We start from the raw sequence: 46,193 nt of genomic DNA on the forward strand, positions 1-46,193 counted from the left end.
CTCTAAGCTCTAAGCTCTAAGCTCTAAGCTCTAAGCTCTAAGCTCTAAGCTCTAAGCTCTAAGCTCTAAGCTCTAAGCTCTAAGCTCTAAGCTCTAAGCTCTAAGCTCTAAGCAATACTGATAGATTAAAGCTTAATAGTAAACTCTTCTCCAGTATTCTCGGCAATCACCAAATGACTGCGCGATTCAATGTACTCGATCTGCTCTTTTTCAAGAGAATATGGCATAGCAACTTTGAGTTCATTGATCCCCTCTAGCTTGGCTAGCTTGAGTAAGGTAACAATGTTTGACTCATCACTTTTACGCGTCGACATCGATTTCAATGCCATCTGCCATAAACGATCTTCAGGGCTTGCGAGCTCTTTAATGCTATCTCGCCAGACGGTACTAAATACTGGCGCAATCGTGGTTAGTGCTTCCAGAAAAGTCCATTTTTTACTGCATGAGGCGCCAAGAAATGTTGTGTAATCAAACTCTACACGCGTCTCTGTCTGTTTATCCATGATGTCCCCCGACACTTTGACAACACAATATACTCAATATCTATCAACTCTTTCTTTATAGCAATAGGATATAGAAGAATAGTCTTTTATGACCTTTTGATTGGTTAAAAAGGCATATAAAAATCAAACTTGTAACAAAATAAGTACTGAAAAAACATATATGCACCTATTTGATTAATATTTTAGAGATAAAACTAATCCATCTATTTGATATCAATTATCCGACTCGCTTTTTTGTACTGAATACGCCAGCCAGACCATGTCGGGAGCTCCCAACGTTTTGGCGATAACTTTCGACTGCCCGATTGATAGTGAACGTAAATCAGCTTGCGTGCCGGCAGGTATTCGACTTCGAGTTGCAAGTCGGCAAGGCTCAATGCAAACGGGTACTTTTCCGAAAACTCTGAATAAAGCCAAGTAGGGATACCATCGAATGGAATATCAGCATGGTCGAACATTTCCAATTCGCTCACATCAGTGACACCTAACACTTCAAGCTGTTCTATAAACCATAGCTCAAAGTTCATTTGGCCAATTTCTGGTGTGTATTGGGTTTGTTCATTGAGACCGAGTTTCACATACAACTGCCAATGTTTGATTTGTTGAGTGCGAGCTTCTGCAAAACCGGGAAGTTTAACCCCATTCGATACAAGATCGACGATCGGCTTTAACGATAGTTGCCCTTCCGCTGCCACGAGCTTGGTCGTGATCGTACGGCCAGCGTACACCAATGTCATCTCAGTAAAAACGCCATCATCATTGACCACGGTTTCACCTTGTTGCCACTCTCCCATCTCCGCTTCAATCATAAGATCCAAAGGAATAGGTGCAGTGACCGTCGCTAAGGTCAGTGTTTGCTTAACGCCTCTTCCCGGCAAACTATGGGTATCAAGCACCAACATCGCTTGTTCATTATCAGGGAAACGATTCTGACGGCCGAGTACTACCTCTAAAACTCCATTAGCAAAGGCTTCTTTTCGTTTCAGTCTGCGTACGAACACCAGTTCAGGGTGAAGTTGAACAATAGTGTTAAGCAGTTCAATACGCTGGAAACGGGACGCGACTTCTAATTGAGGAAGTTCAAACACCTCACGCATTTGCTTAGCCAGTCCCTGTGCTTCATTCAATGCCTGCTGATCGATTTCTAGATTCGGATATTCGCGACCGCGAACGATCTGAATCAACAGGCTTAGATCACACCCTTCCTTTTCTTGCTGAGCGAGTGCTTCCAAATGTTCTGCATTGTTCGGTAACTGATACAAGCGAGCCGGAACGGACAACGCAGCTGTGAGATCGACCATCGCTTCTTTTAATGCTTTGGTTTTGATTCGAGTAACGATATCGGCATACAAAGCATCAATCGGCAGCGGATACAGCTTTTTGCCATGCTCGGTAATTTGATGGTCGGCTTTAATCGCTTCCATCGTCAGCAAGGTTTGAGTAGCACTGTTTAGTGATTTTTCAGGAATAGGATCAAGGAAAGACAAGCTCTCAAGCGGAGCACCACAACAGGCCGCGGCCAACATCGGTTCGATCAGCTCTTCACGCTGCAATTCAGGCGGTGTGACTAACTCTAACGCCGCATGCTCACCATACAGACGCACACAAGCGCCGTCCATTACCCTACCCGCGCGACCAGCTCGTTGCTTGGCACTGGCTCGTGATATGGATTTAAGCATCAGAGTCGTTCTACCGTTTCGTTGAACGGTGCGTCTTTCTAATCCTGAATCTATCACCACACCAATATCGGGAATGGTTAATGAGGTTTCTGCCACGTTGGTTGCAAGAATGACCTTTCTCAGGCTATAACCGTTAGCATTGATATCGATATTACGACCCGATAACGCTAAATCTCGCTCCTTATCACTGACCGACGCATGCAATTTCACCACTTGGATATCTGGATTTTTCGCTAAGGCTTGTTCGCATTGCACGATCTCTTTTTTACCCGGCAGAAAAACCAACATGTCACCAGAAGATGCTATCAGTTGGTGATTCACTTCTTCGGCAATGCGTTGCTCTAGGTGTCGAATATCGGGCAATGCTCTGGACTCATTCGCTCGGTGTTCAATAGCAACTTGATAAGTTCGGCCTTCACAGCTTATTCGATTCGCATCCAAATAGTGAGCGAGACGTTCCCCTTCGATGGTTGCAGACGTGATCACCAAGCGATGACTCGCTTTTTGTTTGAGAATCGCCACCAGCAAATCGATATCCCAACGCCTTTCGTGAAATTCATCGACAACGATGACATCAAAGCCAGCGAGTCCATCTTCAGATAACCAACGCAGCGCGATACCGGGCGTCACAAAAACAACGTTAGTTTTCTCGTTGTATTCAGACTCAAGTTTGATCGCATAACCAATTTTGTCACCAAGCTTTTCACCCGATTGTAGGGCGAGATATTTAGCCAGTGATGTACACGCGATGCGTCTTGGTTCCACCACCAGCACTCGCCCATATTGGCAAGCCCAAAGTGGCAGGCGCGTAGATTTACCCGATCCGGTTTCCGCCTCTACGACAAGGTGAGAATTAGCGATTTGTTCGTGAAATACGTTTTGATAAGCATCGATGGGAAGTAATGACATAAAAAAGAGGCGTCGCGAAAAAGTGTGAGCAAAGTATAACGAATTATGCTGCTAAAATTCGATAAGTGTGGGACATGGGTAAGAATATCATTTTGTTTGCAAAGATCGGAGGTAAACTATTTACAATTGAATAACTAAACCGTTATCATTTTTCGGTTACCCTTTCTCCCATATTAGGCATCTAATGAACAACGATAAACGCCCTCTATATATCCCTTATGCTGGTCCTGCTCTACTAAGTACCCCTCTTCTAAACAAAGGCAGCGCATTCTCTGCTGAAGAGCGCAGTTCTTTCAACCTTGAAGGCTTGTTACCGGAAACAACCGAAACAATCCAAGAGCAAGTAGGACGTGCATACAAGCAATATTGTAACTTCGAAAGTGATATGGATAAGCATATCTACCTTCGTAACATCCAAGACACTAATGAAACGCTTTTTTATCGTTTAGTTCAAAACCACATCTCTGAAATGATGCCTATCATTTACACGCCAACAGTTGGCGCAGCATGTGAGAACTTCTCAAATATTTACCGTCGTGGCCGTGGTCTGTTTATCTCATACCCGAACCGCGATCGTATCGATGACCTACTGAACAATGCGACAAACCACAACGTTAAAGTTATCGTGGTTACGGATGGTGAGCGTATTCTTGGTTTGGGAGACCAAGGTATCGGTGGCATGGGTATTCCAATTGGTAAGCTAGCACTTTACACAGCTTGTGGCGGCATCAGCCCAGCTTACATGCTACCAATCGTGCTCGATGTGGGTACAAACAACCCGCAGCGTCTTGCTGACCCAATGTACATGGGCTGGCGTCACCCTCGTATCACAGGTGCAGATTACGATGCATTCGTTGAAGAATTCATTCAAGCCGTTCAACGCCGTTGGCCAGATGCTCTAGTTCAATTCGAAGATTTCGCACAAAAGAACGCAATGCCACTGCTTGAACGCTACAAAGATCGCCTCTGTTGTTTCAACGATGATATCCAAGGCACAGCCGCTGTAACGGTTGGTTCTCTACTTGCAGCATGTAAAGCAGCGAACAGCAAACTGTCAGACCAACGCATCACCTTCTTAGGTGCGGGTTCTGCAGGTTGTGGTATTGCTGAAGCTATCATTGCTCAAATGGTGTCTGAAGGTATCAGCGATGCACAAGCTCGCTCTCAAGTTTACATGGTTGACCGTTGGGGTCTGCTACAGGAAGGCATGCAAAACCTGCTTGATTTCCAACAGCGTCTAGTTCAAACCAACGCGAACACCAAAGATTGGGAAAGCGACGGCACTGGTTTCTCTCTACTAGACGTTGTTCGTCACGCGAAACCTACGGTTCTGGTTGGCGTATCTGGTGCTCCGGGTCTGTTCAGCAAAGAAGTCATCAAAGAGATGAACCTACACTGTGAACGTCCTATCGTGTTCCCACTGTCAAACCCAACAAGCCGTGTTGAAGCAACACCAAATGACATTATTCGTTGGACTGACGGCCAAGCGCTTGTTGCGACAGGTAGCCCGTTTGAGCCTGTGGTTCACAACGGCACCACTTACCCAATCGCTCAGTGTAATAACAGCTACATCTTCCCAGGTATTGGCCTTGGTGTATTGGCTGTGAATGCTTCACGCATCACTGACGAAATGCTAATGGAATCAAGCCGAGCACTTGCAACGTGTTCTCCACTTGCTATCAATGGCTCAGGTGCTCTACTTCCACCATTGGAAGAGATTCACACCGTATCTAAGAAGATTGCTTTTGCCGTTGGTAAAAAAGCGATTGAGCAAGGTGTTGCTCTAGAGATCACTGAAGAAGCACTACAACAAGCGATTGAGCAGCACTTCTGGCAGCCGGTTTACCGTCGCTACAAGCGTACTGCATTCTAATAAAGCGTTCTGTACTTTGAATAAAGCGTGCTGCGCTTGGAATAAAGAGCGTTAACTACTCTTACAAGAGCCTCTGCAACTGCTGGGGCTTTTTTCTTTACACTGTCTTGTCTTTTTAACTGATTTTTCTCATTTTTATTTGGTATTATCGAGCACTCAAAAATTATTGCTCAGTCAAAGGACCATACCGAGAGTGAAATTTGATTCTCACATTTTCCGTAGCCACTTATTAAAAGCTTACAAAAAACTGCAAGGTTTTCTGTTTGGCGCTTTCCTCGTGTTCTTAGTAGGCAGCGCTGCGGTTATTGCGATCGATTATTGGGTTTCATGGCAAGCGGAAGATCGCATCATCTACGATATAGATGAAGTGCCCGAGCTTGAGGTCGCCGTTGTGCTTGGCACGAGCAAATATTTGGGTCGAACACTCAACGACTATTATAAACACCGAATCGAAGCCGCGATTGAGCTGTTCGATCGTGAAAAGGTAGACCAATTTCTACTGAGTGGCGATAACGCTCATCGCTCTTACAATGAACCGTGGACGATGAAACGCGACTTGTTAAAAGCGGGCGTCCCCGATGAACGCATCAATCTAGATTATGCGGGGTTCAGAACCCTAGATTCGATTGTTCGCGCCAAAAAGATATTCGATACCGATAACTTCCTAATCATCACTCAGAAGTTCCACTGTGAAAGAGCGCTATTTATCGCTAACTCTTACGATATTAATGCGCAGTGTTTGGCGGTTTCAGGACCAACCCATCATTCAGGAACCTCAATACGTTTACGTGAAGTGTTTGCACGTACCAAAGCGTTTCTTGATCTGTATATTATTGGTACTACGCCAAAATTCCTTGGCCCTAAAGAGCCGATCCAACCCAGTCCAAAACCAGAATCATTGCCGATTCCTAGCCCTATTACGGACCCCAATGTAAATCCTATAGCAGACCCCAATACAAACCCTACTGAAAATCCGATTGCAACTCCTTCAGTAAGCCCTATTTTAGAACCAGCAGAGACCGATGTGTAGAAAACTACACATTTTGAATTTGTTGCCTCACACTTCCCCATTGTTAAGCAAAAACACACCAACACTCCTTTATTAACTTGAGTAACATTCTCCCAACAAAGTCTGACCCTACATCAAGTCTATATACCTCGAAAATAATAATACCAATCAAAGTAAGTAAGTGATCATAAATAGCGCAGGAAAAATGCTTGAGAACAAGGCAGAAATTTTCGATAAGTAGTTATTCTACAATCAAAATTTCTAACGATGTTATCGAGTGTTTTAACCAGCTAGGATGAGACCAGTTAGTTACTACGATTGGTATAAGCACCGCTCAACGAAGTCGTGCACCAATAAAACGAGGATAAACAAAAGGAGCGTCTTATGACGGCACTTGTTACTACACTGAAACACTGGTTGTTTACCCGCAACAGCATGATATTAATTGGTAATTTCACGCTATTTGCAGTTTTGCTCAATTCCCTGCCATTCGAAGCGCAAGTGAATACGGGTTTAAGTATTCTCGTGTTCGTTGCCATTCTATGGTTAACAGAAGCTATCCACGTCAGCATCACCGCTTTGCTCGTTCCCCTATTGGCTGTCTTGTTTGGTGTATTCAACACGCCCGCAGCACTGGCTAACTTTTCGAATCCCATCATATTCTTGTTCATGGGCGGATTCGCGTTGGCAGCCGCACTGAACAAGCAAGAGCTGGATAAAGCGATAGCTGACAAAGTATTGCTCATAGCAAAAGGCAGAATGTCGGTAGCCGTGTTCATGTTGTTCGGTGTGAGTGCGGGTTTATCCATGTGGATCTCAAACACCGCCACCACAGCAATGATGCTCCCTCTTGTTCTTGGTATCATGAACAAAGTCGACAAAAGTGAAGACCGAAACACCTACGTGTTCGTGCTATTGGGTATCGCTTACTGTGCTTCAATCGGTGGTATCGCAACTTTAGTTGGTAGCCCACCAAACGCCATTGCTGCGGCAGAAGTTGGCTTGAGCTTCACAGAGTGGATGGCGCTTGGACTACCTATCTCGATGATCTTACTGCCAATCACGATGATTATTTTGTACGTGATGACTAAGCCAAAACTTGACCACAAATTCGAGTTAGACCATGCACCTGTCGAGTGGACAAACAGCAAGAAAATCACACTGTCTATCTTCCTTTTAACCGTAACGCTTTGGATATTCGGCAAGCCGATCAACGCAATGATTGGCGGGTTCTCTAAGTTTGATAGTTTGGTAGCGATTGGCGCCATTGTACTGCTTGGCGCTTCTAGAGCCGTGGAATGGAAAGACGTTGAGAAGACAACGGATTGGGGTGTACTTATCCTGTTCGGTGGTGGTATCTGTTTAAGTAACATTCTGAAAGCGACCGGAACCAGCGTATTCCTAGCACACTCACTAAGCGGATTTTTAGAAACAGCAGGTATACTTCTTACGATTCTAGCCGTAGTCGCGTTCGTGGTATTCCTAACGGAGTTTGCGAGTAACACAGCGAGTGCGGCATTGCTTGTCCCTGTATTTGCAACCATTGCTGAAGCGCTGGGTATGTCACCTGTTATCTTATCTGCACTGATTGCGATTGCCGCATCTTGTGCCTTCATGCTACCAGTCGCGACACCACCTAATGCGATTGTATTTGGCTCTGGTCATATCAAACAAAAAGAAATGATGCGAGTCGGTATGGTGTTGAACCTAGTTTGTATCCTAGTTCTGACTCTGTTCGCTTGGATTTTCTGGTAAACACTAATGTCCTATAGACGTATGTTTATAGACAAGTACTTATAGGAATGCCCCTTCTCAAAAAAAATCTGGTTGCAGCTTCCCCCGGCTCAACCAGTACAAAAATGCCCGCTCTGCTAACAAGATCAGTTTAACTAACAAGATCCGTTTAACTAGCAAGATCAGCCAAACGGGCATCTAAAAACAAGAAACGCTTTTCCCTTTTGGTGGCCCCGCGCCACCTTTTTTGTTTTGGCTATTGGGATAAGAACCATAAAAACGCCACACGTCACATGTGCGCGTGTGGCTTATAAGCTAATCAAAACAATTTTCAGGTTAGTGGCTCAAGACCACCTGATTACGCCCTGAATGCTTCGCTTGATATAAGGCTTCATCAGCGCGGGCAATGGTCTCTGTCACCCGCTCTTGTTTTATCTCGGCAATGCCGATACTGCAAGTGAGAGAATCCCCATGAATCCAAAGATGTTGGCTAACCAAAAGTCGGATTTTCTCTGCCTTTCTCTGCGCTTCGCCAGCTTCGGTTTCAGGGCAAAAAACAATAAACTCTTCACCACCCCAACGTACAAGTTTGTCCGTCGCACTGATAGAGCTGCCAACCACCATACTGAATTCACGCAAGATATGATCACCCATCAGGTGTCCGTATTTGTCATTCACACTTTTAAAGTAGTCAATGTCCAGGTAGAGCATACTTAACTTGCCGTGGCCTTGCTTCACCTGTTGCGACTGCATTTTTAACCAATCACGAATCGCGTGTCGGTTAAGTATCCCTGTCAATTCATCACGATGAGCCTTTTCAGAAAACTCGAAGTTTTGCTCTCTCAATGCCCGATTGACGTTTTTTAAGTGATGGTGTCTTTTTTCAGCGATCGCGATACGTTTTCTTGAGCGGTGTAATTCTGAAAGCAGAAACACAGTGCCTGTACCCACCCAGATAAACAGCAAGATCAGGAACAGGCTTTCAGCCGAAATATACGAACCCTCAAACTCAATACTTCGAATAATTATCCGATGGTGACCTAATTTAGCACCAGAAGCAGTAGCAAACTCAACCATGTTAACGTTCGAATATTCAGGTGCTGAGTGCTCTAACGCAATCTCGTTATCCGCTAACCACCACGTCATGACTTGCAAGTTTTTGATCGGGATCTCGATCACGCCACCATCGATTCCTGGAGAGAACTCCATCCCATTGTACTTATGTGTGTACTCATCATCGGGAACCGAATAAGCAGGATTGTAATTACGTAGGTACGTTCTCAGACGACCACTAGAATCAGCCTTCGCATGGTAATCAATATTGACTCTAAAGGTGTGGTACTGCGAAAGGTCAAGACCAGTGGTTATATCTGGGCTAATACGAATCGATAGCCCACAGTAAGGCCACGGATATTCGGATTTTTTAAGCTCACAATCGAGAATATACTGCCCATTTTCATAGGATAATTGGGAGGTACTGACTCCTCTATCAACTTGATCGCTGGTCGCGATAAATTCATATTGTTCAGGAGTAATTGTTGTTATCACACGATTTCCACTTACCTGGTAATACTGCACAATGGCAAGTGTTGCGATAACTAGAAAGATAACAATTTTATGAATCCACTTCACATCTAAGCTTCCGGCTTTTGGTCCCTATAGTTGGGATTTGACGATATAAACAAGCAAAATTAATCATTAGATTGCATACTAACAATTGACTTAAAAACGTTATATCACACCTTAACAAAATGTCATACTATAATTTAGATGACGTATTTCCAGTCAATTATTCACTGCATGAATCAAGTAATATTGCGTATAAATAGGGGCTCTATTTGTTATACTCATCGCATAATCATCGTTAACCGCAGCGACTGCTTACAAGGCGTTCGAGTCGACGAAATAATAATCAAAATACAACGAGTAATGTCATGTCTTTATTAGCAAAAGGAACACTCAGAAAAATGAGTGCTTCCCTTGATGGTGCGGTTACCTACCGTTTACCTGTAGGGGAAGAGTTTGTAGAGCTAAACCCTCTGATTGGAAAAACCATCAACCTTACCCACACTGGTAATATTTTTTGTTGTTCGTGTGGTAAGAAAACTAAGAAAAGCTACTCTCAAGGCCACTGCTTTGTGTGCATGAAAAAGCTAGCAAGCTGCGACATGTGCATCATGAAGCCTGAGACTTGCCACTACGAACAAGGCACTTGTCGTGAGCCTCAATGGGGTGAAGAAAATTGCTTCGTCGATCACTTCGTTTACCTGTCGAACACATCAAGCCTTAAGGTAGGAATCACTCGCCATACTCAGATTCCAACTCGCTGGATTGATCAAGGTGCCACTCAAGGCCTACCTATTTTGAAGGTAAAAACACGTCAGATCTCTGGCCTTATTGAAGTCGAATTAGCAAAACACATTGCTGACAAAACCAACTGGCGCACACTGCTAAAAGGCGACGGCGACGATATGGAGTTGGTAGAAAAAGCCAAAGAACTATTGCCACTTGTAGAAGATAAGATTCAAGAGATCAGAACGAAGTTTGGTGATGATGCTATCGAGGTACTCAGTGAGAGCATTACTTCATTGAGCTACCCGGTTGAACAGCACCCAGTGAAAATTGTATCGCACAACTTTGATAAGAACCCTGAAGTGACGGGCGTACTTCAAGGCATTAAAGGCCAATACCTTATCTTGGATACTGGTGTGATTAACATCCGTAAATTTGGCTCTTACGAAGTAGAAGTGTCTGCCTAATTTATAGAACTTAAGCGTTTCTCATAGTTAGAGGCGTTCAGTTAATAGCCAAAAACTAAAATGCCCTCAAGTGATGACTTGAGGGCATTTTTCGTTGTCGATTCTATTCGTCTTTGGATGACGGTTTTAGGCGTTAAAGCGCGACTACATCTCCGTCTACGCAATTCTTGCCATTGGCTTTCGCGCGATAAAGAGATTGGTCGGTTAAATTCACGAGTGCGTCAATAGTGACACCGTCTTCACACGCTCGGCTATCGCTGATTCCGATACTCACGCTAGAGTTAAAACGAATTTGTTCACCCACTTTGAACTCGACTTGATTGAACTGTTGGCGAATCTCTTCTGAAACTTCGAGAGCTGTTTCAAGAGACGCATTTGGGATAAATATAATGAACTCTTCACCACCCCAACGGCCTGCTACTCCACCGACTTTCTCGGCATTGCGCTTAGTTATACCAGCCAAAGCACAAATTACCTCATCACCCACCATATGACCATAAGTATCATTGATCGACTTGAAGTCATCGATATCTAGTAGCATACAGACAAGGTAGTTTTTAGAGAACATATGCTCTCTCAACCATTCATAAATCGCCCTACGATTAAGCAGATCCGTCATTTCATCGTAATTCGCTTGGTGAACCAACTGCTTCTCCAACATCACCTTTTGAGTCACATCTTCGAGTACTACTTGAACGGCCCGCTGACCTTTCCAAGTAATTGCATTATCGTAAATATTAAAGAAGCGATGAACACCGTCAAAGCCAATATTTTCAACCACGGTACTGGTTCCCGACAACTCACCCGACACGATCGCTTGATAGTGTTTATAGATGCCGTCGCTATTCTGCTGTGGTACTAAGTCAAGAATCGAATCCAGCGCTAAGACTTGCTCTATGGAAGATCCACCTTGCAGTTTTACCCAGGATTGATTGACCATCAACGGTTTGAAATCTCGGTGAACCAAGATGCCCTGCCCTGATTGCATGATCATGTCGTGATACATCTTATCTTGCTCACGCACTGCATTTTGCAGCTGAATCGCAGGGGAAAGATCGATAACCGTGACTTGCAGTGCAGGTCTTCCCTGCCACTCCGTCACATGATCGATAGAAAACACGGTAAACTCTCGGCCATTGCGATCAACATTGGTATAGGTGTGAACCTGAGGGTCTCGTTGACCACTGACCGTTTCGAGGTAATTTTGATAGGCTAAAACATGGTACTCTTCTGAGATGAGATCTAGAAAGCTATCGATATCAGAAAGTAGTTCTTCCGGTGATTGGTATCCATAGATGCGAGCATAGTTAGCGTCAACACTCACTACATTCATATCTTGAATCGTTATTACACCGTACGTGGATTCGAAATTTATTGAAGACATTGCCAACTCCGCATTCTCGCTACACTTCATAAGCCGAAGCATAACAACACATCCTGCCAACGCTTCCACACAATCTATCACGCGTTAGGGACATTAATATGATATCTAGTATATCGTACTGCTTTAGGCTTCTCTACAACTCAATCGTAAGCTTAAGTCATCAAAAGTAGACAAATAGCACCTTCTTATTACGCACATCAAAAAACAAGAAGGATATTGTATAGCTATGTAAGCATTATCTATTCGGTTATTCATTCCAATCCGAAAAGTGAGAGACTAAGAAGTCGATAGCCAGCCTTGCTCTCTGTGGAAGAAAGCGACGGTTTTGATATACGATCCAACTGCTTGTACCTGCTCCCCAATACTCTTCTAGCACTGGAACGAGCTTTCCATTGGCAAGACCTCCGTTGAAGCTGCTTTTGGGAAGATAAACAATGCCAAGCCCTTCTTCACAAGCTTTCAGTACCGCACTCGAGTTATTGCTTTTCCAACGCCCATGTACGCGCACCGCGTTTAACGGTTTTCCATCTTTCTCAAACAACCACTGATCACTGTTGGCAATAATACAGCTGTGCAACTTCAACTGTTCAGGCTGTGTTGGAAAACCGAATTGATCGATGTAGTTCTGACTCGCGGCCGCTGCCATTGGGCGATCCACCAGCTTCCTTGCCACCAAACCAGAATCATCAAGTCGACCATAGCGAATCGCGAAATCAATACCATCTTCGATGAAGTTAACCATATTGGTATTGAAGTTCATTTCGATGGTGAGCTCAGGATGATCTTTGGCAAACTCCATCAACGCTGCTGCGACATGATTCTCTGCAAACGCGCCTGCCGCACTCACACGCAAAGTACCGCTCAGCTGAGCTTGTTGAGACGTGACTTGTTCATTCGCCTGTTGCAGTCCGATAACCAGATCTTTGCATTGTTGATAATAGGTATGCCCAGACTCAGTCAAACTCACCATACGAGTAGATCGAGCCAGTAAAGCCACACCTACCCTCTCTTCTAATCTCGACACTTGGCGACTGACATGACTGGTACTGCAACCCAGTTGTTTCGCGGCTGCAGAAAAGCCGTGACACTCCGCTACCGCCACAAATTCATTAATACCTTCAAAGCTATCCATACTTCTCCTGTTCACCTCCGACTAATTCACATCCACTATTGCTATATAGCAATAATGTTTTGCCTACTCGGCATATTATCACTCAAATGGTTTACTACTAGTATTACAGGTAACGAAACAGCGGTATCTAAATTGAAAGCTTTGGTTTTCTAAATAAAAGCCACGACGCTGAAACCAAACAAACGTGCTCAAAGGAACGAATCATGAAAAAAATACTAATCCCAGTAACTAACCACGCAACACTAGGCGATACAGACCAAGCGAACGGTACTTACGCTCCAGAACTGACTCATGCACTGAAAGAGATCATTGCTGCGGGTTTTGAGTACGACATCGCGTCTATCAAGGGTGGTAAAGGTCCACTGTATGGAACCGATATTGAAGGTGATTCAGTAAACGCCGAGATCTTGGCTGACGATGACTTCCAGAACCGCATCAACAACACGATTCCTGTAAGCCAAGTTAACGTTGAAAGCTACGATGCTATCTTCTACCCAGGTGGATTCGGTTTGCTTTCTGACTTAGCAACCGACGAGCAATTCGCAACGATTGCAGCTAAGCATTATGAAGATGGCGGTGTGATCGCATCAGTATGTCACGGCCCAGCAGCACTGCTTCCGATTGTTCTAAGCAATGGCGAGAAGCTACTAAGCTCTAAATCGGTGACTGGCTTTACTCGTGAAGAAGAGATCGATTTTGGCACCATCAATGACATTCCATTTTTACTGGAAGAGTCTCTTGCTCGCAGCGCTGCGCGTTTCAACAAGGTTAAACCTTGGCATGAGCTTGTAATTGTTGATGAGCGAGTGATTACCGGCCAAAACCCAACCAGTGCTCACGCAGTAGGAGCAGCTCTGGTTAAGCAACTGTCTTAGTTAAATCACGGGCTTTTTCAATTAGCGATTAGCGGCTTTAGCTTAGTAGACTTTGCTAAACAGATATAAGCTCAATCAAACAAAAAAGAGCATACTTCCTACTCAATATTATTGAAAGAAGTATGCTCTTTTCTAATTCTATAGCTATTAAGTGCTAGTGACTTCTTGCTAATTACTTCTGCTAGTCGCTTCGCAAGATCCCTTCAAGCACATTGAACAACAAGTCGATCTCTTCAATCGAGTTGTAATGCATACAACCAATACGCACCACGCCCTGCTCTTCAATACCCAACTGCTTCACCAGCCCTAATGCGTAGAAGTGACCATTCCACACACAGATATTATGCTCACCCAGCTTCTTAGCGATGAACTCTGGAGAATGGTTTTCAAACGTAACGGCAAAGGTTGGCGTTCTTAGATTCGAATCAAACTCGGTTTTTCCGTAAAGCTTTGTCCCTTCAAGATCGGACAAGCGTTTCAGGAAGTACTCACTGAGTTGGCTCTCGTGCTTGTTATACAGCGCGTAGCTTTGCTCTAAACGAGAACGCAATGAATCGGCGGGATCACCTAACTGCGCCAAGTAATCCACTGCCGCAATCACACCAGCAAGGCCTTCAAAACTTTGCGTACCAGTCTCAAATCGACCTGGGCCGATATTGGTTGCAGGCTCTACCTTGTAAGGCTTTAACGTGTGTAGCCATTGAGGCGCAACATAAGCAATCCCCACATGCGGGCCGAAGAACTTATAAGCCGAACACGCTAAGAAATCACAATTCAGTTGCTGAACATCGATCAAATGGTGTGGTGCGTAATGCACGGCATCGACATAAACCTGAGCGCCATATTGATGTGCAAGCTCGATCACTTTCGCCATGTCAACAATCGAGCCAGTGGTGTTCGAAGCAAACGTCACCGCGACAAGTTTGGTTTTCTCGTTAAGCAGCGATTCAAAATGCGCCATATCCAAACTGCAATCCGACTCGTCTACGCGAACTTGGCGAACAATCGCACCTTTGTCGTCTGCCGCTTGCTGCCAGCTCGATACATTTGAGTAATGGTCTAACGCCGTGACGATAACTTCATCGCCCTCTTTCCAATCGCGACTGATAGCTCGGCTAAGTTGGAAGGTCAGCGATGTCATGTTCGCACCGAACACAACGTTGCCAGAAGACTCCGCATTGAGCAGTGCTTGTGCCGCTTCTCGCGCTTGCTGCATTAAACTTGTGGTCTTTTGGCTAGAAAAATAGTGGCCGCCTAGGTTTGAATTGAAATGCCCTAGGTATTCGGTCATTGATGCTAAAACATTCTCAGGCACCTGAGATCCACCTGGCCCATCAAAAAAGGTCACAGGCTTGCCGTTATGATATTGGCCTAAAGCACTAAACTGTTGGCGCACATCATTAAGAGTGAAGGACATTGCGCGCATCCTTAGCTGTTAGAACAAACACATCCATGTAGCCCATCTCGCCGTGGTCTATGGTACGAATCGGTTGTGCATTGTGCCAAAGCTTACTATCAGCAAGCATTGCCACCTCGCCATCTCCTAACACTTTTCTAAAGAATGGTGCTTCGTGGCTATCTTGATAAAGCATCACTTCACCACCAACGATGTTGTGACGAGTAACACCAATGATCGCGATGTGGTCGAAGCCGTCTTGGTGAACACCTTCTGGGGCAACCTGAGTTTCTTCAAAAATAGCGGCAATACGGATTTGATGGATTTCGATTTCTTGTCCGTCTTCAAGCCCGTTGGTTTCAATAAACAGTTCACACATCTCTTGCATGCCTTCACTGCTTAGGATTTGTGCTTCAATCGGCTCGAACTGACGAACAACGTCACCTTGAAAGTGATTAATGTCTTCAGACTGAACAAAGTTATGCTTGTCTTGCTCAACGACTTGTCCATTACTGAATTGAACCACCGAGTACCTTCTCAATCGGAACTGGCCATCTGCATGCTCTGTGCTTGGTAGCTTAGAGAATGATGGTGACAACTCCTTAACTGCATGGTTACTGAGGTGGGTAATATGTAGGGTATTTTCGTGAGCATGTAACATCATCGACTCCTTAATGATTGTTAATTAACTTTCGATATTTAACGTTTTGTTTACATAGAGGATACTTGAAGATCTTGCCAAATCAACATTAAACAATCATTTATCCCGTCAGATTTAATAATTCAGACACTAAATCCAATCTAGAAATAAAAAGCAGTGCATAACACCAGAATAAAAGATGACCAACTCTTAAAACTAGCACACTCCACTAGCCAGTTATAAATGCCTACAATTTAAATAATAACGATATTATTAACTATAAAGACAAGTTTCATATTGTGTCGGCCCTTTCACTTCAATACGCCAGCCTCCTTGCATGAACTCAGGCACCACGGTTGCCATCATTCATTTCTATGATTTGCACATCGAAATACGATCTACCTATCAGTTGCCAAACTATTGATTATTTACACAACAAACTGAAATTGGTTAATTTATCAGTAAGCCAGAAACCAAACGCCTTTGCTTGCGCGTCTGGAACAGGTCGAGTTCGGGGGGAACTCGGCCGCCCTCAAAGGTTTACTTCTTCTTAGGACTGGGACTTCACTGGTCTTCAATTTTTGAAAGCGCTTGAAGTCGAATATTACGAAGGGAGTTTACTTAGTGTTTTTTGACTGTCAGAACATAGGTGGGTGCTCACAAATGTTAGAGGCTTTTCGCTAGCACGTTTATGCCCCAACATGAGTTTCGCTTCTAGAAAAAACAGGCATCGAACGTTTTATTTTCCCTGAGAAAAACTAATGTCTAGAGCAAGTATTGCACGTGAGTAACCATACGTTACTGGTAAATATGCATCTGCTGAGGATTCAAGTTCAGAAACCATTTGAGTCGCTTGGGGGACAAAAGCGAGTTAGGCTAATGCCCCAGTTAACACTTATTAAGCACTCATGGGTAAATCTACAGGCGCTGACTCTGCCTGCTCTCCCATCATCATATTGTAGTGTGAAAGGTGGTCGGCATATTCAAAGACTTTTTTGAACACAGACATATATAGTTCTGTTGAGTCATCAGGGTGTTGAACATAAAGATCGTCGGGGAGACAGTGTGAACCATCATTAATCCAATGAAGTAATGAAGTGCAAACTTGTTGTTCCTGCAAATTCTCAAACTTTGACAATATATCTTCATCACTAAAGCGCCCGAGAATTTTGAAGTAATTCTCTATTATTCTACGCATAGTGTTTTGAATAGTAATCCCAGAGTTTGCATTCCGCTCTTTTAACTCACGCCATAGTAACTCGTATGATGACTCTATCGGGTTTTTCTGCTCATATGCACTTACGCTAGTGACATTGTTTGCTTTTCTTAAAATCCAAAAGTTAGTGTCTTTACAACCATTTGAACGACCATTTTGAAATGAAACTTCTTTATGAAAATAAACGTTGTGAGTCAATAATATAAGCTGTTTAATGCTAGAGTCTGACTCTGTTTTTATTTCACGGATAAGGTCTTTTACAAGAGCGCTGACGATGTAAAGCACATTGCTATCTAAACTCGAGATTGGATCATCTATGACTACAACTCGATCTTCAGTTATTTCTTCTTCTGAAAATGAACCTCGGGTCAGTTGATAGAAGTAAAGGAACGTTATGAAGGTGACTTCGCCTTCACTCAAAGTGTTTTTAACTTGCTCCCCATCTAATCGCTCAATGCAGTAATGATTAGGTAGTGTTGCTGATGGAGCTATCCTGAAGTTTAAGAAACCAAAGCTCACCAGAAGCCTATTTATTTCATCAACTGTAGGTTGAACACTCGTCATGTTACGACTTAGGTCTCTAATTTCCTGCGTTAGTTCAGACTCATTTCTCTTTCGTTGAGAAAGGGTCTCAGATATCTTAGTCAGCGCCTTAGTCAGACCTTTCGTTTTCTTGTTATATGCCTTTAAATCGTCTTCTACTTGATTGGTTAAAAATCTCCAAATTTCCTGCACAAAAATTGCTAGAGCAGAATCAAAGTCTCGGGCTAGTTTATTGTGCTCATTGAGGGAATCATTTGCCTTACCTATCAATTTATTGAGTTCTGTTATCTCATCTTTAGAACTTATCACCTCGATTCGCAGGCTGGCCTTTTCTGATTTCGAAATGAACTCTAAATGATTAGATTTAATGATATTTTCGAGAGAGGTTAAATGAGTTTGAAAAAGCTCGGTGTCGAGTTTGGTGTTGAGATTATTTTTCTCAGCAACCAAAGTGCGTTGAAACCCTTCGAGTAGTCTATCTGCCGCACTACGATAAGCATGCTCTAAGGTTTTAACCCGCTCTGTATCTCGGGCAAATGAGCCATCAAAATATCTTTCGAGATCGGCTCTAAATTCGTCGCCTATCGTATGTTGTTGGCAAAAAGGACAACGAGAGTCACTTGTTAAGAAGCTTCTACCTTGGTTTACCCAGTCGTTGTTACCAAGATGAGAAACTAACTCGGAGATTGCAACATCAGATTTACCAATGATGACTTTTAACCAGATCTCATCTTCTTCTATTGCTGAAAGTGTCGTATCAGCAGAAGACCCTATTAAAGGGTACACTGGTGGTTTATCTCCCAATAGAGTTCTACCTTTTGTTTGTAACTCCTCTAATGAAAGCAATGTCGTCGAGTCAATATTGAGGATCTCTGATAGCATTTTGTCTCGAAATCTTAACTTGCTACCTATAGAGCCTGTTAACGCAGAACGAAATTCTGACTCATACGATTTGAATACTTTCCAGCAACGCTCAGTGATATCTTTATCCGCCTCATTTTTTACTTCAGTTTGTTGGTTGAGGCTAACCGTGAGGCGTGAAATCTGTTCTTTTTCATTTTGTAATGAAGACCTTTTGTCTTTAATAGTATCAACTTGCTCTTTTGTTGCCTGCCCAAGAGTAAAAACGCCAGCAATGTCGCTTGAACCAAAGTTTTTCTCTCGGAACTCCTTGTTATAGACTAAAGTGCTAAGTGGTCTCTCATTATCCCATGTGAGTTGACAGTTCTGATACTTTCCATCATCAGGTTGGCTCAAATAATTAGAAGCAGTAGTCTTGCCACAACCATTAGCTCCATAGATAAAATTAATCTTTTTTAAGTTCGAAAAATGAACACCAGTAGGGCTGTATGTTGCAACGTCTGCTAGCTTAATTGCGTGTATCATTGAAAACCTTCTTACCTGATACTGTAATAATGAACATGCTGAAGAGCATTAAGTCTCACAACTCTCTGAAATCCTCAGCGTACCCTCAATCTCGACACCTTTTTAATTTAGCATGACCTAGAAGCAACTGGATAGCACGCAAGCTATTGATTTTGTGGTAGATCAAAGAATCTTTGTTACGACGTAAAGAATGAGTGCCGTATTTTTTATCGAGTCCGATATCAGTAACCCATCGATTAAGTAGTAATGGCACGAGATGGTTACCCTTCACGTCGTGGATTTGGAAACAGATAGTCTGTTGGTAACAACGTCTCGGTAGTCGAGTTGAGATACATAAACTAATACAGTGAATGTTATTTAGGTTTTCCAATCTAAATGATTTATGTCCAATTGTGAGTTTCAGAGGCCGTAACTTCCCTAGTGCAAGCCAAAACATACAAGCTTCTTCAAGGTCGACTTCAAATCAACGTAAGGTAAGTTTGATTAGTAGAATGACACCTCATCTAGTTTACTAAACTCAGCCATAGCCCTCATTCCAATACCCTAAAGCCTTTACGTGTTTTCACTGATCTTCCAGCCACGAAAACGTTTGTCTCCATTAAGTTCTAAACTATAACGATTAATTACACTTCAGCCCTTGTTTACACTTTTATTGCCTCCATATTTTCCATACAATCCTAAGCGATTATAAATAAAAACAATTTCAATTTCGGAGTCCTCATGAGCGACGTAAAGCACTGTAATTTATTGATTCTTGGTTCTGGCCCTGCTGGCTATACAGCTGCAGTTTACGCTGCTCGTGCAAACCTAAACCCAGTACTGGTTACTGGTATGCAGCAAGGTGGTCAGCTTACAACCACTACAGAAGTGGAAAACTGGCCGGGTGATGCTGAAGGTTTAACGGGTCCAGCACTGATGGATCGCATGAAAGAACACGCAGAGCGCTTTGAAACAGAGATCCTGTTCGACCACATTAACGAAGTCGACCTATCTAACCGCCCTTTCCGTCTTAAAGGCGATTCTGGCGAGTACACGTGTGATGCATTGATCATCTCAACGGGTGCATCGGCTAAGTACCTAGGTTTAGATTCTGAAGAAGCATTCAAAGGCCGTGGCGTTTCTGCTTGTGCAACGTGTGATGGTTTCTTCTACCGCAACCAGAAAGTGGCGGTTGTAGGTGGTGGTAACACGGCTGTTGAAGAAGCACTTTACCTATCTAACATCGCATCTGAAGTTCACCTAGTTCACCGCCGTGACACGTTCCGCGCTGAAAAGATCCTAGTGAAGCGTTTAATGGACAAAGTAGAGAACGGCAATATTGTTCTCCACACTGATCGCACGCTAGACGAAGTTCTGGGCGACGATATGGGCGTAACGGGCGTTCGCATTAAAGATACTCAGTCTGATAAGACAGAAGACATCGAAGTAATGGGCGCATTCATTGCTATCGGTCACCAACCAAACACTGAAATCTTCAAAGGCCAAGTCGACATGAAAGATGACTACATCATCGTTCAGTCTGGTCTTAAAGGTAACGCAACGCAAACTAGCATCCCAGGCGTGTTCGCTGCAGGTGATGTAATGGACCACAACTATCGCCAAGCAATCACTTCTGCTGGTACAGGTTGTATGGCTGCACTGGATGCTGAACGCTTCCTAGATAGCCTTAACGATAAGTAAATCTGAGATTGCAGATTTGATTATCGGTGCTCTCGCCTCAGTAGATGCAGGGCGTCATCACATTTTGTTGTAAATCCCTAGAGCCCAGTGGTATATCCACTGGGCTTTCTTTTGTATACTAGCCGCCCTCAACAAATAATAATTATCATTAAGCCTTCATAATGGATAAGAAAAAACAACGCAGCTTGAACAAGTGGCTTAAGCAACAGAGTAAGTTAGCGAAACGCTGGCTTATGATTGCGATTAGCCTTGGCGTACTTTCAAGCGTGTTTTTAATTGCTCAAGCAGCTCTTCTCGCCTCTATTCTTCACCAGCTGATCATCGAGAATGTCGATAAATCTGAACTGGTTGGTCATTTCGCAGGCTTGGCATTATCGGTCGTTGGCCGTGCTGGCTGTACATGGGGACGTGAAATCGCAGGTTATCGCTGTGGTGAACAGATCCGGATCTACATCAGGCAACTCATCCTTGATAAGTTACGCGAGTTAGGCCCTGCTTATATCAAAGGCAAACCTGCGGGTACGTGGGCAACGCTGTTGCTAGAACAAGTAGAAGACATGCAAGACTTCTTCTCTCGTTACCTACCTCAGATGTCTCTGTCGGTAATGATTCCATTCATTATTTTGGTTGTGGTGTTCCCAGTAAACTGGGCAGCAGGATTGATCTTCTTGCTGACTGCTCCACTGGTGCCGATGTTCATGGCGCTTGTGGGGATGAAAGCGGCCGATGCGAACCGTAAAAACTTCAAAGCGCTGCAGCGCCTTTCCGGTCACTTTTACGACCGTTTACAGTCAATGACGACTATCCGTCTATTTGACCGCACCAACGCTGAAACAGAAGTACTTAAAGGTGCATCTGAAGTGTTCAGAACGCGTACCATGGATGTGTTGAAAATCGCTTTCTTGTCTTCTGCGGTACTTGAGTTCTTCACGTCGATCTCTATCGCGATGACCGCGGTTTACTTTGGTTTCACCTACATCGGTGAGCTGAACTTCGGTCACTATGGTGTTGGCATTACGCTATTCGCGGGTTTGTTTATCCTTATTTTAGCACCAGAGTTTTACCAACCTCTGCGTGATTTAGGTACTTTTTACCACGCGAAGCAACAAGCGGTTGGTGCAGCCGAAAGTATTGTCGAGTTCTTAGAAACCGACATCACTAAGGTAAAATCAGGCGACACTCAACTCGACCCGGCTCAAGGCATCAATATTGAGGCTCAAGATCTCAAAGTGTTAAGCCCTGAAGGTGTTCAATTGGTTGGCCCTATTTCGTTCGCCTTGAACACTCGCCAAGCAACTGCGTTAGTTGGCCCAAGTGGTGCGGGTAAAACGAGTTTGATCAACGCTATTCTTGGTTTCATGCCTTATGAAGGAAGCTTGAAAATCAATGGCGTTGAACTGCGTGACTTAGACTTAGCCTCTTGGCGTAAAACGATTAGCTGGGTTGGTCAAAACCCATTGTTGTTGCACGGCAGCATTCGTGACAACGTCACTCTAGGTAAGCACGATATCGCTGACCAAGTTGTCGAGAATGCACTTGAGCAATCATTTGCTAGCGAATTTGTAAACGAGCACGGCTTGGATTACATGATTTCTGATCGCTCTGGCGGCCTGTCTGTTGGTCAATCTCAGCGTTTGGCACTAGCTCGCGCAATGATTCAAGACGGTCAGTTCTGGTTGCTAGATGAACCAACAGCCAGCCTAGATACTCGTAGCGAACAGTTAGTGATGAAAGGCATCAATAGCAACATTGAAAGCCGCACTGCCCTACTTGTGACGCACCAACTCGCTCCTCTTAAATCAGTCGATAATATTCTGGTTATGCGCGATGGTGGTCTGGTTGAACAAGGTCATTACTCTCAGCTTTCGACTGCGGGTGGTTTGTTTGAAGAGATGCTGAACGCGAACTTAGCTCAACAAGATAATAAGGGTAATTTAGATGCGTGATTTACTGCCTTACCTGAAACTCTATAAAAAGCATTGGTTTGGCCTATCGCTAGGCATGCTATTGGCTTTTGCTACTCTGTCGGCTTCTATCGGCTTGTTAACGCTATCAGGCTGGTTCATTTCAGCTTCTGCGGTTGCAGGCCTTACGATTGCGCGTGAAACCTTCAACTACATGCTGCCGGGTGGTGGTGTACGTGGTTTGGCAATGAGCCGTACTGCGGGTCGTTGGGGTGAACGTGTTGTCAGCCATAATGCAACATTCAAATTGTTAACTGATCTGCGTATCTTCTTCTTCAAGAAGCTGGCTCCGCTGATCCCAGGTCGTATCTCAAACCTTCGTGACGCAGACCTACTGAACCGCTTGGTTGCTGATGTCGACGCCATGGATCACGTTTACTTACGTTTAGTAAGCCCAGTGACGGTTGGTGTGTTCGGGATTTTCTTCCTGACTCTATTCTTGATGTGGTTCGATAGCTCGCTTGGTTTGATCTTGGGTTCTATCCTTCTGATCATGCTGTTGGTTTGGCCAATCTTGTTTTACAAGCTGGGCAAGCGTAACGGCGGTGAACTGACACAGAACAAAGCTGATCTTCGTGTGACTACACTCGATTGGATTGAAGGCTACAGCGAACTGACTCTATTCGGTGCAGAAGAACGTTACCGTAATGCAATTCTAGAAACGCAACACAAGCTGATGGCAAATCAGTTTGTAAACGCCAACCTAACCGGTATGGCTTCAGCAGCGCTAATGCTGTTCAACGGTTTGACGCTGGTTCTTATGCTTTGGCTTGCGGCTGACGGTGTGGGTGGTAATGCACCAGATCCGTTCATCGCGCTAATGGCATTCGCAACCATGGCAAGTTTTGAACTGCTGATGCCTATCGCAGGCGCGTTCCAGCATTTAGGTCAAACTCTGTCTTCTGCTCGTCGCTTGAATGAAGTGATTCTGTCAGAGCCTGAAGTTCAGTTTGCTGAAGAGAAACTCGACATCAACAAGCCGCTTGATATTACGTTCTCAAACGTGACGTTCAACTACCCTGATTCTGAGCGTAGTGTTCTGAACGCTGTTGACCTAACCATCCCTGCAACAAACAAGGTTGCGATTGTGGGTCAAACGGGTTCTGGTAAATCGACTCTGATTCAGCTTCTGACTCGCTACTGGGATCCTAAAAAGGGCTATATCTCAATCGCGGGTATTGAACTGACGCAGTGGAATGAATCGCAGCTTCGTGAATCAATCAGTGTAGTAAGCCAACGTGTCGACATTCTAAATGGTACTTTGCGTGACAACTTGTTGATTGCAAGACCAGAAGCGACCGATGATCACTTAGCGAATATCCTAAAAGACGTTGGCCTAGAAAAGCTGCTTGAGAACAACGCACTTGATAGCTGGTTAGGTGACGGTGGTCGTCAACTGTCTGGTGGTGAGAAGCGCCGTATTGGTATCGCACGCGCGATTCTTCATGATGCTCCTATCCTGCTTCTAGATGAGCCGACAGAAGGCTTAGATAAGCAAACAGAACACAGCATCATGACGCTGTTCGAGAAGCACTTCGAAGGCAAGACGGTTATCTTCATTACGCACCGTTTGATTGGTCTGGAAACGATGGATTCTATCGTTCTGATTGAACAAGGCGAGATTGTAGAACACGGCTCTCACGAGAAACTGTTAAACGAAGAAGGACGTTACTTCCAACTTCGTCAGGCAATCTAGCTCCTCATAAGTTATAAAGAAAACTATTCAAAGCCCGAGTTTATACTCGGGCTTTTTAGTGTCTTTATGTTTTTGTATCTTCACTCTTGAGCAATCTATTAGGCAAGTTTGGTTTTAAGCCTCTTTACTAAATCACTGACTTATCGAATTGGTTTTAAACAAAGTTCTGTTTGAGCTTCTCTTCCAACGCTTGGACGCACAGTTTGATGGCAATCGGTGTGTTTGAGGCGAATGGGTTCAACGCATAAACCGTGTTGGTTGGTAATTGAAAACTTGGCATGATGTCGACCACCTCATCGGATAGCTGATGAAGGTAGAAGTCTGGAATCACACCCATGCCAACGCCAGATTTGATCAACGCGAGACAACTATGAAAGGAGTTCGTAGTGCAGCTTGATTGTTGTTGGTAAATAAAGTTTTGATCTGTTTGAGAAGTAAAGTGATGAGAGACTTGCTTACCTTGCCATGAGTTAGCAATGTAAGGAATAGATTCAAGCTCACGAGAACGCATGCTTTCAACGCCACACAACACGTCTTTAAACTCGCCCAAGCGTTTCTGCTTTAGGTTACTGTCACGAGAACTGCCCACTCGTACTGCGAGATCAATATTGTGTTCCATGAAATCTAAGTGCTGATCATCGCTTATCAGCTCGGGTTTTAACTTCGGGTATTGCTTCATCAAGTCTGCAATAACAGGCGCGACCAATAAATCCATCAACGCATTCGGAGCAGTAATTCGAATTCGACCTTGTGGCTCCTCTAGCTCAGCTTTGGCCATATCCCAAGCCGAGTCAGCAATCACGTTGATGTCTTTGCAACTCAAATAAAAACGTTCACCCATACTAGTCAGAGTTTGTCTGCGTGTTGTGCGCTTGAGAAGTGAAGCCCCTAACTCTTGTTCCAGAATTTTGAGGTGCTGACTAACGACGGACTTAGACAACTCAAGCTTTTCAGCCGCAGCTGATACTGAACCCTGCTCTACAATATGAGCGAAAATCGACATCTGCTTTAGCTTACTCATCTTATTGTTCTCTTTTTACATACAGTATTTTCTATTATCTCTGTTTTTCAACTTAATTTCCAAGGCTAAACTGAATCCAACTTATCGAGATAACCAAATCAAAGACACAGTGTTTGAAAGAAGACTGTTATGGAGAAAGACAATGTTAAACAACCAAATTTTAGAAGCATGTAAGCAAGGCATTAACGCGTGGCAGAAAGCATTCAACAGCCAAGATGCGAAAGGTTGTGCGAATCAATATGCTGAAAGCTGTGTAATGGAAGCGCGTCCATTTGGCACTTTTGAAGGTCGTGAAGCGATTCAAGCATTTTGGCAAAACATCATCGACCAAGGCTTCAAAGACGTTGATTACACCGATGTTAAATGGGAAGAGCACCCAGAAGGAGGCTACATTTTGACGGCTAGTTGGACAATGAACAAAGCATTTGGTGTTGTGCATCGTGAGCACTGGGCACTAGAAGCGGATGGTTGCGCTCGTTTAATCAGCGATGATTTTGAGGTTCAAGGCGAACGCTAGCCTGCTCGCTTTTAAAAGAACAAGCCGCTTTAAAAAATAATGCGATAACAGTAGTTATGTCGCTAAAAAATAGTTATGTCGCTAGAAAATAGTTATGTCGCTAGAAAAACAAAGGCCTGTAGTCTGAATCAGACTACCGGCCTTCTCTTTTTATTCCAGCCTGTTATCGACTGCTTACGAAAAACAACCGTTATAGTGCCGCTTTCTTCGCTTCTGTAATCCAAGCATCAAACGTATTTCGGTTCGCTTTGATCCAACCGTTTACGTGCGCTTCGATATCAGCCGAGCTGTTCTTACCTTTACTCATCATCATGTTCTGAGCACTTACATCATTGATGTTAAGTTTGATGATTTCAAAAAGCTTCGCCGCAGATGGGTTGTTCTTAGCAAACTCTTTGTTCGCAATAATACGCATCGAGTTCATTTCGAAGCCGTAGTTCTTACCGTTAGACAAAGTAGTATCAACATTCGCACGATCACCCGGAAGTGAAGAGAATGGAACTTCTAACCAAACTACGTCTTCGTTAGGAACCAATACACCACTTACCCAATAAGGTGTCTACGTGTAGTAAAGAACTGACTCGCCCTTTTGGTAACGTGAAATCGTATCTGCGATGATCGCTGCATAGTTACCTTGGTTGTGAGTAACGGTATCGTCCAATTTAAATGCAGAGATTTGGTGTTCGATGACCATCTCACAACCCCAACCAGGGTTACAGCCCGTCAGGTCTGCTTTGCCATCGCCATCAGCATCAAACAGCTTAGCGATTTTTGGATCAGTCAATTGACCTATGTTAGTGATGTTGTACTTTTCAGCGGTTTTCTTATCAATAAGGTAACCTTGAGCGGCACCACTTACATATTGGCCTTCACGGTAGAATTTGTCATCGCCACCCGCCATTTTGTATTTGTCAGCGTGTAGTGGGAACCAACCTACGGTTAGGAACGTTGCGTCACCTTTTGCGATAGAAGTGTAAGCTACGTTGTAGTCCACTTCTTGCGTTGATTTCACATCGTAACCAAGCTCTTCTAAAGCACGGTTAACAATCAGTGTTTGGAACGTTTCTTCAGCAACTGAAGATTGAACGGGCTGAACTGATACACCTTCACCCGGTAAGCTTGCAGCCCACACGTTCGTTGATACAGCCAGTGTCGAAACGATGCTAACGGCTAGCTTACTCTTCCATGAATTATTCATTGGTGTTTTTCCTTAGTTGTAGTTCTGATTGTTTACCGCGATTTAAAGCTTTTAGCACAAGGGAAACAGGCCCCATGTGATACCAGCGTAATTTTGTATTACCTGCATTTACCCCAAGAACTTGGGTAATGCGGTCAAGTAGGATTGCAAGAATAACAATGCCTAGGCCACCAACAGCGGCCAATCCCATATCCAGTCGGCCAATACCTCTCAGTACCATTTGACCTAATCCACCTACCGCGATCATTGATGCGATAACCACCATCGATAGCGACAGCATCAGTGTTTGGTTCACGCCCGCCATGATGGTTGGCAGTGCAAGTGGTAGTTGAATTCGGTAAAGCATCTGCTTTTTGCTGGCACCGAATGAGTGACCCGCTTCGATCAACTCTTCCGGTACTTGCTGAATACCCAAGATAGTCAAACGTACAACAGGAGGAAGTGCGAATATGATGGTTACCACCACACCCGGAACGTTACCGATACCAAACAACATTACGATGGGTACAAGATAAACGAAGGCTGGCGTCGTTTGCATGGCGTCGAGAATTGGGCGTACGAATTTAGCCGCGGTATTGCTGCGGGCGAGCCATATCCCCATGGGTAAGCCGATCAGCAGACAGAAGAATACCGATGTCATGACCAGTGAAAGCGTGGTCATCGCTTCAGACCAAGCGCCAATCAAGCCAATAAAAGTCAAAGAAACGGCTGTAGCCAAACCAAGCTTCAGGTTCGAAAACTGCCATGCAACTAAAAACAAGATGATCAACATGAATGGTGCAGGTGTCGACACCAACGCCGTTTCAAATGAACTTAGAATGAAATCGATAGGCACACGGATTGCTTGAAACAATGGACGTCCGTGCTCAACTAACCAATTCAGTCCAGACTCTACCCAAGTGTCGACGGGCAACACTGCTTCTGCAAAAGGGTTAAGTGGATCAAAAGGTGTCGTTTCGACTGTTTCGCTGCTTAACCAATCTGCTGATGGTGAGGTATCCGCTGCTTGACCCCAAGGATCACTTGCAGGTTGAGCTGCTGGAGCTGATTGAGACCATGGGTCATTATTTGTTTGTTCAGACGACATGATCTACCCCTTATCCAATGTTTGTAACAGTCGCGACTTAGTTACCACGCCAAAGTAATTACCTTGCTCATCCACAACAGGAACGGAGTAAGGCACACCGCCAACAAGGCCAAGCACATCGTTGATTGGTAAATCAGGGTTCAGCGTTAGGCCATCATCGAGCTGCGCACTGACGAGTGATTTGTTCTCTTTGTGTGCTTTACGAAGGGAATCAACAGAGACAATGCCGGAGTAACGACTGCTTTTCTCAACAACAATGCCGTATTCACGGTCGTTATCCATCAAGATTTGTAGAGCGGACGCTGGGCCGTCATGTTCTGATTTTTTAAATACCGCCGCTGGCTTCTTACGTGCAATGTCTTTCACCGTAAGAACACTTGCTACATTCACACCGCGGAAGAAAGCTTCGACATAATCGTTCGCTGGGTTGTTAAGAATTTCGTCTGGGGTACCCACTTGAACCACCTCACCGTTTTGCATAATGGCAATACGGTCACCGATTCGCATCGCTTCATCCAAATCATGGGAGATGAAAACAATGGTTCGTTTATCGTCATTTTGAAGGCGAATAAGCTCATCTTGCATTTCAGTACGAATCAAAGGATCGAGCGCCGAGAATGCTTCATCCATCAACAAGATATCAGGGTCACATGCTAGAGCACGAGCCAAACCAACACGCTGCTTCATACCGCCAGACAATTCATCAGGGTAAGATTCTGAATACGGCCCGAGACCGACTCGTTCCAACGCTTCAAATGCTGACTGTTTTCTCTTATCGACTTCAACACCCGCTAGTTCAAGACCAAAGGCGGCGTTTTCAATCACTGTCATGTGAGGCATCAATGCGAAGTTTTGGAAAACCATGGAGATGTTGTTGCGACGGACTTCGCGGAGCTCATCTTCTGAGGTGTGGGCAATGTCTTTGCCTCGAAGAAGCACATTACCTTTGGTAGGTTCAATCAAGCGGTTAAGAAGGCGTACTAGGGTTGATTTGCCAGATCCTGACAGTCCCATTATGACGAAAATCTCGCCTTCTTGAATGCTAAGAGAAACATCGTTAACGCCGATCGTTAACCCTGTTTCTTCGAAAACTTTATCTTTGTTCGCGCCTTCATTAATCATTGTAAAAGCACGGTCGGTGTCTTCACCAAACACCTTGTACAGTCCCTTAACTTCCAGTATGGGATCCATGTAATCTAATCCTTTCTTAGTTATCTAAACTAATAGTTATTTAAACTCAAAACCGATTATTTAAACTTAAAAACGGTTATTTAAACCCGAAAAACGATTAGCACTCTAAGCAATTAACCCATGCAAATCAAGGGGCGTCGTTCTGTAAAGCCAATGAAAAACCGTTAAAACCCCAGCCCAAACAAAGGTCAAATATCAAGCCAATACAAAGCAAAATATTGATAATAAAGAAATTTAAATCACACTCAACACCTGCGGCATTATGTATTACTTACAGATAGATTATTGAATATTTATTTCACATCAGAACAATTAATAGGCTAAATAGACCAAGAATATGCACAAATAGTTCGTGTACAAATAATTCGAATACAAACCAATTAAGAGAGTTTAAACGCCACCAAGACTGGTAAATTAACACCATCACGAGGCGCGCACTCCCAATGACTTTTACACACATATGAAGGGCAATCTGGATAGAGTCCGTCCAATTAGGCACAGATCGGATTGATACCTTCATCTCCGATATAGAAGACATAACACCAACTGTGATACTTGCTGCAAACTGTCAAAAGTCGATTACCTAGGCCGAAAGACAACTTGTAGAGTACACATTGCTGTTCCATTCTTTATCTAAAGGTTGGGCACTCTTTCGGACGGATAAAAGGACAGGTATTAGAATGATAAAAATGCTGGTGTGTGACTTTGATGGCACGCTTGATGGCGGCTCGTCTCATGGGGTTGATCAGTTGTTTAACTACTTAACAAAGCAACCGGATATCCGCTTTATCATCGCGACAGGTAGAACACTGCCCTCAATTCGTGTGGGTTTAGCTTCTGACAACTACCCGAAACCACACACGATTATCAGCGACGTAGGCACGAGAATTCATCACGAGCACTCCCAAACGCCGGATCACACCTGGCACAATCAATTAGAAGCATCTTGGAACAAGTCAAAGGTTGAGTCTGCACTTGCATCGCTCGATTTCATGGGAGAGCGCTTAGAGAGCCATCAAGGGGACTACAAGATCACTTTCGAAGGAAAACTCTCAGAGCCTCAACATGAGCTGATCGTATCTCGTCTGGAATCACACGGTTTAGATGTACACCTTACTTATTCCCACGATTGGTACTTAGATATCACGCCTAAGGGGGTCAACAAGGCCACAGCGATTCATCATCTACTTAAACAACATCAGTTAAGCATTGAAGAGGTATGCGTGGCTGGCGACTCAGCGAACGACACCTCGATGCTAACCATAGATGGCGTAAATTCAATATTGGTCGCGAATCATTACCCTGAGATCGCTCACCTGTCCGATCGAGATAACGTATACACCAGCAGAGCAACACATGCAGAGGGTGTGTTAGAAGGCCTTAAATACTGGCAAGGGCTTGCTGCGTCGGGTAATTAATACAAGTGTATCAAGCAGATCGCCTCGACTTGATACACTTATTTCCAACCAGGAAGCCAATGATCCTTATCGGTTAGATCGCGCCAGTTAATGTCTTCTTCTCGTTTCGTCATCACCGCTTCTATTAAGCAACGAATGACCTCCCCTTCTTCGAATTCGACCTCAGTGATCATAAAGTGCTTTTCTTTCTTTACTGGGCTAACGGCCGTCCATTTACTGCGAAGTAGTTTCTTTGGATTGATTCGATTCATTGATCTTATCTCTCGCTGTGATGTCGTTGATTAATATGAGTTGTCTACTCGACACTGGGTAATAGTCTCTATGACGCAAAAAAGATCATAAAAAAAACCAGCGATTAAAGCTGGCTCTATTCTGGTGATTGTTTCTCGTTAGAGATTAACCATTTTTAGGTGGATCAAATGCCGTCAGTTCTAATGCTGGGCCTGTGTATTTTTCAATTTTCACAAGCGCAGAATTCGCAGCACAACCATTTGCCAAACGAGAAGTTGGAATATCCAACGTGAGCACGTTACAGCCACCATTTTTACATAAACCTGTCTCTTTATCTAAATCTGGCCAACCGCCTTCATGGATACATACAGCACCCTGTTTGATACCATCAGTCACTAATGCACCAACCAGTACTTGTCCACGATCGTTATATGCACGAACCAAATCTCCGGTTTTGATGCCACGTACTTTCGCGTCTTCTACGTTAATGGAGATAGGTTCACGGTTACCAATAGCGTACTCTTCACGCAATTTTGCATAGTTAAATTGACTGTGTAAACGGTGGGCCGCATGCGCTGTCATCAACTGAAGTTCATCACTCTTCGCTTTACCAAAGAACTCTGTAGGCTCAATCCACGTTGGATGCGCTGGACAATCCGCAAGATTGTAGCCTTCGATTGTTTTAGAGAAGATCTCGATCTTACCACTTGGTGTACCTAGCGGATTCATCACAGGGTCTTTACGGAAATCAGCATGGCGAACGAACTGTGCAGCTTTCTTGTTGTATTTCATTTCAATAAGCTGGTTATCATCCCAGAACTTACCAAACTTAGGCATACGTACACGTGCAGATTTACCCGCTTTTTGCGCTGCATCGTAGAAGCCTTTCAACCAAGCCATTTCGTCTTTACCTTCAGTAAAGACATCGCGACCACCGGCTTTGATCATCTCAGACATATCTGCAAATACATCAAAGTCGTTACGCGCTTCACCTTGAGGTTCAACTACCTTCTTCATTGGTACTAAATGTTGGTTACTGTAGTCACCTGTCATCGTCATATCATTACGTTCAAATGACGTAGTGATTGGCAATACAATATCCGCATGCTTAGCCGCTGCAGTCCAGTAGATCTCAGAGATAACCACAAGTTCAGGTTTTTGCCACGCTTTGATCAAACGGTTGGTATCTTGGTGATGAGTAAAGTTACCACCGCCCGCCCACCAAATCATTTTCAGGTCAGGGAACGTCAGTTCATGACCATTGTGCATATATGATTTGCCTGGGTTTTCCAGTGCTTCTGTAATACGAGCAACAGGGAAGCTGTTCACCGCACCTGAAACTGCCCAGTCGTTACCTGCTGAAGAACCACCACCGATCGAAGCTGAAATCGCAGGTAATACACCAGCATCGCGTGTTGGGTTACCACCATTAGAATAGTGGTAAGACAGACCAAAACCACCGCCAGGAAGACCAATCTGACCAAGCATTGCAGCTAACGTCGCAATCATCCAGTGGCGTTGCTCACCGTATTGTTGACGCTGAATGCCCCAACCCGCCATAAGCATAGTGCGGTTCTGGCTAAAGATGTCTGCTAGAAGCTCAAGTTGTTTCGCAGGAACGCCTGTGATCTCTTCAGCCCATGCTGGCGTCTTTTCAACACCGTCTTCTTTACCCATTAGGTACGCTTCAAACTTATCGTAACCACTGGTGTACTTATTCAGGAACTCTACGTCATGCTTACCCTTCTTAACTAAAGAGTGCGCGATACCCATCATCATTGCGACATCGGTCATTGGGCGCGGCGCAATCCACTGAACTGTGTCACCAAAGAAATCAACGGTTTCGGAACGCATAGGGTCAATCGCGATGATTGTCTTGCCGGACTTCTTAAGTTGATGGAAGAACTCTAGGCCTGAACAGTCGGTTGAACTCCATGCAATCTTAAGCGTGTTCATTGGGTTCATACCCCACAACACAACAACGTCTGAGCTCTCTAGTACCACAGGGTGAGTGGTTTGCTGTTCATAAACTTCGATCGATCCCATTACGTGCGGCATGATCACTTGTGCCGCGCCCGTTGAGTAATCACCTAAGTGACCAGAGTAACCACCAGCCAAGCTCATGTAACGTTGCAGCAACGTTTGTGCTTTATGCAGTACGCCACTTGAACGCCAACCGTAAGAGCCCGCAAATACAGATTCAGGTCCGTTCTCTTTACGAATACGCGTTTGCTGTTCGTGGATCAGCTTATAAGCTTCATCCCAAGACACTCGAACGTAGTCGTCATCACCACGAGAGCCTGTTGGCGCCGATGGATTGTCTAGGAAACCTTTACGTACCATTGGGTATTTGATACGCGCTTTGGTATGAACCTGATCAGGGCCTGTCGTTTGCAAGCTGTTTGGCACTGTTTGTGCCAGAGCATTAGTCGTTGAAACCAACTTGCCATCTTTTACTTCACACAACATCGGTCCCATGCGGCCTGCAGTTAATACACCTTTACCACGCTTATTCGCAGCTGATACTGTCATTGGCGTCAATGATGTAAATGCCAGCGCACCAGCAGCCATGCCCGATCCTTTGAGGAATCCGCGACGAGTAATATCTGTCATAATTATTTCCCTTTTGTTTCTTAGTGGCCAGCCACATCTTTTGCGTGGTTCTGGAAGTATTTAGTAAGAAGTTCTAAATCTTGGTCTGAAATGTCAGTTCTTTCGCCCATGCCTTTTGCAACAGGGCCCCAAGCATTAACGGTGAAGTGGTTCGCGCCAATTTTTGCGTGGCATGTCGAGCAGTAAACGTTGTCGAGTTCTTCAGCGTACTCCCAGATTGGCTCGAGTGAATCCAGTACAGGCGCATCAACGTTCGCGGTTAACACCGCCGTTCGCCATTCATTGCCGTACGCATCCGTTTTAAAATCACCAACGTCAAGGTTCTGTTGCCCTTGGTCTGTCAGCATCGCAACGATTGAGCGCTGACCTTCGCCGTAGTAAAGCACCTGTTCTGCACCCTTCATTTGGTAAGCATGCAACTCGATTGTGCGCTCAGTACCTTCAACACTTTTCACATCTAGGCGTGCCGTTGGATTAATAGTGCCAAGGTCACCAATACTGATGGTTTCTGCTGAGTAAACGACTTTCGCATTCGGGTCTGTTTTTTCGGTGAATGCCATCAAATTATCAAAGGCTTCGCTGTCCATTTCTGGCTCAGGAGCAAAGTGAGCAACACCTTTGTGGCAGTCGATACAAGTCTGATTATTCTCTTGTCCGTACTCATGCATTTTTGCTGCATCTTCAGATTGCTCGTAGCTGTCCATCGCATCGAAAGTATGACAAGAACGACACGTGGCTGAATCGCTTTCACGCAGTTGTGCCCACACTGTTTCTGCCATTGCCATACGATGTTCTTCGTATTTATCTTCTGTATCAATTTTGCCGGTTACGAACTCATGATAAATATCTTTAGACGCACGAATTTTTGTGATTACGTAGTCAATTGGATCAGAAGGAATATGACAGTCAGAACACTCAGCTCGAATGCCTTTTGCATTGCTGAAGTGGATTGAACCTTCATATTCTTCATACGGAATTTGCATAGTGTGGCAAGAAGTACAGAACTCAGTACTCGATGTGTAGTGCATAACGGCTGCAGTACCGCCCAGCGTTAGCCAACCAATACCTATACCAACAGCGGCAATAAGAGCGATATATCGTTTTTTAATAGACATATTTAGAAATCATCTTCAACAATTAGTAACAATTGCGATCAGAATAATACTTTAGGGGTAGTCACTATTGATTCACGTCATAAATTGTCTTTATTGACAATAAAGAAAGTGAGCAATGAGACTTCAATACAACTCACTTATAACCGTGAATATCAAACCAATTGGTTTGATATTCACAAAACAAATAAAGCCAATCTCATTTATAAAATTCAACTAAAAATAACTACACGCCTTCCTATTTAAATCGCACTAAAATCAAGATAAGGAGTAACGAACCCGCCTATAATATTTGCAAAATTACGGCATTGAATTAGGCATGAACCAAACAGAATTCCAACAAAAAATAGCGAGTTTCACTTCGATTGAACAAGCGCTTGATTACTTTGAAATTGGGTTTGATAGCAAGTTCATCGACCAAAATAGAACCGAGCTTGTGAAGCGCTTTAACGGGTATCTGATTCTGTCAAAACCCGATGATTGGTTTGCTGGAAGAAGAGCGCTGAAAAACGCGTACTGTAAGGTGCAACGCAGTAAACTCGATCGCTATACACGTTCTGCCTGTCGTGGTTGCACGACCTGCCAACGTCGATAGCTCAAAGTTAACCGTTAAATAGCTGTCGATTTAAAAGTAGGCAGCTAAAAAACAGATAGCTGAAATAACATCTCATTACGATTTAGTTAGTGGTTTGCTCGAAAAAAAGTGTGCTAATCTTACGGCAACTCAACTACGAGATAAAAACTACAATGAAAATTTTCAGCAACTTCGAAAGCGGCAACATTCACGTCGTTTCAGCAGATTCACCACAAAACATTCAACTAACTATTCCAGCGGATAATCAAACTGAAATCGCACAATGGTTTCATTTCCGCTTAGAAAGTGAAGCTCAACAAGCTCACCACTTTGAAATCGGCCAATTGGCAACATCTGCCTACCCTGAAGGCTGGAAAGATTATGATGTGGTTGCATCGTATGACCGTGAAGAGTGGTTCCGCATTCCATCTCAATTCGATGGCGACACTTTAAGCTTTGATATCATTCCTGAACACGATTCAATGTACTTCGCGTACTTCGCACCGTATTCATACGATCGTCATCAAGATCTCTTGCACAGTGCTCAAACGCACCCTGCTTGTAAGCTAGAAACTCTGGGCCATACGTTAGATAACAACGACATCACTTTGCTAACCATCGGTGAGCCAAGTGCAGAGAAGAAAAACATCTGGGTTATTGGTCGCCAACATCCGGGCGAGACCATGGCTGAATGGCTGATCGAAGGTCTGCTACAACGCTTGCTTGATGAAACAGACACAGTTGGTCGTTCACTTCTAGACAGCGTTGTATTCCGCGTTGTACCTAACATGAACCCAGACGGCAGCATCCGTGGTCACCTACGCACTAACGGTATTGGCGTTAACCTAAACCGTGAATGGCAGTCACCTTCTATGGAACGCAGCCCTGAGGTTTTCTTTGTTCGCGAGCGCATGCTAGAAACTGGCGTTGACCTTTGTCTAGACATTCACGGCGACGAAGCGATTCCATATAACTTTGTTGCTGGTAGTGAAGGTACGCCTTCATACAATGAGCGCATTGCAAAACTAGAGAATCACTTCAAGCAAGCTCTTCTGACTATCACGCCAGAGTTCCAAGATGAATTTGGCTACGATAAAGACGAACCGGGCAAAGCAAATATGACCGTCGGCACAAACTGGATCGGCGAACAGTTCAAGTGTTTGGCATACACTGTCGAGATGCCATTTAAAGATCACATCAGCCACGCTGACGAACTGTACGGTTGGTCTCCAGAGCGCAGTGTTGCATTTGGTCACGACATGCTAGCAGCGGTTTGGGCAACAGTAGACGAGCTATAAGACGAAACAAACTCGTTAGTTTGTCTTTAGAAGTTGTTTGTTCATATAGATGACAAAGCCCAGCACTCGTCAAAGTGCTGGGCTTTTTATATCAGATAACGATGAGTTACTTGGGTTTTAGGCGTTTAGAAGCTTTGCTTATGCCACTCTGAGGTTCGCGAAGAAAACCGGGTACCTTTGCCTAATGTGTCGTTGTTCAGCCACCATATCTTTGAAACTCGGGCCTTGTGATAACAGAACGATCACTTCATCGCCTTCTTGCCTCAATACAGAACCACGAATATCAATGCTGTTATTACCATGCAACCATAAAGTGCCTGCCATTGAGAAGCCTCGATAGACCGGGATGATGTTACTCATCATCAAGCGCACGCCTTTTTCAGAAACTTCACTGACATGAAAAAGTTCATCTTTGATTCGTATCACTGGGCGCGCCTTTTTAGGGTACTTCAGGCGGTAATACTCACGTTTCTGGGTGAATGACTCTTCACTCATCGATGACTCCCTATCTTTGTTTCATGTTTCTGTTTCTTGGTAAAAATGAACAAGCTAACTATCCGTTGTTTTCTGTTTCAATTCTAAGCTCGAAACATACACATTCATCCAATTGATGACTGTCCATTATATCGACTTTACATAGCAATGCTTTAGCCATTTATGAAGAGACTCTAAAATTCCTGAGGATTCAGTAAAAAATGAGAACTGAATAGAATATGGTATATGCCCCATTCTTAGCACCACTACCTCAGAGCTGAAACAATGCTAGTTGAATACTAAAGCCCACAAATAGAACACCACAAACAATGTTCATCATTTGTGAGGTTCGCTTTTGAACCAACAAGCGCTTGAACGTATCCGCCATTAAGATCACAATCAAGAACCACATCGACACTACTGTCGCCTGAATCCCACCAAGCATCAAACTGTCTGTCACAATCGCATCTTTTGAAACAAATTGAGGGAATATAGAAAGATAAAACAGGACGATTTTAGGATTCAGTAGATTAGTGAGGAGCCCTTTGAAAAATTGATTGTATAGCTTACTTCCCGATGCACTTACCGCATAAAGTACACCCTCTTGAGCACGCAGGGCCACGCGAAAATGGTTATACCCAAGCCAGACAAGATACAAAACCCCAGCCCACTTAAGCCCTTCAAAGGCCATTGGGGTGTTCGACAATAACAAACTTATGCCGTTGGCCGAGATAAAGGCGTGAAAAAAGAAACCACATGACACGCCCAACACGTTGACAAATGCGAACAGCTTCCTTTGAGTTAAGGCTGTGCTTAATACCAGCAAAGCATTAGGGCCTGGAATAATGGCAATAAAAAACACGATAACAATAAACAGCGATATACTGTCCCAACTCATTTTGAACTCATTTCATGAACATTTTTAGGGCGGACATTGTACGTCCATTCAATGCGATTACAATATGATGAACGTTTAATTATCGCGTATGGCTAACATACATAATTCACGCATAAAATGAGAGCGTTTATCGTGTAACGTTACAAAACTGATTTTCTAACATTTGCAGCCCTGTTAGACTCCACCTCCCTTTTGATACTTGGTTCATTTATGTCATTTGATAGCCTAGCCCTTAACCCAAAAACCGTCTCCGCGATCCCATCTCAATTCAATAAGCCGACAGAGATACAGCAAGCGGTAATTCCTACAATTATTGCGGGGAAAGACGTGCTGGCGTTGGCTCAAACGGGTAGCGGAAAAACGTTGGCATTTGGCTTACCTTTGCTGAACAGCATCAAGCATGATGTAAATGAACTACAAGCGATAATCATTGTTCCAACCCGTGAACTTGCCTCTCAAGTAGCCAAAGCACTAGAACCCATCGCAACCACACTTGATATCAAAACGGTGATACTGACTGGTGGAGTTGATATTGAGAGCCAGCAACAGCAATTGTTAGAAAAGCCACAACTCGTGATCGCAACTCCTGGCCGCCTACATGCCGTTATTCAAGAGAACAAGCTCGAGCTAACCCAATGCAAGTCTTTAGTTCTTGATGAGGCAGACCGTTTACTCGACATGGGATTTTGGCCAGATGTTCAAACCATTATTTCTGCTCTTCCTAAAAAGCATCAAACACTGCTGTTTTCGGCTACGCTGCCAAAAGAGCTGATCAGTCAGACTGAGGCGCTTCTTGTTAATCCAGTAAAGGTCACGACGCATCAAGAAAACAGTGTGGTCGCGGCTATTGAAGAAACTCTGTACTTAGTGAACAAAGGCAGTAAAGCTCAAGCGCTGATCGCCCTACTCAATCAGCACGCATGGTCGCAGGTATTGGTATTTATTGGCGCAAAAGACAATGCAGATGCATTAACCAAGCGATTGAGTAAAGCCAAAATAAGTGTGAATGCGCTACACGGAAATAAGAGCCAAGAAGAGCGAGAGCAAGCATTAGAGAGTTTCAAAAATGGCAAGACTCGTGCGCTTATCGCCACCGACGTTATGGCTAGAGGCATCCATATTGATCAACTACCTGTCGTAATTAACTTTGATTTGCCATCGCATTCGGCGACTTACGTACACCGAGTTGGTCGCACAGCAAGAGCAGGAAGTACTGGCAGCGCGATCTCTCTGGTTAGCCACAGCGAAACTGACTACCTGAATGCAATTCGTACTCTGACCAATAAACCGCTTATGCTACAAGCGTTGGAAGGCTTCCCAGTTACAGACAAACCTGCATCTGAAGCGACAGCTCGTAAACGTCCGCCTAAAGACAAAATGGCTAACCGAAGAACCGCAAAAAAGAAGAGTGTTAAGCAATTTAAGAGCAAACCAAGTTCTTCGAAATAACCTGTTATTCAAAGTAACCACAGAAAATCGAATAGCCCAGTTTGCACTGGGCTTTTTTATGGTTGATCTCATATTAGCAGGACCAAAATACAAACTTATGCCCTCAAACCTCCATAAAGATGCCAACCTAAATGACACTTTTATGAATTATGATGCCAAGGTATTGATTCTTGGTTGCTCAAAAAAAATACTCTAAAATCACGTTGACGCCCCTATATCTGACAACTAGATTTTTCTATTAGTGTCTAAAAACCGGGAGGTCATTGAAATGAAACGTGCAAGCTCTACATATCGATTACAACTGATTAAGGAAGTGGCTACTCGCCGAGATCGTCAGCGTTCTAATGACCCGATGGCAAACTACATACAAAACCTAATAGACAACAAAGATGACTGTGATACCTCGGTGGAACGTAACCAGAGATTCAGTGGCAGTCATTTTGATGAGCATATTGGTGGTTGGGTTAGCGACCATTGGGGTAGCAAGTAAGCCTATATCTCTAGTCACTGATATAGTCGATAGAACAGCATCGTTAGCTGTAGAATTAATATCCGTATTAACCTATCATCTGCAACAATTCCCTATCCAAGAGTAAGCAGAAAGTGCCTGAGTTAAAAAGAGAAAAAGAAGTGATGGTTGCCTTCCAAGTGATCCCTCGCGTTAAAGAAGGCAACAACTTCGAAGTGGTTGATAAAGCAATTGAAGTTGTGAAAGCTGCCGATGTGCCTTTCCAAGTCGGAGCTATGGAAACCACGATGAAAGGTGAACTCAACCTACTGTTAGATATCGTTAAAAAAGCAGAACAAGCTTGCTACGATGCAGGGGCTGTAGAAGTGATCACAAACATTAAAATTCACAGTAAAACCACCGAAGCCGATGATACATTTTGCACGTACCATCGTGGTGTAACGAAAGCGAATCACATGTTTGTTTAGCAATATGTTTATTTCAGAAAGCTGTTTATTTAAGAAAACAGGGCTTTAAGAAAGACTCTGAAGAACCAGTGATGTTATTGAAAAGGCATGTCTGAAAGGTGAGAAAGGATTTCCATTCGTTCTTCTTCTGACATCGAATGCCAATCACGCGGAGCCTCTTCAGGGTCATCTTTCGCCCCGATCGGTTTACGATCCAGTGCTTTAACTGGCTCTTTTTTGAATTTTCCGTTCTTTTTATTCATACCGACACCACTCCTTCAGGTACAAAGGTACCTACCTTAATATTACACCCCAACCATTATGTAAAGTAATAGTTACCTCGAGGTTAAATAAAATTTCAATACTTCCTCTTTAGCCGAAAAGATCTCTTTGGGGACTTGTACTTCCCTCTTCGTCAACCGACTTACCAACCAAATTTTTTTGCTTCATTATTTTTCTTCTATAGCGCTGACGACACAGCTTTATGACGTGTAACTGTTCTGACGGCGTCATCGACATCCAATTAAAGCGCTCCTCCCTTTTACGCATACAGCCATTGCAATAGCCTTTGTCATCGCTTGAGCAAACCCCCACGCAAGGGCTTGGAACTTGGAAAAACTCTAGCTGCTCCACCGCGCCTCCTTACATAATCAAAATTACGCTTACTATCTCAAAAATAAGCGATTAATTTGTCGCCTAGCTCATGAAATCCATACTAAACTATGACCTTATACTGACACATATAGTGTTTTGTAAACTATACTTTGAACCCATCAAGTTACACTTATTCGGTAACTTCGTTCTTTCCTTTGGAGCCTTATAATATGAAGTTTAGTTCAAAAAAATTACTAGCAGTAGCCGCTTTACCTATGATGCTAGCAGCATGCACAACAACAGGTGATAACGCGATGCAAGTAACACCAACCGATCTACAGCACCATAATTGGGAACTTGCGCAAATTGATGGCAAGAACATTGAGAAAAGCGAATACCAAGCGACACCTCGTCTAGAGATCGGCGAAAAGATGACGGCAAACGGCATGGCTGGTTGTAACAACTTCTTCGGTCAAGGCGAACTAAAAGACGGTCAATTCCGCATTAAGCAAATGGGCATGACCATGAAAATGTGTCACGGCTCAGCAATGGAAATCGAACAATCGGTTTCCGCGACTCTAAGCGAGTGGAGCGACGTAACACTAACAAACGATACGCTAGTATTGAAAAACGATGTACACACGCTAACGTACACAATTCGTGACTGGGTAAACTAATCAGTCAGAGAAACCAAATATTGATTGAAGGAGCCCTAGTGGCTCCTTTTTTATTGCTTTTTTACACTCATGATTCCTTCAAAACTGACACTCATCGCTTACTTTTCGTACCAACCTCCAATAAACCTAAAAAATCTATCATTTGAGTGCAATAAATTCATCAGTTCAACGGTCTGTTGCTAGGATGGTAAGAGCCCTTAAGTAATTGATTGAATTTACTGTTGAATTAGAAATTATTTCAGAAACAGATAGAATAACTGTAGGGAGTTCGAAATAACAATGCTCTTGCCCGTTCACTACCAAATGGAAAAGTTTATGAACAAGATAGTAAGTACGTTAGGAATCATGGCAACCGTTGCATACAGCGCAGCCATTTACGCTGATGAAGCAACATCAACCAATAGCTGGAACCAAATAGAACAGCAGGCAGAGGGACAAACTGTCTACTTTCACGCTTGGGGCGGAAGCCAAGAAATTAATCGTTACCTACAATGGGCAGGCAAGGAGTTACAAAGTGACTACGGTGTGACCTTAAAGCATGTAAAAGTAACCGACATTGCTGAAACGACTACTCGACTACTTGCAGAAAAAGCCGCAGGCAAGAACAGCGAAGGCAGTGTCGATATCGTTTGGATTAATGGTGAGAACTTCCGCTCGATGAAAGACAATGCGCTGTTATTTGGACCATTCACAGAATCACTTCCAAACTGGAAGTACGTTGATAAATCTTTACCAATTGATGTCGATTTCTCGGAGCCAACCGAAGGCTTAGAAGCACCTTGGGGCGTCGGACAACTTGTGTTCATCCACGACCAAGAGACACTAAACAATCCGCCACAATCGTTTTCAGAGATGTTGAGCTACGCTCAAGCTTTCCCTAACCGCTTAAGCTACCCTCGCCCACCTGAATTTCATGGCACCAGCTTCATCAAGTCTCTACTGATTGAGCTAACAGACAACAACCCTGCACTGGCTCAACCTGTTTCGGAAGACAACTTCCAAGAAGTTACTGCACCACTTTGGGCTTACTTAGATAAATTCCATAAAGTGGCATGGCGCGGTGGTAAACAATTCCCAGCGGGCACATCGGAAAGTATCCAACTTCTGGATGATGGTCAGCTCGATTTAGCGATTACCTTTAACCCAAATTCTGTCTATTCAGCACAATCAAGTGGCCGCCTAGCTGAAACTACCAAGGCCTATGCTCTAGAAAGCGGTGCTCTGTCTAACATTCACTTCCTTGCGATTCCTTGGAATGCTAATGCAAGTGCTGGCGCTCAGGTAACCATCAACTTCTTGTTGAGCCCAGAAGCACAATCGCGCAAAGGCGACCTCAATGTTTGGGGTGATCCTTCTGTATTAAGTAGCAAGTACCTGACTGGTAGCGCTAAGAATACTCAACAATTTAAATCGATTGATGAACCACACCCAAGCTGGCAAAACGCGCTCGAGAAAGAGTGGCTTAAGCGATACGGTAACTAAAATTCATGCTACGCGCTCTATATTATGTTGTTATAGCTGTGTGCATTATCCCTACGATTCCTGGGGTAGCGGGAGTAGTGGCCTCGTCACTGAGTTTCATCCCGCCCCTAGGTTTAGAGGAACCAACACTCAACGGTTTTAACCAAGTCTTTCAATGGGAAGGGGCTTGGCACTCTATTGGTTTGAGCCTAGGTTCAGCGGTCGCCAGCAGCTACATTGCCTGCTTCCTGACCTTTTGTATTCTTCAGGCTTCTTGGGGAAACAAGTTTTGGAGAAAGATTGAGCTAACGCTATCGCCAATGCTTGCCATTCCGCATGTGGCTTTCGCTATCGGCTTTGCTTTTCTGTTTAGCCCAACAGGGCTTGGCGCAAGAGCCGTGCATCACTTACTTGGTGAATCGGCTACAAGCTCTGAATTGGCTTTGCTGATAAAAGATCCTTACGCGTTTGGCCTAATCATTATGCTCGCACTCAAAGAAGTGCCCTTCTTATTGCTGATGAGCATTTCGATACTTCAACAAATCGATGTTGAACGCATCACTAAGGTCAGTGCCTCTCTGGGTTATAGCCGTGCTCAGATCTGGTGGAAGTGTATTTTCCCACAATGGTTTACCAAGCTTCGCTTCCCTATGTTGGCGGTGCTTGCTTACAGCGTATCGGTTGTCGACATCGCTCTGATCATTGGCCCAACCAATCCGCCGACCTTTGCCGTTTTGGTATGGCAATGGTTTAACGACCCAGACCTTAATCTATTGCCACGAGCTGCCGCTGGCGCCATCGTTTTATTCGGTTTAGCTTCGTTGATCATCGCCCTAGCGCGTCTAATCGAATGGGCAATTCTCAAGTACTTTAGAACTTGGCAATATTCAGGAAGAACAGGTATTAACCTTCCAGGAAAAACGATCTTCGCAGTGCTTGCTGCATTGTCACTACTGATCATTCCACTAATGGGGATTTGGAGTGTTGCCCAACGTTGGCGTTTCCCTGATTTACTTCCAAGTCGCTACAGCATGCGTTTCTGGGAGTTTGAGTGGGATGGCATCATGAGCACCGTCGGGCAAAGCTTGTGGATTGGCCTTATTGCCGCTTCCGTTGCTTTATTACTCGCGCTGGTAGCTCATGAGTACCGAATCAAATACAAGTGGCAAGTTCCGGGCTTTATTATCGCGATTCCCATGTTGATACCTCAACTCTCGGTATTGTTCGGCATGCAAGTGACCACGCTTTATATCGGCAGCAGCGCCTATGAATTTTGGGTAATTTGGGCGCATGTTTTCTTTGCTTTCCCGTTTGTGTATCTGTCTTTGGATGGCCCTTGGAAAAGCTTCAATGACGGCCTGATAAAAGCCTCGTTGAGCTTGGGTAAATCGCCATTTCAAAGCTGGTACTCCATCAAGCTGCCTATCTTGTTACCCGCTATTGCCTTTGCTTGGGCGGTCGGGATCAGCGTAAGTTTGGCTCAGTACTTACCCACCTTGATGCTCGGCGCGGGCCGTATTAGCACAATCACCACAGAAGCCGTTGCCCTTACCAGTGGTTTCGACCGCAGAGTGACAGCTATCTATGCCATTTGGCAGGCCCTATTGCCTCTGTTCTTTTTCTCTTTAGCGATATTAGTCAGCCGACTTCAACTCAGATATCGCCGTCTTACTTTTAAAGGTTTTCTAACGAATGAGTCTGCACCTCAACGACCTCGCCATCCGTAAAAACGATGGTGTATCGCTGTTTTCAGCGCTAAACGTAACATTAGAATCAGGCCAAGTATTGGCTTTGATGGGGCCGAGCGGCTGCGGAAAATCGACCTTGTTGGACGCCGTAGCTGGGCACTTAAATGATGAGTTTTCGTATTCTGGCACCGTTATTTTGAACGACATTCAGCTGGATGACCTTCCATCACATCAGCGTGAAGTCGGTATTCTTTTTCAAGATGACTTGTTGTTCCCTCACCTCAAGGTATGGGAAAACTTGGCGTTCTCTCTGCCTAATTCAATTAAGGGCTCCGCTCGTCAACAGCAAGCGATGGCTGCACTAAAAGACATAGAGCTAACTCACTTGGCAGAGTCTTTCCCGGATCAAATATCTGGCGGTCAACGTGCAAGAATCAGCTTAACTCGTATGTTATTAGCGAAGCCGAAGCTCGCCCTACTCGACGAACCGTTTAGTAAGTTAGACCAAGAGTTAAGAGCACAATTTCGCGATTGGGTCTTCGAACAGCTGACGAAAGCAAATATCCCAACATTAATGGTCACGCACGACGAAGCTGACGTACCTCAAGGGGCGCAAGTGCTGTCTTGGCCATGGAGAAGTCATCATGCTGGATAAGTACTCCATCAAGGTCATTAAGTGGCCATTAAACCAATCAGCTAAGTTGCTGAGTCAATTCGGTATCACGGCAAATCAAACCACCTTATTTGGCTTTCTGGTCGGGTGTTTAGCGTTTCCGGCGTTGGCATTTCAACAATACGAATGGGCGCTAGGCTTCATTGTGTTCAACCGAGTATGTGATGGGCTTGATGGGGCTTTGGCTCGAATCCAAGGCATCAGCGATGCGGGCGGTTTTCTCGACATCAGTCTCGATTTCCTTTTCTATTCGTTAATTCCTTTTGGCTTTGTTATTGCGAACCCAGAACACAACGCCATTGCCGGTGCGTTTTTGATCTTCTCTTTTATCGGTACTGGCAGCAGCTTTTTGGCGTTTGCCGTGATGGCAGGCAAACGAGGCATCGAAAACCCAGTCTATAAGCATAAGTCTCTGTACTACATGTCAGGGCTAACCGAAGGCACTGAAACCATCGCTTGTTTCATCGCGTTCTGTATTTGGCCTCAACACTTTGCTGTTATCGCCTACACCTTTGGCACCGCGTGCTGGCTAACTACATTCATGCGAATTTACTTTGGATTCCAGACACTCAAGGATCAAACTAGCTAGGGCGTGTTGATCTTTCGAGCTGATTTTTGCAGCGTTTTACTCTTTGTTGAGGGAGATTTGCTTAGAATGACTAGGCTACATATCCCTCGCCGCGATTAAAACGCTTTTATCTCGAACAAAATTTAACCACGAAAGGT

General features: G+C 44.2%; 38 protein-coding genes and 2 pseudogenes. 20 read left to right on the plus strand and 20 right to left on the minus strand.

What is annotated here, in order from left to right; translation table 11 throughout:
• Positions 1-125: 125 nt before the first annotated feature.
• Together ACED42_RS15655 and ACED42_RS15660 are read right to left on the minus strand one after the other, a co-directional pair.
• Entirely contained in the window at positions 126-503 is a 378-nt protein-coding gene (locus ACED42_RS15655) for a transporter (protein WP_371703247.1), read from the minus strand.
• Between the two features lie 203 nt (positions 504-706).
• Positions 707-3,091, minus strand: a complete 2,385-nt coding sequence (locus ACED42_RS15660; RefSeq protein WP_371703249.1) for a helicase-related protein — start codon at positions 3,089-3,091, stop codon at positions 707-709.
• A 184-nt stretch (positions 3,092-3,275) separates the two neighbouring features.
• Between ACED42_RS15660 and ACED42_RS15665 the strand changes: the two genes are divergently transcribed.
• The 3 genes from ACED42_RS15665 to ACED42_RS15675 all read left to right on the plus strand — a co-directional run bounded on the left by ACED42_RS15665 (position 3,276) and on the right by ACED42_RS15675 (position 7,728).
• Positions 3,276-4,964 (plus strand): NAD-dependent malic enzyme, encoded by a 1,689-nt coding sequence (locus tag ACED42_RS15665; protein ID WP_371703251.1) that lies wholly within the window; start codon positions 3,276-3,278, stop codon positions 4,962-4,964.
• Between the two features lie 193 nt (positions 4,965-5,157).
• Complete coding sequence (locus ACED42_RS15670; RefSeq protein ID WP_371703252.1) at positions 5,158-5,994, plus strand: ElyC/SanA/YdcF family protein; 837 nt, start codon at positions 5,158-5,160, stop codon at positions 5,992-5,994.
• 363 nt (positions 5,995-6,357) lie between these two features.
• Positions 6,358-7,728 (plus strand): DASS family sodium-coupled anion symporter, encoded by a 1,371-nt coding sequence (locus tag ACED42_RS15675; RefSeq protein ID WP_371703254.1) that lies wholly within the window; start codon positions 6,358-6,360, stop codon positions 7,726-7,728.
• A 315-nt stretch (positions 7,729-8,043) separates the two neighbouring features.
• On the opposite strand, the gene ACED42_RS15680 is transcribed toward ACED42_RS15675, so the two are convergent.
• Positions 8,044-9,339, minus strand: a complete 1,296-nt coding sequence (locus ACED42_RS15680; RefSeq protein ID WP_371703255.1) for a GGDEF domain-containing protein — start codon at positions 9,337-9,339, stop codon at positions 8,044-8,046.
• Positions 9,340-9,641: 302 nt separating this feature from the next.
• On the opposite strand from ACED42_RS15680, the gene ACED42_RS15685 reads away from it, so the two are divergent.
• Positions 9,642-10,466 carry a DUF2797 domain-containing protein gene (locus ACED42_RS15685; RefSeq protein ID WP_017098743.1) on the plus strand — a complete coding sequence of 275 codons (825 nt, stop codon included), beginning with the start codon at positions 9,642-9,644 and terminating at the stop codon, positions 10,464-10,466.
• A gap of 133 nt (positions 10,467-10,599) precedes the next feature.
• Here ACED42_RS15685 and ACED42_RS15690 read toward each other — a convergent pair whose 3' ends face one another.
• Together ACED42_RS15690 and ACED42_RS15695 are read right to left on the minus strand one after the other, a co-directional pair.
• Positions 10,600-11,850, minus strand: coding sequence for a diguanylate cyclase (locus ACED42_RS15690; RefSeq protein WP_371703257.1), 1,251 nt, complete (start codon positions 11,848-11,850; stop codon positions 10,600-10,602).
• 247 nt (positions 11,851-12,097) lie between these two features.
• Complete coding sequence (locus ACED42_RS15695; RefSeq protein WP_371703259.1) at positions 12,098-12,982, minus strand: LysR family transcriptional regulator; 885 nt, start codon at positions 12,980-12,982, stop codon at positions 12,098-12,100.
• Between the two features lie 203 nt (positions 12,983-13,185).
• Here ACED42_RS15695 and ACED42_RS15700 point away from each other — a divergent pair, with 203 nt between their 5' ends.
• The gene (locus ACED42_RS15700; RefSeq protein ID WP_371703261.1) at positions 13,186-13,857 is read left to right on the plus strand and encodes a type 1 glutamine amidotransferase domain-containing protein; all 672 of its coding nucleotides are present in this window, start codon (positions 13,186-13,188) and stop codon (positions 13,855-13,857) included.
• A gap of 181 nt (positions 13,858-14,038) precedes the next feature.
• Here ACED42_RS15700 and ACED42_RS15705 read toward each other — a convergent pair whose 3' ends face one another.
• The 4 genes and pseudogenes from ACED42_RS15705 to ACED42_RS15720 all read right to left on the minus strand — a co-directional run.
• Entirely contained in the window at positions 14,039-15,274 is a 1,236-nt protein-coding gene (locus ACED42_RS15705; RefSeq protein ID WP_371703262.1) for a cysteine desulfurase-like protein, read from the minus strand.
• Positions 15,258-15,914, minus strand: a complete 657-nt coding sequence (locus ACED42_RS15710; RefSeq protein ID WP_371703264.1) for a 2OG-Fe dioxygenase family protein — start codon at positions 15,912-15,914, stop codon at positions 15,258-15,260. The genes ACED42_RS15705 and ACED42_RS15710 overlap by 17 nt, the downstream gene beginning before the upstream one ends.
• Positions 15,915-16,791: 877 nt before the next feature.
• A complete protein-coding gene (locus ACED42_RS15715) occupies positions 16,792-19,038 on the minus strand; it encodes an AAA family ATPase (RefSeq protein WP_371703266.1) in 2,247 nt (748 codons plus the stop codon).
• Positions 19,039-19,086: 48 nt separating this feature from the next.
• Positions 19,087-19,349, minus strand: a pseudogene (locus ACED42_RS15720) (integrase); the annotation flags it as partial.
• A 409-nt stretch (positions 19,350-19,758) separates the two neighbouring features.
• Between ACED42_RS15720 and trxB the strand changes: the two are divergent.
• The 3 genes from trxB (at position 19,759) to cydC (ending at position 24,378) form a co-directional block, all read left to right on the plus strand.
• Positions 19,759-20,718 carry a thioredoxin-disulfide reductase gene (gene trxB, locus ACED42_RS15725; RefSeq protein WP_371703268.1) on the plus strand — a complete coding sequence of 320 codons (960 nt, stop codon included), beginning with the start codon at positions 19,759-19,761 and terminating at the stop codon, positions 20,716-20,718.
• Between the two features lie 161 nt (positions 20,719-20,879).
• On the plus strand, positions 20,880-22,664 hold the full coding sequence (gene cydD, locus ACED42_RS15730) for a cysteine/glutathione ABC transporter permease/ATP-binding protein CydD (protein WP_371703269.1): 1,785 nt from the start codon (positions 20,880-20,882) through the stop codon (positions 22,662-22,664).
• On the plus strand, positions 22,657-24,378 hold the full coding sequence (gene cydC, locus ACED42_RS15735) for a cysteine/glutathione ABC transporter ATP-binding protein/permease CydC (RefSeq protein WP_371703271.1): 1,722 nt from the start codon (positions 22,657-22,659) through the stop codon (positions 24,376-24,378). Before cydD ends, cydC begins: the two co-directional genes overlap by 8 nt.
• Before the next feature lie 154 nt (positions 24,379-24,532).
• Here cydC and ACED42_RS15740 read toward each other — a convergent pair whose 3' ends face one another.
• Positions 24,533-25,399, minus strand: a complete 867-nt coding sequence (locus ACED42_RS15740; protein ID WP_269334874.1) for a LysR family transcriptional regulator — start codon at positions 25,397-25,399, stop codon at positions 24,533-24,535.
• Positions 25,400-25,541: 142 nt separating this feature from the next.
• Here ACED42_RS15740 and ACED42_RS15745 point away from each other — a divergent pair, with 142 nt between their 5' ends.
• Positions 25,542-25,916 carry a nuclear transport factor 2 family protein gene (locus tag ACED42_RS15745; RefSeq protein WP_269334875.1) on the plus strand — a complete coding sequence of 125 codons (375 nt, stop codon included), beginning with the start codon at positions 25,542-25,544 and terminating at the stop codon, positions 25,914-25,916.
• Between the two features lie 190 nt (positions 25,917-26,106).
• Here the strand turns inward: ACED42_RS15745 and proX are convergent.
• From proX to proV, 3 genes and pseudogenes are all read right to left on the minus strand, one after another.
• A pseudogene (gene proX / locus ACED42_RS15750) lies at positions 26,107-27,114 on the minus strand (glycine betaine/L-proline ABC transporter substrate-binding protein ProX).
• Positions 27,107-28,201, minus strand: coding sequence for a glycine betaine/L-proline ABC transporter permease ProW (gene proW / locus ACED42_RS15755; RefSeq protein ID WP_017098640.1), 1,095 nt, complete (start codon positions 28,199-28,201; stop codon positions 27,107-27,109). The pseudogene proX and the gene proW overlap by 8 nt, the downstream one beginning before the upstream one ends.
• 3 nt (positions 28,202-28,204) lie before the next feature.
• Positions 28,205-29,392 (minus strand): glycine betaine/L-proline ABC transporter ATP-binding protein ProV, encoded by a 1,188-nt coding sequence (proV, locus tag ACED42_RS15760; RefSeq protein WP_009846455.1) that lies wholly within the window; start codon positions 29,390-29,392, stop codon positions 28,205-28,207.
• Between the two features lie 680 nt (positions 29,393-30,072).
• On the opposite strand from proV, the gene ACED42_RS15765 reads away from it, so the two are divergent.
• Positions 30,073-30,810 carry an HAD-IIB family hydrolase gene (locus tag ACED42_RS15765; RefSeq protein WP_371703274.1) on the plus strand — a complete coding sequence of 246 codons (738 nt, stop codon included), beginning with the start codon at positions 30,073-30,075 and terminating at the stop codon, positions 30,808-30,810.
• Between the two features lie 38 nt (positions 30,811-30,848).
• On the opposite strand, the gene ACED42_RS15770 is transcribed toward ACED42_RS15765, so the two are convergent.
• The 3 genes from ACED42_RS15770 to ACED42_RS15780 form a co-directional block, all read right to left on the minus strand.
• Positions 30,849-31,061, minus strand: coding sequence for a TIGR02450 family Trp-rich protein (locus ACED42_RS15770; protein ID WP_009846453.1), 213 nt, complete (start codon positions 31,059-31,061; stop codon positions 30,849-30,851).
• 145 nt (positions 31,062-31,206) lie between these two features.
• Positions 31,207-33,654, minus strand: a complete 2,448-nt coding sequence (locus ACED42_RS15775) for a molybdopterin guanine dinucleotide-containing S/N-oxide reductase (RefSeq protein ID WP_371703276.1) — start codon at positions 33,652-33,654, stop codon at positions 31,207-31,209.
• Positions 33,655-33,674: 20 nt separating this feature from the next.
• Positions 33,675-34,769, minus strand: coding sequence for a NapC/NirT family cytochrome c (locus tag ACED42_RS15780; protein WP_102250602.1), 1,095 nt, complete (start codon positions 34,767-34,769; stop codon positions 33,675-33,677).
• 316 nt (positions 34,770-35,085) lie between these two features.
• Here ACED42_RS15780 and ACED42_RS15785 point away from each other — a divergent pair, with 316 nt between their 5' ends.
• The gene (locus tag ACED42_RS15785; protein WP_371703278.1) at positions 35,086-35,361 is read left to right on the plus strand and encodes a nitrogenase-stabilizing/protective protein NifW; all 276 of its coding nucleotides are present in this window, start codon (positions 35,086-35,088) and stop codon (positions 35,359-35,361) included.
• A 152-nt stretch (positions 35,362-35,513) separates the two neighbouring features.
• Positions 35,514-36,638: a M14-type cytosolic carboxypeptidase gene (locus ACED42_RS15790; RefSeq protein WP_041472773.1), complete on the plus strand. Its 1,125-nt coding sequence runs from the start codon at positions 35,514-35,516 to the stop codon at positions 36,636-36,638.
• A gap of 138 nt (positions 36,639-36,776) precedes the next feature.
• Here the strand turns inward: ACED42_RS15790 and ACED42_RS15795 are convergent, their stop codons facing one another.
• Positions 36,777-37,133 (minus strand): hypothetical protein, encoded by a 357-nt coding sequence (locus tag ACED42_RS15795; RefSeq protein WP_012603678.1) that lies wholly within the window; start codon positions 37,131-37,133, stop codon positions 36,777-36,779.
• Between the two features lie 250 nt (positions 37,134-37,383).
• A complete protein-coding gene (locus tag ACED42_RS15800) occupies positions 37,384-38,010 on the minus strand; it encodes a LysE family translocator (RefSeq protein WP_371703280.1) in 627 nt (208 codons plus the stop codon).
• A gap of 210 nt (positions 38,011-38,220) precedes the next feature.
• Here ACED42_RS15800 and ACED42_RS15805 point away from each other — a divergent pair, with 210 nt between their 5' ends.
• The 3 genes from ACED42_RS15805 (at position 38,221) to ACED42_RS15815 (ending at position 40,395) form a co-directional block, all read left to right on the plus strand.
• Entirely contained in the window at positions 38,221-39,459 is a 1,239-nt protein-coding gene (locus ACED42_RS15805; RefSeq protein WP_371703282.1) for a DEAD/DEAH box helicase, read from the plus strand.
• Between the two features lie 268 nt (positions 39,460-39,727).
• The gene (locus ACED42_RS15810; RefSeq protein WP_009846448.1) at positions 39,728-39,949 is read left to right on the plus strand and encodes a hypothetical protein; all 222 of its coding nucleotides are present in this window, start codon (positions 39,728-39,730) and stop codon (positions 39,947-39,949) included.
• 143 nt (positions 39,950-40,092) lie between these two features.
• Entirely contained in the window at positions 40,093-40,395 is a 303-nt protein-coding gene (locus ACED42_RS15815; protein ID WP_032555230.1) for a thiamine-binding protein, read from the plus strand.
• 74 nt (positions 40,396-40,469) lie between these two features.
• On the opposite strand, the gene ACED42_RS15820 is transcribed toward ACED42_RS15815, so the two are convergent.
• Both ACED42_RS15820 and ACED42_RS15825 read right to left on the minus strand, forming a co-directional pair.
• Positions 40,470-40,637, minus strand: a complete 168-nt coding sequence (locus ACED42_RS15820) for a hypothetical protein (protein ID WP_017099427.1) — start codon at positions 40,635-40,637, stop codon at positions 40,470-40,472.
• Positions 40,638-40,746: 109 nt separating this feature from the next.
• A complete protein-coding gene (locus tag ACED42_RS15825) occupies positions 40,747-41,007 on the minus strand; it encodes a DUF1289 domain-containing protein (RefSeq protein ID WP_017098649.1) in 261 nt (86 codons plus the stop codon).
• A gap of 191 nt (positions 41,008-41,198) precedes the next feature.
• Between ACED42_RS15825 and ACED42_RS15830 the strand changes: the two genes are divergently transcribed.
• The 5 genes from ACED42_RS15830 (at position 41,199) to ACED42_RS15850 (ending at position 46,056) form a co-directional block, all read left to right on the plus strand.
• Positions 41,199-41,645 carry an META domain-containing protein gene (locus ACED42_RS15830; protein ID WP_371703283.1) on the plus strand — a complete coding sequence of 149 codons (447 nt, stop codon included), beginning with the start codon at positions 41,199-41,201 and terminating at the stop codon, positions 41,643-41,645.
• A gap of 315 nt (positions 41,646-41,960) precedes the next feature.
• Positions 41,961-43,127 carry an ABC transporter substrate-binding protein gene (locus ACED42_RS15835; protein WP_029224023.1) on the plus strand — a complete coding sequence of 389 codons (1,167 nt, stop codon included), beginning with the start codon at positions 41,961-41,963 and terminating at the stop codon, positions 43,125-43,127.
• Positions 43,128-43,132: 5 nt separating this feature from the next.
• Entirely contained in the window at positions 43,133-44,833 is a 1,701-nt protein-coding gene (locus ACED42_RS15840; protein WP_102250054.1) for an ABC transporter permease, read from the plus strand.
• Positions 44,799-45,449 (plus strand): ATP-binding cassette domain-containing protein, encoded by a 651-nt coding sequence (locus tag ACED42_RS15845; RefSeq protein WP_012603669.1) that lies wholly within the window; start codon positions 44,799-44,801, stop codon positions 45,447-45,449. The genes ACED42_RS15840 and ACED42_RS15845 overlap by 35 nt, the downstream gene beginning before the upstream one ends.
• The gene (locus ACED42_RS15850) at positions 45,439-46,056 is read left to right on the plus strand and encodes a CDP-alcohol phosphatidyltransferase family protein (RefSeq protein ID WP_017099429.1); all 618 of its coding nucleotides are present in this window, start codon (positions 45,439-45,441) and stop codon (positions 46,054-46,056) included. Before ACED42_RS15845 ends, ACED42_RS15850 begins: the two co-directional genes overlap by 11 nt.
• The last annotated feature ends 137 nt before the right edge of the window (positions 46,057-46,193 follow it).

Source organism: Vibrio sp. FF145, assembly GCF_041439075.1.
GTDB classification, from domain to species: Bacteria; Pseudomonadota; Gammaproteobacteria; order Enterobacterales; family Vibrionaceae; genus Vibrio; species Vibrio tasmaniensis_A.

Coding starts and splice junctions, on each gene's coding strand:
- ACED42_RS15660 (WP_371703249.1), bottom strand. CDS start 3,091: ATGTCATTACTTCCCATCGATGCTTATCAAAACGTATTTCACGAACAA.
- ACED42_RS15690 (WP_371703257.1), bottom strand. CDS start 11,850: ATGTCTTCAATAAATTTCGAATCCACGTACGGTGTAATAACGATTCAA.
- ACED42_RS15830 (WP_371703283.1), top strand. CDS start 41,199: ATGAAGTTTAGTTCAAAAAAATTACTAGCAGTAGCCGCTTTACCTATG.
- ACED42_RS15795 (WP_012603678.1), bottom strand. CDS start 37,133: ATGAGTGAAGAGTCATTCACCCAGAAACGTGAGTATTACCGCCTGAAG.
- ACED42_RS15800 (WP_371703280.1), bottom strand. CDS start 38,010: ATGAGTTGGGACAGTATATCGCTGTTTATTGTTATCGTGTTTTTTATT.
- ACED42_RS15665 (WP_371703251.1), top strand. CDS start 3,276: ATGAACAACGATAAACGCCCTCTATATATCCCTTATGCTGGTCCTGCT.
- ACED42_RS15705 (WP_371703262.1), bottom strand. CDS start 15,274: ATGTCCTTCACTCTTAATGATGTGCGCCAACAGTTTAGTGCTTTAGGC.
- ACED42_RS15740 (WP_269334874.1), bottom strand. CDS start 25,399: ATGAGTAAGCTAAAGCAGATGTCGATTTTCGCTCATATTGTAGAGCAG.
- ACED42_RS15710 (WP_371703264.1), bottom strand. CDS start 15,914: ATGTTACATGCTCACGAAAATACCCTACATATTACCCACCTCAGTAAC.
- ACED42_RS15845 (WP_012603669.1), top strand. CDS start 44,799: ATGAGTCTGCACCTCAACGACCTCGCCATCCGTAAAAACGATGGTGTA.
- ACED42_RS15790 (WP_041472773.1), top strand. CDS start 35,514: ATGAAAATTTTCAGCAACTTCGAAAGCGGCAACATTCACGTCGTTTCA.
- ACED42_RS15700 (WP_371703261.1), top strand. CDS start 13,186: ATGAAAAAAATACTAATCCCAGTAACTAACCACGCAACACTAGGCGAT.
- ACED42_RS15770 (WP_009846453.1), bottom strand. CDS start 31,061: ATGAATCGAATCAATCCAAAGAAACTACTTCGCAGTAAATGGACGGCC.
- ACED42_RS15685 (WP_017098743.1), top strand. CDS start 9,642: ATGTCTTTATTAGCAAAAGGAACACTCAGAAAAATGAGTGCTTCCCTT.
- ACED42_RS15775 (WP_371703276.1), bottom strand. CDS start 33,654: ATGACAGATATTACTCGTCGCGGATTCCTCAAAGGATCGGGCATGGCT.
- ACED42_RS15715 (WP_371703266.1), bottom strand. CDS start 19,038: ATGATACACGCAATTAAGCTAGCAGACGTTGCAACATACAGCCCTACT.
- ACED42_RS15780 (WP_102250602.1), bottom strand. CDS start 34,769: ATGTCTATTAAAAAACGATATATCGCTCTTATTGCCGCTGTTGGTATA.
- cydD (WP_371703269.1), top strand. CDS start 20,880: ATGGATAAGAAAAAACAACGCAGCTTGAACAAGTGGCTTAAGCAACAG.
- ACED42_RS15655 (WP_371703247.1), bottom strand. CDS start 503: ATGGATAAACAGACAGAGACGCGTGTAGAGTTTGATTACACAACATTT.
- proV (WP_009846455.1), bottom strand. CDS start 29,392: ATGGATCCCATACTGGAAGTTAAGGGACTGTACAAGGTGTTTGGTGAA.
- ACED42_RS15805 (WP_371703282.1), top strand. CDS start 38,221: ATGTCATTTGATAGCCTAGCCCTTAACCCAAAAACCGTCTCCGCGATC.
- cydC (WP_371703271.1), top strand. CDS start 22,657: ATGCGTGATTTACTGCCTTACCTGAAACTCTATAAAAAGCATTGGTTT.
- ACED42_RS15695 (WP_371703259.1), bottom strand. CDS start 12,982: ATGGATAGCTTTGAAGGTATTAATGAATTTGTGGCGGTAGCGGAGTGT.
- ACED42_RS15820 (WP_017099427.1), bottom strand. CDS start 40,637: ATGAATAAAAAGAACGGAAAATTCAAAAAAGAGCCAGTTAAAGCACTG.
- ACED42_RS15765 (WP_371703274.1), top strand. CDS start 30,073: ATGATAAAAATGCTGGTGTGTGACTTTGATGGCACGCTTGATGGCGGC.
- ACED42_RS15850 (WP_017099429.1), top strand. CDS start 45,439: ATGCTGGATAAGTACTCCATCAAGGTCATTAAGTGGCCATTAAACCAA.
- trxB (WP_371703268.1), top strand. CDS start 19,759: ATGAGCGACGTAAAGCACTGTAATTTATTGATTCTTGGTTCTGGCCCT.
- proW (WP_017098640.1), bottom strand. CDS start 28,201: ATGTCGTCTGAACAAACAAATAATGACCCATGGTCTCAATCAGCTCCA.
- ACED42_RS15675 (WP_371703254.1), top strand. CDS start 6,358: ATGACGGCACTTGTTACTACACTGAAACACTGGTTGTTTACCCGCAAC.
- ACED42_RS15785 (WP_371703278.1), top strand. CDS start 35,086: ATGAACCAAACAGAATTCCAACAAAAAATAGCGAGTTTCACTTCGATT.
- ACED42_RS15815 (WP_032555230.1), top strand. CDS start 40,093: ATGGTTGCCTTCCAAGTGATCCCTCGCGTTAAAGAAGGCAACAACTTC.
- ACED42_RS15840 (WP_102250054.1), top strand. CDS start 43,133: ATGCTACGCGCTCTATATTATGTTGTTATAGCTGTGTGCATTATCCCT.
- ACED42_RS15810 (WP_009846448.1), top strand. CDS start 39,728: ATGAAACGTGCAAGCTCTACATATCGATTACAACTGATTAAGGAAGTG.
- ACED42_RS15745 (WP_269334875.1), top strand. CDS start 25,542: ATGTTAAACAACCAAATTTTAGAAGCATGTAAGCAAGGCATTAACGCG.
- ACED42_RS15835 (WP_029224023.1), top strand. CDS start 41,961: ATGAACAAGATAGTAAGTACGTTAGGAATCATGGCAACCGTTGCATAC.